Here is a 57,101-nt window from a genome sequence, read left to right as displayed (position 1 = left end):
TTCGGCGACCTGCTCGGCAGTCTCGAGCCGCATCCCCGCTGAGCCGCGGCTGCTCAGCCGCGGCGGCGTAGCCGGGCGACGAGCCCCGGGTCGCTCGCCACGTCGATGGCCGTCCAGGCGAGCGCCGTGGCGCCGTCGAGCACGGCGCGATCGGCCGACGGCGTCGCGCACGCGGCCGTGAACTCCGGCTGGTGATTCACCGCCGGAAACGACTCGACGCCGATCATCGGATGGATCGACGGCAGGGCGAGCGAGACGTTGCCCATGTCGGTCGAGCCGGCGGCGCGCTCCAGGATGGCGCGGACGTCCGGGAAGCTGCGGCCGAGCGCCTCGGCGTTGCGGCGGTAGAGCTCCGCCAGGTGCGGCTCGTGGTGCATCTCGGCGTATGGCGCCCCGACGTCGGCGACGTCCATGCGGCTGCCGGTGGCGAGCGCTCCGGCCTCGAAGCAGCGCAGGACCTTCTCACGGATCTCGCCGAGGTCGGCGAGCGTCTGCGCGCGCACGATGTAGCGCGCGCAGGTGTGGGCGGGGACGACGTTGGGCGCCGAGCCGCCGCGCGTGACGATGCCGTGGACGCGGTCGGTGCGGCGGATGTGCTGGCGCAGGAGGCCGATGGCGGTCTGCGCGATGGTGAGGGCGTCGGCGGCGTTGACGCCGCGCTCGGGGAAGGCGGCGGAGTGCGCCTCCTTGCCGAAGTAGTTGACGTCGAACTCGGAGAAGGCGAGCACCGGCGGCTCGACCACGTCGACCGGCGCGGGATGCACCATCATGGCGCAGTGCACGCCCGAGAAGACGCCGCGCTCGAGCATGAGGATCTTGCCGCCGCCCGCCTCCTCGGCCGGCGTGCCGAGGACGTGCACCGTGAGCCCGACGTCGTCCGCGACGCGCGCCGCGGCGATGCCCGCGCCGATCGCCGCGGCGGCGATGAGGTTGTGGCCGCAGGCGTGGCCGATGTCGGGCAGACAGTCGTACTCGGCGCAGATCGCGACGTGGAGCGGGCCCGAGCCGGCGGTCGCCTCGAACGCCGTCGGCAGGCCCGCGACGCCGCGCTCGACGCGGAAGCCCGCGGCGTCGAGGGCGTCGGCGCACCAGCCGGCGGCGCGCTCCTCCTCGAACGCCAGCTCCGGGTAGGTGTGGATGCGGCGGTGCAGCGCCAGGAGATCGGGTTCGGCGTGCCGGATGCGCTCGCGTGCCGCGTCCTTGGGCGTCATCGGGCGAGCCTCGCAGAGCCTCTTGCGCACCGTCAAGCCGCCTCGTCACGACCCCGTTGACCGCTCGATGAGCCCCTCCCTATATCGACCGCATGTGGGACGGACTGCCGGTCGTCGACGCCGACGCGCACAAGATGGAGAACCCGGTCGTCTTCTTCGACTACCTGGACGCCCCGTACCGCGCGCGCCTGCGCGCCCGGCGCGACCGCTTCGGGCAGCAGCGGCTCGTGATCCGCGACGTCGACCCGCAGACCGGCCGCCCGGAGCTGGAGCGCCTCTTCCCGCAGCCCGAGGGCCCGGGCAAGGGCGCGTTCGCCGCCATCCATCCCGAGACCGCCATCGGCGGCGTCTTCAACCGCATCCGCGTGCAGCACATGGACCGCGAGGGCGTCGACGCGCAGGTGCTCTACGGCTCGATGACGCTCAGCTTCGAGGCGATCATCGACCCCGAGCTCGCGGTCGCCTGCATGCGCGCCTACAACGACTACATCGCCGACGACTGTCGGCCGTGGGCGGGGCGGCTCTTCCCGGTCGGGTTCGTGTCGCTGGTCGACGTCGGCGAAGCGACGAAGGAGCTGCGCCGCTGTGTCGAGGAGCTCGGCATGGTCGGCGTGCACGTGCCCCCGAGCCTGCCGGTGCCGCACCCCGCGGCGCGCGACGCCTTCCCGCACGTGCGCCTGCCGAAGCACCTCTCGCATCCCGACTTCGCGCCGATCCTCGCCGCCGCGGAAGCGCTCGACGTCGCCGTCGGCGTGCACGGGTCGCCCGGCGTCTACATGCCGGCGGGCATCGCCGAGCAGGTCGACACGTTCGTCCTGTCGCACATCTTCGGACACCGGAACCAGATGCAGATGGCGCTCGCGACCTGCGTCTTCGACGGCGTCTTCGACCGCTTCCCGGCGCTGCGCCTGGGCTTCCTCGAGGCCGGCTGCGGTTGGCTCCCCGACCTGATCCACGCCTTCCACGAGCACTGGGAGAAGCGCATCCGCGACTTCCAGCCGCATACGAAGGTCCCCGGTGCGCAGTTCGCACGCGAGCTGCTGCGCGAGAAGGTCGGCCGCGCGCAGAAGCGCCAGCCGCTGCGCAAGGCGAAGCAGGCGTGGGACCTCTGGCGCGCGACCACGCACGAGGAGCGGACCGCCGCCGGCGCCGCCGAGTTCCTGCACGAGCACCGGCACCTCGACCACGATCCCGTCGACTTCTTCCGCCGCGGGCAGATCTACGTGAGCTTCGAGTCCGACGATCCGGCGCCCGCGTACCTGCGCGAGGCCCTCGGTCCGCTGGGCGAGGACGTCGCGTGCTTCAGCGCCGACTACGGACACTGGGACGGCGTTCTCACCGACTGCGTGAAGAACGTGGCCACGACGCGCGAGTACGGCCGCGAGCATCTCGCCAAGCTGCTGGCGGGGAACTGCCTGCGCTTCTACGGCAAGCGCCTCGCCACGGCGGTGGAGCGACTCGCGGCGGCGTCCTGACGGGCGCGACCGCTAGTGCGTGGTCCCGCGGAGCACGGCACCATCGGGGTGACGGCCCCCTTTCTACGGGCCGCCGGCACGCAGGAGCAGCCTCGGGTGTCCAGGATATTCCACGTCCGTCCGCTCTGCTGGACGGATGGCGGGCAGCGCCGCTGGGTGTGTGTGCGTCCGCATTGGGCTCGATATCGAGCGCGGATGGTATCCGCCTTGCAAGATGCCGGCATGGATCTCCCGGCGGCGTTCCTGCAGTCGTTCAATCGGATGCTTTCCCCGGACTTCCTTGCACTGATCGGCCTATTCGCTCCGGTGCACCAGGCGCTCGTCGAGCTCTTCAAGCTCACCGGTGTGAAGGTTCGTCGCTACTGGGAGGCCCTGCTGTACATCGTGTACGGCAGCGTCTACGGGGCAGGCGAAGGTCCGCGCTGGGCGTTGCTGGCGAACAAGCCCATCGGCACGATTCCGGCCGGCCTCTCCCCGGAGCTGCGGCGGGACTGGTGGGACGGGCCACAGCGACGTCTGATCGAGAGCTTCGTGCTCCGCGCTGTGGGTGACGACCCCGTCTCGGACGTCTCGGACGCCGACGTCCAGAACGTGACACGCATCGCCCTCATGGCTGCCGGGCCCGACTGCCGGGAGGTAGTCGAGGGTCTGGACCAGCTGATCCGCAGCGGCGCTCGCGAACGCGGAGAGATCAGCATCGGCCTCGAGGCGTTCACGCCGGAGGACGCTCGGATCCGCGAGACCGTCGCCCGCTGGCTGGAGATGCTCGGTCAGGTCGAGCGCGTGAACCCGGGGCTGCTCCAGACCTGGCGGGACGCGTTCGTGGAAGCGTTCGTTCCGGGCGTCATGCGCGCGGAGCGCGAGCTGGCGAACGCGATCAAGGCGGCCGAGTACCGCTACCACCGCCAGCTGCACTGGGCCTCCATCGCTTTCGCAGCCGTCGAGGCTGGGCTCGTCACCGCCATGCTGCGCAACGCTCCCCTCGACGGGCCCCCGGCTGCAATGCCCGACACGTGGTCGGTGTCCGCGATGCCCGTCGTATTCCTCGCCGCGTTCGGGCTGCTGTTGGTCGCTCCGCGAGTCTCGAAGAGCCTGACCGACTCGCTGGTCGGGCTTGGCGCACGCCTTCGTGGCTGATCGCCGGCGCCTGCTCGTGGGCACCGTGACGGCGCGGAGTGCGCGCTTGCGGCTCGACGGCTGGCCGTCGCCGCCGTGCCCCGTTCGCCTCACGCCGCCGCACGGCACGCTCTGCCGCTTCGACGTGGCGGATCGGCCGGCGCCGGTGACGACCTGGGTCGTGGACTTCGCCAACCTCGTCCCGGATACGCACTATGTCGCCGACCTCGGGCCGTTCGGTGGCAGTACCGTCGGGTTTCGGACCGCGCCCGCAGGGCTCGACGCCCACACCTCCTTCGGGCTCTCGCTCCTCTCCTGCTACTTTCCCTCGGACCAGTTCGTGGGCCGCGCGGGACGGGTGCTCGGTCGCCTCGCGGCGCGCTCGAGCCCGCCGCACCTGAACGTGCTCTGCGGCGATCAGATCTACGCCGACGTGCCGTCGGACTGGACGCGCGACGATCCCACGCTGGTCTACGCCCGGCGCTACGAAGCAGCGTGGGCCCCCGGGCGTCTCGGCCCGCTCCTCGCGGGCGGCGCGAATGTCTTCGCGTGCGACGACCACGAGTACTGGAACAACTACCCGGAGACGACGATCTGGCTGTCGCGCAGCTGGTGGAGCTGGGCGCAGTGGGCCGACGCTGCTCGCGCAGCGAACTGGGGAGAGCAGGGGCAATGGAACTTCGCACCCGGCATCACCGGGGGAGCGGCGGAGAAGCGCGCCTGGTGCGCATGGCGGCAGGCGGACGTCGATCTGTTCGTCGCGGACACGCGGACCGACCGCGCGAGTCCCGATCATTCCCGGTGTCCCACGGTCCCGGACGGCGAATGCCCGCACAGGCTGCGACGGTCCCACCTGATGACCGCTGCGCAACGCCATGCGCTCCACGCATGGATCGCGAGCGTGCCTCGGCTCGGCATCCTCGTGCTCGGGCAGCCCATCCTGGCGGCGGCGACGTCGTGGAGCGACTTCGACACCACGTTGGCAGACTACGACGATTACGACGACCTCATCGCCTCGCTGCGATGGGCAATCGCGACGCGCGGAGTCAGCTTCATCGTACTGTCCGGCGACATCCACTGGAGCCGACTCGTGCGCTGGCGGTGCCGGACGGCGTCGCGACCCGATGCCATGCTCATCGAGTTCGTGACCTCACCGCTCGCGCGGGTCGGGCTGCCGAGCATCGTTTCGACCCGTGCGGACGTCGGTAGACGCGCGGATCCGAAGCTCGACGGCGCCGCGCGCGGTGCGCTGCTGCGCAGACTACCGCATTTCGACGAAGGAACTATCTTCGCCACCAACGAGCACGCCATCGGGTTCTTGACCATCCGGCGCGCCGGCCATGAACTGCTCGCCGAGTTCGAGGTCGAGAGCCTGGACACCCAACGTGTGGCCGACGATCGCTGGAGCGGGGGACGCTGGCCCTGTCGCGCGACGCTCGTGGTGTGAGGCCCTTCGCACCCGATCGTTTCGGCGCGACGTCCAGGGGGCGGGCCGCCGCGCAGCTGGACGCCGGCGGCCTTTCGGCTCTCGGCTCGAACACGCCCGCCACCCGCTCGCGGTGTGGTTGGAAACTGGAGCGAGAGGACACGACGAATGGGCAGGCCCGTTGCGGCTCGAGTCCACGAGGGTGGATCGCGCCGACGCGGCCGTGCGATGCTGGCCGCCATGCAGATCGACGTCCTGCCGCCCGTCGGACCGCGCAAGTTTCTGCGCCGCCGCCGCGAAGCGCTCGCGGCCCTGCGCTTCGAGGGCTTCGGCGTCGAGCAGGTGGGCGCCACGCTCGGCGCCGAGATCGCCGGCCTCGACCTGCGCCGCCCGCTCGACGACGCGACTTCGCGGAGCTCCGGCGCGCGCTGCTCGCGTTCAAGGTCCTCTTCTTCCGCGACCAGGACCTCTCGCCGGCCGAGCACGCCGCCTTCGGCCGCCGCTTCGGCGAGCTCGAGGTGCACCCGTTCCTGCCCGCGCCGGAGGGCTGCCCCGAGGTCGTGCTGCTGGCGAAGAACGAGGCGATCGGCGGCTACGAGAACGGCTGGCACTCCGACGTGACCTGGCGCGTGGCCCCGTCGCTGGGCTCGATCCTGCGCTGCCGCGAATGTCCGCCGGTCGGTGGCGACACGCTCTTCGCCGACATGGCGGCCGCCTACGAAGGATTGCCCGAAGCGGTGAGGGAGCGGATCGACGGCCTGCGGGCGGTGCACGACTTCACGATCACCTTCGGACGCATGCTCTCGCCGGAGAAGCTCGCCGAGAAGCAGCGCGAGTACCCGCCGGTCTCGCACCCGATCGTGCGCACGCATCCGCAGACGGGCGAGAAGGTGATCTACGTGAACCGCGGCTTCACCAGCCACGTCGAGGGCATGGAGCGCGACGAGAGCGCCCGTCTCCTGAGCTACCTCTACCAGCAGGCGAGCTGCCCCGAGTACCAGGTGCGCTTCCACTGGCGGAAGGACTCGATCGCCTTCTGGGACAACCGCTCGACGCAGCACTACGCCAGCTCGGACTACTGGCCCGAGGTGCGCGTGATGGAGCGCGTGACGGTGGCCGGCGACCGGCCCTACTGACGCGGGCCGGGCACCGACCGCCGGATCGGCGTTCCGATCCAGGGCGGCGGACGCGTTGTCTCGGGGGCCGGACGGTCGGGGCGCACGAGCGCCTGCCGGGGCGACGCGATGCGTGTCTCCGGGCTGGCGGAGAGCGAGGCATCGAGATTGCTAGTCAGAGATTCCAGTGCCCCTGGAATCCAAGCGCGAGGCGACGGCGCAGCTGGCGGGCGTCGCGATCGTGGTGGCGGGCCTCGTTGCCGGCACGCTCTGGCGTGACGTCCCGCTCGTATCGTCCCGGCCTCACGAGGCGGCGAGCCTCGACGACGGAGCGCGTGTGTCGGCCGCCCCCGCCCGCCTCTGGCAGGACCCGCTCCAGGCCGTGGACGCCCACGTCGCCGCATGTAAGCGCAGGAGTCCGAACGCGGGCTGCGGTGATGCGGGCCCGACGCTTCCACTCCCTCAGGGAACGCGCGTTCTGCCCGTCGTGCTGCGCTCGGGTGGGACGCCGGACGACGCGGAAAGTCGCCTGCGGGATCGCTACGCCGTCGTGGCGGCGCTCGGGAAGACCGGCTACGTCCCGAGCGACGAGGAGCACGTGCGCTACCGGGTCGTATCGGCCGACGGGACCGGCTCGGCGATCCCGTTCGAGGTGTATACGCGGAACGCGTTACGGCCCGACCCTGATCCCGGGCGGCCGACCCACGTGCTGGTGCTCTGGATCACGGTGAACCTGCTCGGTGCGCGGCCGATCGACGATCTCGCCGAGATCGTCCAGGTCCTGGCGCCAGGGCAGCGGGGGCCGGTGCACGTGATCGGTCCGCGCGGCTCGCGGGGGCTCGTCGCGCTGCTCCGCGGGGTCGAGGGCGTGCCGGTCGGTCTCCCGTTCCGGATGCTCTTCCACTCGCCGTGGGCCACGGTCGACCAGGGGACGCTGGACGCGGAGCTTGGCAGCCGCAAAAAGTACGAGCGCCTCGCGAGGCAGCTGTCGCGACGCGGCGCCACGATCACTCGTCACATCGCCGACGACGGTCGGCTCGCCCGCACGCTCGTCGACGAGCTCGCGCTTCGCGGCCTGGACCTGGGGAAGGGCCGTCGCGACGCGGTGGCGCTGGTCACCGAGTGGGATACGTTCTACGGGCGAGCGTTCCCGAGCACGTTCGAGCGGAAGCTCAGCGCCCACGCCGCCAACAAGCCGCCACTTTGCATCGAGGGGGAGGGGGAGTGCACTCCGCTGTATCGGTTCGCGTATCTTCGTGGACTGGACGGGAGCCTCGCCCGCGAGCGCAAGGCGGCCTCTGACAAGAGCGGGAACGGGGGCGGGCGCCTCGTGCCGACCGTGGAGGAGCTGCGGCGGTGGCGCGAAGCCCTCGAGCGCCCCGAAGGCAACGGTCAGCTCGACTATCTACGGCGGGTAGCCGACCGCATCGAGGCCGTGAATCGCCGCCTACGAGCAGCGGACGAGTGCGGATTGGGCCGACGCCTCCTCGATCACTGTCGTCGCATCGGTGCCATCGGCGTCCTGGGCACGGATGCGTACGATAAGCTGCTCGTCCTCCAGGCACTGCGTCCGCGCTTCCCCGATGTCGTCTTCTTCACGACGGACCTGGACGCGGTCATGCTGCACCCGGCCGAGCTCGCGTGGACGCGAAACCTCGTCGTGGCCTCCGGGTTCGGGTTGCAGGTGCATTGGCAGCAGCAGGGCGGCGTGCCGCCGTTTCGCGACGCGTACCAGACGGCTCTCTATGCGGCGACGCTGGCCGCGTTGAGTCGGGATGCGCCGCCGAACGGGAGCACCCCAGGCCTACATCGCGACGCGTTGCCGCCGCGCCTCTTCGAGGTCGGTCGCTACGGCGCCATCGATCTCAGCATCGACGATGCCACCCCGGCGAACGGCATCCGCCACCCGCAGCCTCCCGATCTGCTCGGATTGCAGACCGATGCGTTCTGGCGATTGGCGCGCGTGGACGGCGTGCTCCTCCTCGGGCTCGTGATCGTCGGGGTGCTTCTGGCGGCGCCGGCGCTGCCGAACCGCGCGAGCGCCGCCGAGACGCGCCTCCGCGGGCTCGCCGTCGTCGCCGTCGCCGCCGCGCCGATCCTGGTCGTACTGCTCCTCGTGTGGGAGACGATGGGACACGGTGAGCCCCTCTCCCTGGCCGACGGGGTCAGCACCTGGCCGACGACCGTGCTGGACGGATGGACCACCCTCATCGCGCTCGGCCTCATCGTGCGTATCCACCATGCGCTCGCGGCGAGCGACTCGCAGATCGCGGCGGACTACGGCTGGCAGACCGGCTTCGCAGGGGGGGCGACGGGGCTGCGGGAGGTACTGTACGACGCGGCGAGGGGACGAATGCATCCGAGCCTTCGGGTGAAGGGTGGGAGCGCCGCGCCCGCGGTCACCGCCCACGATCTCTGGAAGGGCTACATCATGCGAGGGACGCCGAGGGTGCGCTACCTGCGCGCTCTCGCCGGGGCGCTGCTGTTCCTCGCGACGGCCTGGTGCTTGCTCGCGATGCTCGGCTTTCCGCGCGTGCCGGCGCGCGGGGCGGTCGCGCGTGGGAGCAGCGTGATCGTCGGGATCGTCTGCATGGCGGCCGTCGTCTATCTGAACTTCATGGTGGTGGACGTCAGCCGCCTGGCGGTACGCTTCATCGACGAGCTGGGCGCCCTGAGCCAGCCGTGGACGGACGCGGAACTCGCGGAGCGCAGCGCGGCTTGGGGAACGGGAATCCTCGGGGCTCGGGAGCTCGCCCGCATTCGTCTCATCGAGCGGCACAGTGACTGCGTAGCGCCGTTCGTCTTCTATCCGGGGCTGGCGATAGCTTTGATGCTGGCGGCCCGCAGCACGCTTCTGGACGCCTGGGCGTTCCCGCCCAGCCTTCTCGTCATCCTCGGTCTTCTCGCGGCGTCGGTCGTCGCGTGCGCGATCTTCGTTCGTCGTGCCGCCCAGCGAGCCAGAATCGCGGCCCTGGCCCGGATGCGGGAGCAGTCGTGGCGGCTCGCGGCCTCTGCGGATCCCGAGGACGCGGCGCTGCGCAAGGAGGCCGAGGTCGCGATCGAACGCATTCAGGCTCTCGATGGCGGGGCCTTCGCCCCGTTGTCGCAGCATCCGATCGTCGCGGCGGTGCTCGTGCCTTCGGGAAGCCTCGGGATGCTCGCGTTGCTCGAGGGCACGTTCTCGCGCTGACGATCGAGGCGGGGCCCAAGGACGCGGCGCCCGCTTCACATGCCGATCGGGCCGCCGCCCGACGATGCATGGCGCGCCGGCAGCGCAGGAAGCGGCACCCCAAGTCGCTCTCGTCGGGCGCCGGGCAGATTCCCGCTCACCCCTCCGACCGGCGTCCCACCGGGCGGATCAGCCCCTCCTGCGCGACGCTGACGACGAGCCGTCCGTCGCGCGAGAACAGGTGCCCCATGGTGAAGCCGCGCGCCCCGCCGGCGAAGGGCGACTCCTGCGCGTACAGCAGCCACTCGTCGGCGCGGAACGGGCGGTGGAACCACATGGCGTGGTCGAGGCTGGCCATCACGTAGGCCGGGTCGTTCCAGGGGATCGCGTGCGGCAGGGCGGCGGTGTCGAGCAGCGTCAGGTCCGACGCGTAGCAGACGACGCACTGATGGATCAGTGGATCGTCGGGCAGCCGGCCGCTGGCGCGGATCCAGACGAGCTGCTTCGGCGGGCGCTTCGTCGGCTTGAACGGGTTGCCGGCGACGACCGGGCGGATCTCGATCGGCCGGTCGCGCGACAGCCACTCGAGCGCCTCCTTCGGCAGCGTGTCGCGCACCTTCTCGAGCCGCTCCGCCGCGGACGGCAGCGTGTCGGGATCGGGGGCCTCGGGCATCGCCATCTGATGCTCGGGGCCCTCCTCGAGCGGCTGGAACGACGCCGCCAGGTTGAAGATCGCCTTGCCGTGCTGGATCGCGACCACGCGCCGGGTGGCGAACGTCTTGCCGTCACGGATGCGGTCGACGTCGTAGAGGATCGGCACCGTCGGGTCGCCGGGGCGCAGGAAGTAGGCGTGCAGCGAGTGCACCTGGCCGCGCTCGACGGTACGGCCGGCGGCGACCAGCGCCTGGCCCGCGACCTGGCCGCCGAAGACGCGCTGGCGGTTCTCGTCCGGGCTGCGGCCGCGGAACATGTTCACCTCGATCGCTTCGAGGTCGAGGATCCCGAGCAGCTGATCGACGGCGGCCTGCATGCGGGGCTTCTCGCACGCCCCGGTGTCCGATGCGACCGGCTTGCGCGTCGGGACGAGCGGTGGTCTGACTGCCGGTCATGCGCGCCGCCGTCCTCCGCGATCGGCAGATCGTCGTCGACACCGTGCCCGATCCGCAGCCCGGCTCCGGCGAGATGCTGGTTCGGACGCTCGCCTGCGGCATCTGCGGCTCCGACCTGCACGCGATGCACCACGCCGACAAGATGGTCGAGGCGGCGCGCGAGAGCGGGGCGCCGTTCGTGATGGACCCGACGCGCGACATCGTCATGGGCCACGAGTTCTGCGCCGAGGTGCTGGAGTACGGGCCCGACGCGAGCGGCATGGCGAAGCCGGGCGAGCGCGTCGTCTCGATGCCCATCCTCTTCCGCGGCACGGGCATCCAGGGCGTCGGCTACTCGAACGACGTCCCCGGCGGCTACGGCGAGCTGATGGTGCTGTCCGCCGCGATGGCGCTGCCGGTGCCGAACGGCCTGCCGACGCACCAGGCGGCCATGACCGAGCCCATGGCGGTCGGGCTGCACGCGGTCGAGAAGGCGCGGCTCGACGCGCGGGTCGACGCGGCGCTGGTGGTCGGCTGCGGGCCGGTCGGGCTCGCCGTCGTCGCGGCGCTGAAGCTGAAGGGGGTCGAGCCCATCGTCGCCGCCGACTACTCGCCGCTGCGCCGCCAGCTGGCGACGACCATGGGCGCGCACGCGGTCGTCGACCCCGCCGCGACGCCTACCATGCAGGCCTATCGCCAGGCCGCGGACCTTCGTCCCGCCGTGATCTTCGAGTGCGTCGGCGTCCCCGGCGTGCTGCGCGAGCTCATGCGCAGCGCGCCGCAGGGCGCGCGCATCGTCGTCGCCGGCGTCTGCATGGAGGACGACGTCATCAAGCCGATCATGGGCATCAACAAGGAGCTGAGCCTCCAGTTCGTGCTCGGCTACACGCCCGGCGAGTTCATGGACACGCTCGGGCATCTCGCCGAGGGACGCATCGACGTCGCGCCGCTCGTCACCGGCACCGTCGGCGTCGCGGGCGTCGCGGACGCGTTCCGGACCCTCGCCACGCCGGACGCGCACGCGAAGATCGTCGTCGAGCCCTGGCGCGCCTGATCGGCTCAGCGACCGAGGCCGCCCGGTACGGCCGTGGGGCCGGACTCGGGGCGGATGCCGAACATCACCGTGACCCGCTGGCCCGAGGCGACGTCCGCCACGGCCTCGGGCGTGAGCTGGAGCTCGATGCGCCGGCCGCCGGCGTCGAGGGTGAAACGTCCCGCCGCACGCTCGAGCGACGTCACGGTGCCGGTCAGCATCGTCTCGCCCATGGCGGCGCCGGTGGGGACGCCGCCGCCCGGTCGCATCGGCGAGCCGTCGTCCGGCTGCGCCGGTACCAGCCCCGGCGTGCCGGCGGCGAGGACCGTGGCGAGCGCGAGCGTCGGTGTGCGTCTGCCCATGTGCGTAGCTCCCCGCCGCCGGCGCGGCGCACGCTCCGGCGCTGCAAGGCTCCATGCCAGCGTCGCCGCGCGCTCGCGGCGCGATCGCCGGGTGACGTTCTGCAAGAATCGCCCTGCGCGCCGCGGAGGTTTGTTCATCGCGCGCGGCGCGTGCGGCGGAAAGCCCAGCGTTCGTCGGCGCGCGTCGCTGGCACCTGCGTTGCTTTCCGAGGCGCCGATGACCGCCATCGTTGCACCCCCCGCGCGCGGCGACGCATCGCCGCCGGCGGCGTTCGCCGCGCACGGCCGGAGCGGACGTGGCGTGCGCCGTCGACCCGTCGGCGTCGAGCCGGGCGACGGCGGTGCGCTGGTGCGCGTCTGGGCGCCGCGCGCGACGCGGGTCGCGCTCGCCTCGCCGTCGCTCGCGGCGCCGGCGCCGCTCGTCGCCGAGGCCGGCGGCTACTTCGCGGCGCGGGTCGACGGGCTCTACGCGGGCGACCGCTATGCCTTCCTGCTCGACGGGGGCGATCCGTTGCCCGACCCGGCGTCGCGCGCGCAGCCCGACGGCCCGCACGGCTGGTCGCAGGTCGTCGATCCGACGGCGTTCGTCTGGCACGACGCCGAGTGGCCCGGTCTCGGCACGCACGGGCTCGTGCTCTACGAGCTGCACGTCGGCACGTTCACGCCCGAGGGGACCTTCGCGGCGGCGGCGGCGCGGCTCGCGGGGCTGCGCGACGTCGGCGTCACCGCCGTCGAGGTGATGCCGATCGCCGAGTTCCCCGGCCGCTTCGGCTGGGGCTACGACGGCGTCGCGCTATGGGCGCCGAGCCGGCTCTACGGCACGCCCGACGACGTCCGCCGCTTCGTCGACGCCGCCCACGCGCACGGCCTCGGCGTCCTGCTCGACGTCGTCTACAACCACCTCGGCCCGGACGGTTGCCACCTCGAGCGCTTCGCGTCCGCCTACTTCACCGACCGCTACGAGAACGAGTGGGGCAAAGCGCTCGACTTCGATGGTCCCGAGGCCGGGCCGGTACGCGAGTTCTTCGTCGCCAACGCGGCGTACTGGATCGACGAGTTCCACCTCGACGGCCTGCGCCTCGACGCCACCCAGCAGATCTTCGACGCCTCGGCGCGCCACGTGCTGGCGGACATCGCGACCGCGGCGCGCGCCGCGGCGGCGCCGCGCACGATCGTCCTCGTCGCCGAGAACGAGCCGCAGGAGGCGCGCCTGGTGCGCCCGCCGGCCCGCGGCGGCTACGGTCTCGACGCGCTGTGGAACGACGACTTCCACCACGCCGCGGTGGTCGCGGCGACGGGCCGGCGCGAGGCCTACTACACCGACTACGGCGGCACGCCGCAGGAGCTCTACTCGGCGCTGCGCTGGGGCTTCCTCTATCAGGGCCAGCGCTATCTCTGGCAGCGCGCCCGCCGCGGCACGCCGGCGCTCGATCTCGACGCCACCGCGTTCGTCACCTTCCTCGAGAACCATGACCAGGTGGCGAACGGGCCCGGCGGCCGGCGGCTCGCGGCACGGGTCGCCCCCGCGCGGCTGCGCGCCCTGACGGCGCTGCTCCTCCTCGGGCCGGCGACGCCGATGCTGTTCCAGGGTCAGGAGTACTGGGCGAGCGCTCCGTTCCACTACTTCGCGGACCACCGGCCCGACCTGGCGCGCGCCGTGGCCGAGGGCCGGCGCGCGTTCCTGCGTCAGTTCCCCTCGCTCGCGACGGACGCCATGCAGGCCGCGCTGCCGGATCCGCACGACCCCGAGACGTTCGCGCGCTGCCGCCTCGACGACGCCGAGCGCACGCGCCACGCCCACGTGACCCGGCTCCATCGCGATCTGCTGCGCCTGCGGCGCGCCGAGCCGGCGATCGCGCAGCAGCGCGCCGACCGCATGCACGGCGCGGTGCTCGCGCCGGCGGCGCTCGCGCTGCGCTTCGTGCACGAGCGCGGCGACCGACTGCTGCTGCTGAATCTCGGCGCCGACGTGCTGCTGGCGCCGGCGCCCGAGCCGTTGCTGGCGTCGCCGACGCGCCACGGCTGGTGCGTGCTCTGGAGCTCCGAAGGCCCGGCGTACGGCGGCGCCGGCATCCCGGCCGTGGAGGGGGACGACGGCTGGCATCTTCCGGGGCAGGCCGCCGTCCTGCTCCGTCCCGCCGACGAGGAGACATGACTCCGATAGATCCCCGACCGCACGCCATCGTGCGCCGCGTGGCCTGGGCCCGCGGCGACGCCCCGGAGCTGCTCGCGACGCGGGAGTGGCTCGTCACCAACGGCCTCGGCGGCTACGCCAGCGGCACGCTCGGCGGCGTCGCGACGCGGCGCTACCACGGCCTGCTCGTCGCCGCGCTGCCCGCCCCCATCGGCCGCATGCTCGCCGTCGCGGGCCTCGCGGAGACCCTGTGCGTCGGCGAGGACGCGCCGCTACGGCTCGGCGGCGAGGCGCCGTTCGTCGGGCCGATGCATCTTCCCACCGACGCGCTCGAGGAGGTGGCGCTCGAGGACGGCCTGCCGGTGTGGCGCTTCGCGCACGCCGGCACGGTGCTCGAGCGCCGCATCGTGATGCCGCACCTGCGCAACACCGCGCTGTGCGGCTGGACGCTGCTCGCGGCCCCCGGGCCGGTGCGGCTCGATCTGCGGCCCGAGCTCAACCTGCGGCTGCACGACCGTCCCGTCGACGGGCTCGCCGGTCGCTATCCCGGCGCGCGCTTCGAGGCGCCGCACTTCCCGTACGGCGTGGGGGAGCACGGATCCGGGATCGAGGTGCGCGCGGTGGATCTGCCGCCGGTGCGCCTGGGCGCGTACGGGCCGCGTCCGGTGCGCTTCCTGCCCGCCGAGGCGTGCGTCGAGCGGCTCTACGCCGTCGAGCGCGAGCGCGGCTACGAATCCTGCGGCCCGGTGGTCAGCCCGGGGCACTGGGAGGCGGTGCTCGCGCCGGGCGACGTCGTGACCGTCGTCGCCTCGATGCAGCCCTGGGACGAGATGGAGGCGCTCGGCTGGGAGGAGGCCCGCGCCGCCGAGGCGGCGCGGCGGCGGGAGCTGGTCGGGCGCGCCCATCCGGCGCTGCGCACCGGCGTCGGCGCGGAGCTGGCGCTCGCCGCGGATCACTTCGTGGTCACGCCGCACGCGCGCCTCGCCGACGAGGCGCTCCAGCACGCGGAGGGACACGAGGCGCGCTCGGTGGTCGCCGGCTACCATTGGTTCACCGACTGGGGCCGCGACACGATGATCGCGCTCGAAGGTCTCACGCTGCGTGCCGGCAGCCCGGCCGACGCGGCGTCCATCCTGCGCACGTTCGCGCATCACCTGCGCGACGGGCTGATCCCGAACTACTTCCCCGAGGGCGAGAGCGAAGGCGTCTACCACACCGCCGACGCGACGCTCTGGTTCGTGCATGCGCTCGGCCGCCAGGCGGCGCTCACCGGCGATCCGACGCTGCGCCGCGAGCTCATGCCCGCGATCCAGGAGATCGTCGACCGCCACGTCGCCGGCACGCGCTTCGGCATCGGCATCGACCCGGCCGACGGCCTCCTGCGCCAGGGCGCCGAGGGCTACCAGCTCACCTGGATGGACGCGAAGGTCGAGGGCTGGGTGGTGACGCCGCGGCGGGGCAAGGCGGTCGAGATCAACGCCCTCTGGTACAACGCGCTCCGTCTGGTCGCCGACTGGGCCGCGGAGGACGGCCACGCCGCGACCGCGCGCCGCCTGCTCCATCTCGCGGAGGTAGCGCGCGAGTCGTTCAACGCGCGCTTCTGGTGGGGCGCAGGTGGGTACTGCCACGACGTGGTCGACGTCGACGGCGTGGTCGGCGCGGTCGACTCGAGCCTGCGTCCGAACCAGCTGCTCGCGATCGCGCTGCCCTATCCCGTGCTCGCGCCGGAGCGCTGGCGACCCGTCGTCGAGCAGGCGCGCGACCATCTCCTCACGCCGGTGGGGCTGCGCACGCTCGCGCCCGGCCATCCGGACTACCGCCCGACCTACTGCGGCGACCTGCGCAACCGCGACGCCGCGTACCACCAGGGCACCGTGTGGGCCTGGCTCCTCGGGCCGTTCGCCGACGCCTGGCTGCGCGTGCATCCCGGCGACACCGCGACCGTGCGGGACCTCGTCGAGGCCGCGACCACGTCGGCGCTGAGCGAGGCGTGCACGGGCGAGGTGAGCGAGATCTTCGACGCCGAGGCGCCGTACTACCCGCGCGGCTGCATCGCGCAGGCGTGGAGCGTCGCCGAGCTGGTGCGCTGCACGATCGCGGGAGCGGAGGACGGCCGGCCGTGAAGGCGGCGGCCGCGGCCGGCGTCGCGACGCCGGCGCCCGAGGGCGAATCAGGGCTCGACGTCGAAGGCGCGATTGAGCGGCACGATGACGAACGTCCAGGCGATCGCGTAGATGATCGGGATCCAGGCGACCAGGAGCAGCAGCGGCGCGAACCAGTGCCCCCGCCAGAGGTGGATGAGGTTGACGCCGATCGATACGCTCACGCCGAGCACGGCTCCCCAGGCCCACGGCGGCAGGGGGCTCGCGAGGCGGACGCCGAGCCAGTTCCAGAATCCCCACACGATCGGCAGCAGGTAGAAGGGAACGTTGGTCGCGTCCCAGGCGGGAATGACGAGGCTCGCGATCGAGCGGCCGGCGTAGGGGATGACGAGCGCGGTGCCCGCGATGCCCGCGCCGATCAGGTAGGCCTGGAGCTCGCGCTGGCGCATCGGCTCAGAAGAAGCCGGTGGCGGTGAGAAAGCGCACCGGATGCGGGACGAGGAACGGCATGGCCGCGGTGGCCGCCGCCGCCAGGCGCCAGCGCCAGTCGAAGGCCGGCAGCTCGAGCGTGAGGCGCTCGTCGTCGGCGGCGAGCCGCGCGCACAGGCGCGGCCATAGGTCGCGCGGCGGCGGCGTGGCGGCGTGGATCAGACGGCGGACGGCCATGCGGTCACTCCTTTTCCGGATCGAGATCGGCGAGCAGCGTGCGCAGGCGGCGCAGCCCGTAGAAGAGTCGCGACTTGACGGTGCCCACCGAGGCGCCGGTCACCTCCGCGATCTCCTCGATCGTCAGCTCGCCCACGAGGCGCAGCGAGCAGGTCTCGCGCTGCGCCGCCGGCAGAGCCGCGAACGCCGCGGCCACCCGCCCCAGTGCCTCTGCGTCGCCCGGCGGCGGCTGCGAGCGCTCCGGCTCCGCCGTCGCCAGCGGCAGCCAGCCCCACAGGCGCTGCGTCCGGCGGCGGTTGCGCGCCAGGTTGCGCGCGATCGTCCACGCCAGCGGCTTCACGGGGCGGTCCGCCCGCACCCGGTCCCGGTGCCGATGCAGGCGCAGGAAGGTCTCGACCACGAGATCCTCGGCCGTCGCGGCATCGTCCAGCATGCGGGTCAGATGGCGCGCCAGCGGCGCCTGCCAGCGGCGGAACAGGGCCTCGAACGCGGCTTCGTCCCCGGCCCGCCAGGCTGCGAAGAGGGTCTCGTCGCTGGCCTCCGGCATGCGTCGCTCGACTCGCTGGTTGCTGCCCTACCACGGTACCCGCTGTACCCCCGAACCCGACCGGAGGTTCAATTCGCGGGGCGGATGAACCTCCGGCCGGGCTCGCGGGTGCCAGGGGCAGAACCGCAAAGGAGAACGCCATGCTGCTCGCACCGCCGTCGCCGTTCGTGGCCTCCATGACCCTGCCGCTCGTCGCGTGGCCGGTCTTCCTCTACCTCGCCGCCGCTCTGGCCGTGCTGGGCAGCGTCGTCGTGGTGATCGCCGTCCTGCGTGCGCAGCGGCCCGAGGCCGAGCCGCCCGTGATCGTGACCGGCGGCCCCCGCGTGCGCACGGCCGCCGCGGTGCTGCCGGAGGCCGCGTGAACGCCGGCCTGCGCCGGCTGGCCCCGTTCCGCATCGGTCGCATCGCCTCCGTCGCGCTCCCGAACCTCGCCCGCTATCGCCGTCTCGACCGGCGCGGCGGGGGCGCGACGCAGGCGGAGTGGGACGCGCAGCACGACCGCGCGGCGCGCGCGCTGCACGACGCGGGCATCGACCTGAAGGGTATGTTCGTGAAGCTGTGCCAGGTGGTCGGCGCCCGCGCCGACGTCTTCCCGGCGCCGTTCATCCGCCACCTCGGGCGCTTCCACGACGCCGTACCGCCGCATCCGTTCGCCGAGATCCGCCGCCTCGTCGAGCGCGAGCTGGGGCGGCCGCTCGGCGAGGTGTTCGTGCGCTTCGACGAGACGCCGCTCGCCGCCGCGTCGCTGGCGCAGGTGCACCGCGCGACGCTGCGCGACGGCACCGAGGTCGCGGTGAAGGTGCAGTACGCGGAGATCGCGTCGCTCGCGCGCGTCGACCTCGCCAGCCTGCGCGTGCTGGCCCGCGTCGCCGGGCGCGTCGCCCGCGACCTCGACCTCGTCAGCCTGGTCGACGAGCTGGCCGACTTCGTCACCCTGGAGCTCGACTTCCGCCGCGAAGCCGACTCCACCGAGCGCGTGCGCGCCGCGATGGCCGACGACCCCACCGTGCGCATCCCGCGCGTCCACCGCGAGCTCTCGACCGACAAGCTCCTCGTGCTGGAGTTCCTCGAGGGCACGAAGGTGACCGACCTGGACGCGCTGCGCGCGCGCGGCGTCGACTTGGAGGTCGTGGCCGAGCGCATCGGCCGCGCCTACGCCCGCATGATCTTCGAGCAGGGCTTCTTCCAGGGCGACCCGCACCCGGGGAACCTCCTCGTACTCGCCGACGGCACGATCGGCATCCTCGACTTCGGGCTCGCGAAGGAGCTGCCGCCGGGCTTCGGGCGCGCCGTCGCGACCATGGTGGTCCGGGGCATCACCGGCGATGCCGCCGGCGCGCTCGCCGCCGCCCGCAGCGCGGGCTTCGAGGTCGGCGACGACCAGGCCACCGCGCTCCCCGGTCTCGTGCTCGCCCTGCTCGGCGACCGCGAGGACGACGGCGGCATCCCGGCGATGCTGGCCGAGACGCCGATCACGACGATCCCGTCGCACTTCACGCTCATCGGCCGCGTGATGATCCTCCTGAACGGGCTGTCGCACACGCTCGCCCCGGGCCGCCTGCTGGTGCAGCGCGCGCTCATCGAGGCGCTCGCCCGCCATGCCGACGTGCCGCCCGAGCCGGCGATCCCCGGCCTGCCGCCCGGGCCCGCCGAGCCGCCACTGCTCCAGGCCATGCGCTGGATCCAGTGGCCGTTCCCGTTCCTCGACGAGTGCGCGCGCCGCTTCGGCGACGTGTTCACCGTCCGCCTGCCGGGCCGGCCGCCGCTGGTGATGGTGAGCCACCCCGAGGCCATCCGTGATCTCTTCACCGGCAGCGAGGAGGACCTCCGCGCCGGCGAAGCGAACGCGCTGCTCGAGCCGCTGCTCGGCCGGCATTCGCTGCTCCTGCTCGACGGCCGCGAGCACCTCAACGAGCGGCGCATCGTGCAGCCGCCGTTCCAGGGCGAGCGCATGCAGTCGTACGGCGACAGCATGCGCGACATCGCCCGCCGCGACGTCGACGCCTGGCCCGTCGGCCAGCCGTTCGCGCTCCATCCGCACATGCAGCGCATCACGCTCGACGTCATCCTGCGCACCGTCTTCGGCATGGACGAGGGCCCGAAGATGGACAGCCTGCGCGGCGGGCTGCGCGACCTGCTGGGGGTATCGTCGAATCCGCAGATCCTGATCGCGATCGCCAACGGACGCGTCGACGGCCCGGCCGCGCGCCCGCTGCGCGTGCGCGCGCGGGTCGACGAGGAGCTTTTCGCCGAGATCGCGCGCCGCCGGACGATGCCGGCGGAGGGCCGCCACGACGTGCTGTCGGTGCTGCTGGCCGCCCGCGACGAGCAGGGCGAGCCGCTTTCCGACCAGGCGCTGCGCGACGAGCTGGTGACCATGCTCGTCGCCGGCCACGAGACCACCGCCACGTCGCTCGCCTGGGCGGTGCACCACGTCCTCGCGCATCCGGAGGTGCGCGCGCGGCTCGAAGCCGAGCTGGCGCCGGCGCACACGCCGGCGGAGATCGTGCGCCTCGAGTACCTCGACGCGGTCTGCAAGGAGACCCTGCGGCTGACGCCCATCGTGCCGATCGTCGGCCGCCGGCTGACGCGCCCGCTGCGCATCGGCGGCGTCGACCTGCCGGCCGGTGTGGTCGCCGCGCCGTGCATCATCCTCGCGCACCGGCGTCCCGAGCGCTGGCCCGAGCCCGAGCGCTTCCGCCCGGAGCGCTTCCTCGAGGCGAAGCCGACGGCGTTCGAGTTCCTGCCGTTCGGCGGCGGCGTACGGCGCTGCCTGGGCGCGGCCTTCGCGCTCTACGAGATGAAGATCGTGCTGGCCGAGGTGCTGACACGCGTCGCGCTGCGGCCCGCACCGGGCTACCAGGTGCGCGTGGTGCGGCGCTCGGTGACGCTGGCGCCGTCGGAGGGCATGCCGGTCGTGGTCGCACGGCGGCGCGCGGCGGACCTGGCGGCGTAGGCGGTATTGTCAGCCCCGGCATCTGCCCATAGGGGGGATTGGGTCGTCCGTCTCCTCCGATGCCGGCTTCTCCGTCGTCCCGTCCGCCGGTCGCCACCTACCGGCTCCAGCTGCACGGCGCGCGCGATCTGCGCGGGGTGCTCGCCGCGGTCGACTACCTGCGCGCGCTCGGCATCAGCCACGCCTATCTCGCCCCGGTCCTGCGCGCGCGCACCGGCAGCACCCACGGCTACGACGTCGTCGATCACGCCGGCATCGATCCGGTCCTCGGTACCGACGACGACTTCACGCGCCTCGCCGAGGCGCTGCGGCTGCGCGGCATGGGCATCCTGCTCGACGTGGTGCCGAATCACATGTCGGTCGGCGGCGGCGAGAACGCCTGGTGGCAGGACGTGCTCGAGAACGGCCCGAGCGCCGCGTCGGCGCGCTGCTTCGACGTCGACTGGACGCCGCCGAAGGCCGAGCTGGCGGGGCGCGTCCTGCTGCCCGTGCTGGGGGACCAGTACGGGCGCGTGCTCGAGGCGGGCGAGCTGCGCGTGGCCTGGGACGACGGCGGGTTCGTCGCCGTCGCCTACGGCAGCGCGCGCTACCCGCTGGCGCCGAAGAGCTGGCAGGCGATCGTCGCGCCGGTGGCGGCGCGGCTGCGTGCGACGCTCGGCGACGACGACGTCCGCGTCGCCGAGCTCGAGAGCATCGCCACCGCGCTCGAGCACCTGCCCGCGCGCGACGAGACGGACCCGGAGCGCCGGCGGGAGCGCCAGCGCGAGAAGGAGGTCGTGAAGCGACGGCTGCGGGCGCTGGTCGACGAGGCGCCCGTCGTGCGCGAGGCGCTCGACGCCGTGCTCGCCGCGCTGAACGGCCGGGTGGGCGATCCGCACAGCTTCGACGCCCTCGAAGCGCTGCTTGCCGTCCAGGCGTGGCGGCTCAGCCACTGGCAGGTCGCGACCGACGAGATCAACTACCGGCGCTTCTTCGACGTCAACGACCTGGCCGCGATCCGCGTCGAGGATCCCGAGGTGCACGCGGCGGTGCACGCGTGGGTGGGTACGGCCGTCGCGAAGGGATGGCTCGACGGCCTGCGTATCGACCACGTCGACGGGCTCTTCGACCCGCAGGGCTACCTCGAGCGTCTGCCGGCGGGCTCGTGGGTCGTGGTCGAGAAGATCCTCGCCGACGGGGAGCCGCTGCCGCCGTCGTGGCCGGTCGCAGGCACGACGGGCTACGAGTTCCTGAACCTCGTGCTCGGCGTCCTCGTCGATCCCGCCGCGGCGTTCGCGCTGCAGGGGCTGCACGCGCTCGTGGTCGGCGACGTGGCGTCGTTCCGCAGCGTCGCCACGCAGTGCAAGCGGCTCGTCCTGCGCGACCTCATGGCGAGCGAGCTGACGGTGCTCGCGCGCCGGCTCGACGCGATCTCCGAGGCGCACCGCTTCTCGCGCGACTTCACGCTGCAGAGCCTCGGCCGCGGCCTCGGCGAGGTCATGGCGTGCTTCCCGGTCTACCGCACCTATCTCCGCCCCGGCGACGAGCGGCCCTCCCGTGCGGACCGCGCCCACGTCGCGACCGCGGTGCGGCGTGCCAAGCAGCGCAACCCGGCCGTCAGCCCGTCGCTGTTCGACTTCATCGGCAGCGTCCTCGCCTGCGACGATCCGCCCGGGCTCGACGCGGCCGGCCGCGGGGCGCGTCGCGACTTCGTCCTGAGGCTCCAGCAGCTGACCGGCCCGGTGATGGCGAAGGGCGTCGAGGACACCGCCATGTACCGGCATCTGCCGCTCGCGGCGCTGAACGAGGTGGGCGGCGAGCCCGACCGCATCGGCGTCGCGGTGGACCGCTTCCACGCGGAGGCCGCGGCGCGGCGCCGCGACTGGCCGCGCGGCCTCTCGGCGACCATGAGCCACGACTGCAAGCGCGGCGAGGACGTGCGCGCACGGCTCGCCGTCCTCTCCGAGGTGCCGCAGGCGTGGACGGCGGCGGTGTCGCGCTGGCGCGAGCAGAACCACGCGCATCGTCGCCCCGTCGACGGGGCGGACGCGCCGGAGGGGATCGACGAGTACCTGCTGTATCAGACGCTGGTCGGCGCCTGGCCGCTCGCGCCCGCGGACGACGCGGGGTGGGACGCCTTCGTCGCGCGCCTCGTCGCCTATGCACGCAAGGCGGCGCGCGAGGCGAAGCTGCGCACGAGCTGGCTCTGCCCCGAGCGCGACTACGAGGCGGCGCTCGAGGCGTTCGTGCGCGCGGCGCTGCGGCGCGATCCGGCGAACGCCTTCCACGCCGACGTCGCCGGGTTCGTCGCCGGCATCGTGCGCCCGGGGCTGCTGAACGGGCTCGCGCAGCTCGTCCTCAAGGTGGCGGCGCCCGGCGTGCCCGACTTCTACCAGGGCACCGAGCGCTGGGACCTCCGCCTGGTGGATCCGGACAACCGCACGCCGGTCGACCTCGGGGCGCACGCGCGTGCGCTCGGCGAGCTGCAGGCGGCGGCAGGCGACCCGATCGCGCTCGCACGCGCGCTGCTCGCGACCCTGCCGGACGGGCGGCTGAAGCTCTGGCTGACGCAGCGGGCGCTCGCGGCGCGCGGGCGTGACGCGGCGCTGTTCGTCGACGGCGACTACGTGCCGCTCGTCGCCGAGGGCGCACAGGCGCGGCGGGTGATCGCGTTCGCGCGCCGGCACGGCGGCCGCGCGGCGGTCGCGATCGTCGGCCGCTTCTTCGCCGGCCTGCCGGATCCGCCCCTCGGCGCGGCATGGGGCGACACGGTCGTCCGGCTGCCGCCCGGCGGCGGCACGAGCGCACTGCGCGACGCGCTCGCCGGGCACGACGTGCTCGCCCGCGACGGCGAGCTAAAGGTCGCCGGCGTCCTGGCGCACCTGCCGGTGGCGCTGCTGGAGGGGACGGCGTGATCGGAGCGCAGGTGGTGCCGGGCGGCGTGCGCTTCGCGGTATGGGCACCGCGCGCGGGGGCGGTCTCGGTGCGCGTCGTCGCGCCGGCGGCGACCGAGGTGCCGCTCACGCGCGCGCCGGACGGCGTCTTCGCGGGCACCGTCGCGGGGCTCGCGGCGGGCGCCGACTACGTCTACGTGGTCGACGGGCGGGCGCTGCCCGATCCGGCGAGCCGCCACCAGCCCGCGGGCGTGCAGGGCCCGTCGCGCGTCGTCGACCCGGCGCGCTTCGCGTGGACCGACGCGGGATGGCGCGGCCTCCGCATGCCCGACGTCGTGCTCTACGAGCTGCACGTCGGCACCTTCGGCGAGGCGGGGACGTTCGACGGCGTCGTGGCGCACCTCGATGCGCTGCGCGACCTCGGCGTCACCGCGATCGAGCTGATGCCGATCGGCGCCTTTCCGGGCGAGCGCAACTGGGGCTACGACGGCGTCCACTGGTTCGCGCCGCAGGCGAGCTACGGCGGACCGGAGGGGCTGTGCCGCCTGGTCGACGCCGCCCACGCGCGCGGCCTCGGCGTGGTGCTCGACGTCGTCTACAACCACGTCGGCCCCGAAGGGAACGTGCTGCCCGCGTTCGGACCGTACTTCACCGACCGCTACGCCACGCCGTGGGGCGACGCGGTGAACTTCGACGGCGCGGACGGCGCCGGCGTGCGCCGGCACGTCCTCGAGAACGTCCGCTCCTGGATCCGCGATTTCCACCTGGACGGCCTGCGGCTCGACGCCGTGCACGCCATCGTCGACGCGAGCCCGCGGCACATCCTGGAGGAGATCGCCGCGGCGGCCCACGTCGAGGGCGCGGCGCAGGGTCGCGCGGTGGTCGTCATCGCCGAGAGCGACCTCAACGATCCGCGCCTGGTGGCCACGATCGAGGCCGACGGCTACGGGCTCGACGCGCAGTGGAGCGACGACTTCCACCACGCGGTGCACGCGCTCCTCACCGGCGAGCGCAACGGCTACTACGCCGACTTCGGCGCCGCCGCCGACCTCGCCAAGGCGCTGCGCGACCGCTTCGTCTACGACGGGCGCCACTCCGCCTTCCGCCGCCGGGTCCACGGCGCGCCCGCGACGCACGTGCCCGCCGACCGCTTCGTGGTCGCGATCCAGAACCACGATCAGATCGGCAACCGCGCGCGCGGCGAGCGCCTGGCGACGCTGCTGCCGCCGGCCGCGCGCCGCGTGGCGACGGCGCTGCTCCTGCTGTCGCCCTACGTGCCGCTGCTCTTCATGGGCGAGGAATGGGGCGCGCAGGAGCCGTTCCTGTACTTCACGAGCCACGCCGATCCGGCGCTCGCCCGGGCGGTGTGCGAGGGCCGGCGCCGCGAGTTCGCCGACTTCGCCTGGGCGGGTACGGTGCCGGACCCGCAGGATCCCGCGACCTTCGCGGCGAGCCGGCTCGACCGGCGGCGTGCCGCCTCGTCCGAGGGCGCCGCGGCGCTGGCGCTGCACCGAGACCTCCTCGCCCTGCGCCGCGCCGAGCCGGCGCTCCGGCCGGGAGCGGACGTCGCCGTGGAGGTCGCCTGCGCGGACGCATGCGTCGTCCTCACCCTGCGGCCGCGCGCCGGCCGCGCGCTCGTGGTCGCGTGCAACTGCGGCCCCGACCCCGCGCCGGTCGACGCCGGCGCGGCGGCGACGTGGTGGAGCAGCGACGTCGCGCGCTACGGCGGGGCGGGGCGGGCCATCGTAGCGGACGCGGGGCGCGTGGTGGTGCCCGGCCACGTCGCGGTCGTCCTCGCGGGCTGAGCCGAGCGCGCCGTCACCGCGGTGCCCCTTGTGCTCCGCCGGCGCTCCGTGCGACGCCGGCCGCATGGATTGCGACCTCCTCATCCGCGGCGGCACCGTCGTCGACGGCACGGGCGCACCGGGCGTGCGCGGCGACCTCGCGATCGCGGGCGGCCGCATCGTCGGTGTCGGCGACGTCGGCACGGCCCGCGCCGCGCGGACGCTCGACGCCGGCGGCTGCGTCGTGGCGCCCGGCTTCATCGACGTCCACACGCACTACGACGCGCAGATCCTGTGGGACCGCATGCTGTCGATCTCGCCGTGGCACGGCGTCACCACCGTCGTCATGGGCAACTGCGGCTTCGGCGTCGCGCCGACGCGGCCGCAGGATCGCAGCCGCATCCTGCGCACGCTGGAGAAGGTCGAAGGCATGAGCCTCGCCACCCTCGAGGCGGGCTGCGGCGCGGACTGGCCGTTCGAGACCTTTCCCGAGTACCTCGACGCGATCGAGCGCCTCGGCACCGCCATCAACGTGGCCGCGTTGATCGGTCACACGCCCTTGCGGCTCTACGTCATGGGCGACGCGGCGACCGAGCGGGCCGCCACCGCCGAGGAGACTGCGGCCATGCGCGCCATCGTGCGGGCGGCGATCGACGCGGGAGCCCTCGGCTTCGCGACCTCGAAGTCGCCCACCCATCTCGGCGACGGCGGGAAGCCGGTGCCGAGCCGCCTCGCGGAGCTCGACGAGGTGCTCGCCATCGCCGGTGCGCTCGGCGAGGCGGGCCGCGGCGTCATCCAGGCCACGGCCGGCCCGGGCCTCTTCTTCCAGGAGTTCCGCACGCTCGCCCGCGAGACCGGGCGCACCCTCACGTGGACCGCGCTCCTCGCCGGTCTCATGGGACCCGGCTCGCATCGCATGTTCGTGCAGCAGGCCGAAGCGATCGCGGGCGAGGGCATCCCGGTCGTGCCGCAGGTGGCGTGCCGGCCCCTCAACTTCGAGTTCGACCTCGCCGCGCCGTTCGTCTTCGAGAGCATGCCCACCTTCGCGGCGATCGCCGGCGAGGGCCGCGCGGGCAAGGCGCGGGCCTATGCCGATGCGGCGTTCCGCCGGGCGGTGAAGGACGCGCTCGCGGGGGCGATGGCCGGCGTCTTCGCCTTCTCGTGGGAACGCATGGTCGTCTCGTACCATCCCGCCGATCCGTCGCTGGAGGGGCAGGGAATGGTGCCGCTGGCGCGTGCGCGCGGCGTCGACCCGGTCGACCTGATGTTCGACCTCGGGCTGTCCACCGACCTCGCGACCCGCTTCCGCATGTCGGTGCTGAACTTCGACGAGGACGAGGTCGCGGAGCTGCTGGCGAACCCGATCATGGTGCTCGGGCTGTCGGACGCCGGGGCGCACGCGAGCCAGCTCTGCGACGCCGGCTTCTCGACCCATCTCCTTGGCCACTGGGTGCGCGAGCGCGGCACGCTCTCGCTGGAGCAGGCGGTGCGCATGCTCACGGCGCGGCCGGCCGAGGTGATGGGGATCGGCGACCGCGGCCGCCTCGCGCCCGGGCTCGCCGCCGACGTGACCGTCTTCGATCCCGCGACGGTCGCATGCACGGCGTTGCGACGGGTGCACGACCTTCCCGGCGGCACCGATCGGCTGGTCGCCGACGCGCTCGGCGTGCGCGCGGTGGTCGTGAACGGCACCGTCGTGCGCGAGGACGGTCGCGACGCGGTCGCCCCCGGCGCCGCGCTCCCGGGCCGCGTCCTGCGCGGCGGCCGCGCGGCCTGAGGCGCGGGACGGCGGGGGCGGTGGCACGCCCGCCCCGGCGTCACCTACTCGCCGGCCGCCTCGGCGGCGAGACGGGCGATGGCCGACCAGTCGAGGTGCTCGTCGCCGCGCGCGAGCAGCTCGAGGAGGCGGTCGCGCAGGAGGCTCGCGAGCGGCAGGGGCACGCGCAGCGCATCGCCGGCGGCCAGCGCCAGGCGTACGTCCTTCAGGCCGAGCGGCGCGGCGAAGCCCGCCGGCTCCCAACGCTGCTCGGCGATGATGGCGCCGTAGGTGCGATAGACCGGCGCCGCGAACAGCGTCGAGGTGAGGATGTCGACGTACTGCTGCCGGTCGACGCCGGCCTTCGCGACGAGCGCGACGGCCTCGCCCAGGGCCTCGATGGCTGCCGCGATGAGGAAGTTGCCGCTCACCTTGATCAAGCTCGCGGCCGGCGGCGCGTCGCCGACGCGGAACGTCCGCTGCCCGACGGCGTCGAAGAGCGGTGTGCAGGCGTCGAGCGCGTCGGCGGGACCGGCGGCGACGACGACGAGCTTGCGTGCCGCGGCGGCGTCGGGCCGTCCGAAGACCGGTGCGGCGACGAAGCGCTGCCCCGCGGCGGCATGCGCGGCGGCGAGCCGCTCGCACGTGGCGACGCCGATCGTGCTGGCCGAGACGTGGACCGCGCCGGCGGGCAGGTGCGCGACGATGCCCGCGTCGCCGAACGCGACCTCCGCGACCGCCGCGTCGTCCGCGAGCATGGTGACGACCGCCTCGCCGCGGCAGGCGTCGGCCACCGTGGGAGCGACGCGGGCGCCCTGCGCGGCCAGCGGCGCGGCCTTCGCGGGCGAGCGGTTGTAGACGGTGAGGTCGTGGCCGGCGGCGAGCAGGCTCGCGGCCATGCCGCGTCCCATCTGCCCGAGCCCGACGAAGCCGATGTGCATGTCGCTTCCTACCTACGCGTGCAGCGCCACCGCCAGGGCACGGACGACGGCGATCAGGCTGACCCGCTCGGCCTCTCCGAGCTGGCCGTACATACGGGCGAGGTCGGCGAGGCCGTCGTCGAGCGCCGGCAGGGTGACGTCGACCGCCGCCTCCGGCAGGCCGCGGGCGATCATCGGCACGCCGCGGATGCGAGCCTGGTCGCCGAGGGTCCGAAAGGCGCCGGCGAGCGCACCGTGGACGCGCAGCACGGTGACGTAGGGCATCCGGGAGCAGGTGCCCCGCTCGAGCCGGCTGATCGTCGCCTGGCCGACCCGGGCGGCCCGGGCGAGGTCGCCCTGCGACCAGCCCAGGAGCTCTCGGGCGCGCCGCACGTCGCGCGCAAGAGTGCGGAGGTGGCGGGAGGCATCGCCTCGCGTCCCCATCGTGAACGTCTCCTCGTCGGTCGCGCCTGCGCGGCGCGCCGATTTCAAAGACCGCCCCCGGTCTCACCTCCAGCTACCGCGGTGACGATAGAGGTACAAGACTTTGAGGATATCCAAATCGTACTCGCCGCCGCGCGCCCCGATCGGGGAAGGGAGCGCGCCCGACCCGGGCGCGCGGCGGCCGGACGACCGGGGTCTGCGTCGAGGTCACCGCCCGCGCGGGGGCGTGACCGGGACAGTGCCATGGCAGCGTGCAACGGGCTCGCCCCGCTGCGGGGCCGTACGTGGCGAGGCGATCGTCGTGTGCACGCGGCGCCCGTCCTCCGAGCGGTGCCCGCGCCCGCCGGGCGGGTCAGGTCAGGTAGTCCGCGAAGCCGCGGCGGAGCGCGGCGGCGGCGTCGTGCTCGACGACGTCGCCGTGCGAGACGACGATGCGCCGCACGTCGAGCGCCAGCAGCCGCTCGACGAAGGGGCGCACGCGCGCGCGGTCGCGCAGCAGGGTCATGCGGGCGGTGCGGCTCGGCGCGAGGTGCGGCGGCACGCCCATGACGACCCGCCAGCCGAAGCGGTCGAAGAGCGAATCGACCCGGACGACGTTGAACGCGAGGTCGGTGAGCACGAGCGTCCCGGTGGGGCGGTGGAAGACGACGACCTCGCCGAGGTTGCCGACCGGGCCGTAGACGAGGATGTCGACGTCCGGCCACGGCGACGGGTCGCCGTCGCGCAGCGGGGCGGCGCCGGCGAGCGCCGGGACGCGGGCGGGGAGGCCGGGCGCGGCGAAGAGGCGCGCCTGCGGGTACGCCGCATGCCACGCCGGCGCGAAGAGGTGATGGAAGCCGTTCGGCGCCAGGACGTCGGTGATCGGGCCGAGCGAGCGCACCGCCTCGGCCGTCGCCGCGTCGAGCCGGACGGGCGAGTGCACGAGAAGGCCCCCGCCCGGGAGCCGGATCAGCGTGCCGGTGAGCGGCAGCAGCGGGCCGCCCGGCATGGCGAGGCGGCGATCGAACACCCAGAGCCCGTCCGCCAGCGCGCGCGGCGGCGGCGCGAAGCCGTCGACCGGCGTCGGCTGCACGAGCTGCAGGACGCGGTCGAGGAGGCTCGTCATGCGTAGCCGGGCGGCGGCTGCGCGCCCCCCAGCACGTCCTGCGCGAGCCGTGCGAAGGCGAGCGTGGTGCGGTCCTCGAGGTACGGGCCGACGATCTGCACGCCGACCGGGAGCCCGTCGGGCGTCGCGCCGATCGGGATCACCGTCGCGGGCAGCCAGCACATGGTCACCGGACCGACCCAGGCGATGAGGTCGAGATACGAGCGCTCGACGCCGTCGACGCCGAGCGTGCGGGCGGGGAAGGGCTCGGTGTGGTCGTGCGCGATGGGCGGGACGAAGTTCACCGGCGTCACGAGGACGTCGAAGCGGCGGAAGAGGTCGGCATACGCCGCCCGGAATCCCTCGCGACGCTCGTTGGCGGCGAGCCACTCGCGATGGCGGGCCGTGCCGAAGCGTGCCGTGCGCGCGAGCGCCGACTCGTCGTCGCGCGCGAGCGCGTCGGCCATCTGCGCGAACGCCTCGAACTGCTCCGGTGGATAGCCGGCCATGATGAGGGGGTAGAGCAGCTCGAGATACGTGCGGACGGCGTCGCTGAAGTCGAGCCGCGGGCGCGCTCGCGCGTCGACCATGACGCCGGCGGTACGGAGCGCCTCCATCGCGCGCTCGAGGAGGGTCCGCACGCGCGAGTCGACGGGGTAGGCCGGGTCGTCGAGCCAGGCGGCGACGCGGAAGTCGGCGAGCCGCTCGTGGCGCGCCGGCGGCGGTCGCAACGTCCAGGCGATCGCGCGGTCGTCGGTGGGGCCGGCGAGCAGGTCGAGCATCGCCTCGCAGTCCTCGACGGTCCGCGCGAGCGGGCCGACGACGTTGAGGTCGGGCTCGGCGAGCGTGCCCGGCGGTCCCGGGATGTGCCCGCGCTGGGGAACGAGGCCGAAGGTGGGCTTGTGCCCGACGATGCCGCTCCAGTGCGCCGGCACGCGGATCGAGCCGCCGATGTCGCTGCCGAGCTCCAGCGGCGAGAGGCCGGCGGCCACCGCCGCGGCGGCGCCGCCCGACGAGCCGCCGGGCGAGCGCGCCGTGTCCCACGGGTTGCTCGTCGCGCCGAAGATCGGGTTGTAGGTCTGCCAGTCCCCCGCCAGCACCGGCACGTTGGTCTTGCCGAACGGGATCACGCCGCCCCGGCGCAGCCGCAGCACCGCCTCCGCGTCGCGCTCGGGCACGTGCTCGGCGAGCGGCGGGAAGCCGGCGGTCGTGCGGACGCCGGCCACCTCGAAGGTGTCCTTGATCGTCATCGGCACGCCGTGGAACGGGCCCGTGACCTCGCCGCGGGCGAGCGCCACGTCGGCCCGATCCGCCGCCTTGCGGGCGCGGTCGAGGTCGAGCGTGACGACGGCGTTGAGCGCGGGGTTGAAGCGCTCGACGCGGGCGATGAAGTGCTCGAGCAGCTCGCGGCTCGAGAGCGTCCTCGCGCGCAGCGCGCGGGCGAGGGTGAGCGCCGACTGGAAGGTGGGGTTCATCGCGCGGCTCGTGCGACGAGGGCGCTGGCGGTGCCGACCACGGTGACGGTGCCGTCGGCCTTCGCGCTCCAGACGTCGAGGTGCACGCGGTCGGCGTCGCCCTCGCGCACGCGCTCGCGAACCAGGCCGCTGGACGTGATCGCGTCGCCGGGCCACACGACGTTGACCAGGCGGACGTCGAGCGTCCCGCCGCGGTGGAAGCCGTCGCCGAAGCGGCGCGCGACCGTGTCGGCGACGAAGCAGACCGACATCATCCCCTGCACCACGATGTCGGGGAAGCCGAGCGCCCGCGCCATCTCGACGTCGGTGTGATAGTTCTTCGTCGGCCCGGAGAACGCCTCGCACATCGCGTGCGTGATGGTGCGGGTGCGCGGCGTCAGGCGCTCGCCGTCGCCGCCGGGCAGCACGAAACGACGGTCGCCGCGCTTCTCGCGGCCCTTGTCGACGACCATCGCGTCGCCGGGGTCGTCGGCGAGGAAGCTCTGGTGGGTGCGGCTGCGCTGGAGCCAGCGACCCTCGGCGTCGGTCCAGACGACCTCGTTCACGACGAGCTCGCGGTTGCGCCTGCGGTAGCGCTCGACGACGACCGCATGCGACGCCACCGCGTCGCCGAGGCGCCAGGGGCGGAACAGCTGCCACTCCTGGCGCGCGTGCAGGTTGCCGATCAGATTCGGCAGGTACCAGGAGAGGTCGCGGTAGACCTCGGAGTGGTGGAGCAGGGCGGGCGCGGGGTCGTCGGGCAGATCGTCGGCGCCGGTGCCGGCGCGATAGCGTGCGACGTCGTCCTGCGACACGACGATGCGGCGGCCGCCGAGATCGCGTCCGACGTGCACGGACGACCCGGCGAAGAGAGTGGCCTCCGGGCTCACGCGCGCCGGGCTATAGCACGTTTGCGCGGGAACGCACCCCTCCCGCATACTTCGCGTCCGATGTCCCACGACCGCTCGTTGCGGATGCTGCTGGGCCTCGTCGTGGGGACGTCGCTCGGCATCCTCGCGCACGCGACGTCGGCCGGCGCGCCGTGGCTCGAGGCCGTCGTCGTCTACGGTACCGAGCCGCTCGGACAGATCTTCCTGCGGCTGCTCTTCATGCTCGTGCTGCCGCTCGTCGTCTCGGCGCTCGCGCTCGGCGTCGCCGGAATCGGCGACGTCGGCCAGCTCGGCCGCATCGGCCTCAAGACCCTCGCCTACACCGTGCTGGTCTCGAGCGTCGCGGTGCTCCTCGGCGTCGGGCTCGTCGACCTGTTCGAGCCCGGGCGCGGCCTGCCCGAGACGCTGCGCGCGCAGGTCCTGGCGCAGCGCGCCGCGGTGCCCGCGCCGGCGCCGGGCTCCGAGGTCGGCGGCGTCGGGTTCTTCGTGCAGCTGGTGCCGCGCAACGTGGTCGAAGCCATGGCCAACGGCGACATGCTGCCGGTGATGGTCTTCGCACTCTTCCTCGGCGTGGGCCTGCTGACGACGCGCACCGACGCGGCCCGCCGCTTCGAGGAGGCGCTCCAGGGGCTCTACGAGGTCGTGATGCGGCTCCTCGACGTCGTCATCGGCGCCGCGCCTCTCGGCATCGCCTGTCTCCTCTTCACGCTCACGGCACGGCTCGGCGTCGACGTGCTCTGGCAGCTCGCGTCCTACGTCGGCGTGGTGCTGCTGGCGCTGGCGATCCACCAGTTCGTCGTCTACTCGCTCTCGGTCTCGCTCCTCGGCGGCATGTCGCCGGTGCGCTTCTTCCGCGGCATCCGCGAGGCCATGCTGACGGCGTTCTCCACCGCGTCGAGCAACGCGACGCTGCCGACGGCGCTGCGCGTCGCGGAGGACGAGCTGCGGCTGCCGCCGCACGTGAGCCGCTTCGTGCTCACCATCGGCTCGACGGCCAATCAGAACGGGACCGCGCTCTTCGAGGGCGTCACGGTGCTTTTCCTTGCGCAGCTCTATGGCGTCGACCTGTCGTTCTCGCAGCAGCTGACGGTCGTCGTCATCTGCATCCTCGGCGGCATCGGCACCGCCGGCGTGCCGGCGGGCTCGATTCCCGTCGTGGCGATGATCCTCGGCATGGTCGGCGTGCCGGGGGAGGGCATCGGCCTCATCCTCGGCGTCGACCGCTTCCTCGACATGTGCCGGACCACGATCAACGTGACCGGCGATCTCGCCGCCGCCGTGGTGGTCTCACGAGGTGAGACCCGGGGCACGAGCGAGATTCCCCACCCGGACGTTCCATGACAGGAGTGGCGGCAGCGTCTCATGGGACGATTCGTACGACAGGAGCCGCCGCTCCTCTGGGCCGCGATCGTCCTCTCGATGGTGGTGGTGTTCGGCATCGAGCTGGCGACGCCGCTCGGGGTGGCCGAGTGGGTGTTCTACCTCGTACCGGTGGCGCTCGCGCTGTTCCTGTCACGCCCCTGGGTGCCGCTGGTCGTGGCCGGCGTGGCCACGACGCTCATGGTCGTCGGCGCGATCGTCACGGGCCACGTCGAGGGCTTTCCCGTCGCCATCGCGCGGCTCAACCGGACCTTCGGCATCGTCGCGCTGTGGGGCCTCGCGATCATCGCCATGCGCTTCGTGCGCAGCCGCCTCGAGCTGCGGGCGCGCGAATGGCTGCGCGAGACGCAGGCCCGCGTCGACGCGGCGCTGCGGGGCGAGCTCGGACTCGACGAGCTGGCGCAGGCCGTGGCGCAGGTTCTCTGCGCGTCCCTCGAGGCGCCGGTCGGGGCGCTCTACGCCGTCGACGGCGACGGGCGGTATCGTCGCGTCGGCGGGTACGCCCTCGGCGACGGCGTCGCGGGGCCGGACCGCGTCGACGTCGGCGAAGGGCTGGTCGGGCAGGCGGTTCGCGACCGCCGCGTGCTGCGCGTCGACGACGTGCCGCTCGGCCAGCTGGCGGTGGTCTCGGGGCTCGGCCCGGTCGCGCCGCGCCACCTCGTGATCGCGCCCCTCACCGCCGACCGCGACGTCACCGGCGTCGTCGAGCTCGGCTTCTTCCACGACGTCGAGCCGGGAGACCTGGAGCTCCTCGCCGCCGTCGCCGAGCCGATCGGCGTCGCCATCCGTTCGATCCACTACCGCCGCCGTCTCGAGGAGCTCCTCCAGGAGACGCAGCAGCAGGCCGAGCGGCTCCAGGTGCAGCAGGAGGAGCTGCGCGTCGTCAACGAGGAGCTGGAGGAGCAGGGGCGCGCGCTGCGCGATTCGCAGGCCCGACTCGAGGCGCAGCACGCCGAGCTGGAGCAGACGAACGTGCAGCTCGAGGAGCAGGCCCAGGCGATCGAGCGGCAGCGTGACGAGCTGGCGCGGGCACAGGGCCGCCTGCTCGAGAAGGCCGACGAGCTCGGCCGCGCCAGCCAGTACAAGTCCGAGTTCCTGGCCAACATGAGCCACGAGCTGCGGACGCCGCTCAACTCGGCGTTGATCCTCTCGAAGATGCTCGCCGACAACAAGGGCGGGAACCTCACCGCCGAGCAGGTCCAGTACGCCGAGGCCATCTACGCCGCCGGCAACGACCTGCTCATGCTGATCAACGACATCCTCGATCTCGCACGCATCGAGGCCGGGCGCATGGAGCTGGCACCCGAAACCCTCGAGCTCGCGACGCTGACCGAAATGCTGCGCCGGACCTTCACGCCGCTGGCGCGCGAGCGGCGGCTCGTGCTGGAGATCGGCGTCGCGCCCGAGACGCCGGCGACCATCGTCACCGATCCGCTGCGGCTCCAGCAGATCCTGCGCAACCTGCTGGCCAACGCCATCAAGTTCACCGAAGCCGGGACGGTGGCGCTGACGGTCGGGGCGCGGGCTGGCGGCCGCGTCGCCTTCGCGGTGCGCGACACCGGCGTCGGCATCGCGCCGGAGCTGCACGACGGCATCTTCGAGGCCTTCCGGCAGGTGCAGGGCAGCCATCGGCCGGCGGGCGGGACCGGGCTCGGGCTCACGATCTCGCGCGAGCTGGCGCGCCGTCTCGGCGGCGACATCGCTCTCGAGAGCGTCCCCGGCGCGGGCAGCACGTTCACCCTCGTCGTGCCCGAGCGGCTGACGACGCCCCCGCGCGGCCTGCGCCGTCGCCGCGCCGCGCGCGCCGGAGCCGGTCGCCGTCGCGCCGGCGCCGAGCCTCGCGGCCGCGGCCGGCGCACCGTCGGACCCTGCGGACGACGATCGCGACGCGGTTCAGCCGGGCGAGCGCACGCTCCTCGTCATCGAGGACGACCGCCGTTTCGCGCGCATCCTCTTCGACCTCGCCCACGAGCTCGGCTACCGCTGCCTGCTCGCGCCGACGGCGGCCGAGGGGCTCGCGCTCGCGCTGCGCCATCTGCCGAGCGCGATCCTGCTCGACATCCACCTGCCGGACCACTCGGGCCTCGCGGTGCTGGAAGAGGTGAAGCGCACGCCGTCGATCCGCCACATCCCCGTGCACGTGCTCTCGGTCGCCGACTATGCGCAGCAGGCGCTCGAGATGGGGGCCGTCGGCCATGCACGCAAGCCGCTCGCGCGGGCCGACCTCGAGGCCGCGGTGCGGGCGCTCGAGCGGCGGCTCGAGCACGGGCCGCGTCGGGTGCTCGTGGTCGAGGACGTGGCGAGCCAGCGCCGCCACATCGAGGCGCTGCTCGCGAGCGGCGACGTCGAGGTGGTGTCGGTCGGCAGCGGCCGCGAGGCACTGGCGGCGCTCGCCGCCGGCAGCTTCGACTGCGTCGTCCTCGATCTGAAGCTCCCCGACATGTCGGGCTTCGACCTGCTGGAGGCGATGGCGGCGGGCGGGCCCGCGGCGTTCCCGCCCATCATCGTCTACACCGGCCGCTCGCTCGGCCGCGACGAGGAGCAGCGCCTGCGCCGCTTCGCCAGCTCGATCGTCATCAAGGGCGCGCGCTCGCCGGAGCGCCTGCTCGACGAGGTGACGCTCTTCCTCCACCAGGTCGAGGCGCGCCTGCCCCCGGAGCAGCAGCGCATCCTGCGCGAGGTGCGCAGCCGCGAGGCGTTCCTCGAAGGCCGCCGCCTGCTCCTCGTCGAGGACGACGTGCGCAACGTGTTCGCGCTGACGAGCGTGCTGGAGCACAAGGGCGCGCAGCTCGAGATCGCCCGCAACGGCCGTGAGGCGCTCGCCGCGCTCGAGCGCGCCCAGGGCGACCCGGCCACGGCGATCGACCTCGTGCTGATGGACGTCATGATGCCCGAGATGGACGGCATCACCGCGACGCGCGAGATCCGCCGTCGTCCGGCGTGGCAGAAGCTGCCCGTCATCGCGCTCACCGCCAAGGCGATGGCCGACGACCGCGACCGGTGCCTCGAGGCGGGCGCGAACGACTACGTCACGAAGCCGCTCGACGTCGACAAGCTCCTCTCCCTCATCAAGGTGTGGCTTCCGAAGTAGGGCGGTGCGGGCGCCATGACGGACACGGTCGACATCGAGCTGGCGCTCCTCCTCGAAGGCCTCTACCGCCGCTACCACTACGATTTCCGCCGCTACGCCACGGCGTCGCTGAAGCGCCGGCTGGGCGAAGCGATGCGGCGCTTCGAATGCCGCAGCCTGTCCGGGCTCCAGGAGCGCGTGCTGCGCGACGCGGAGCTCTTCCGCACGCTGCTCTCGTACCTCACGGTGCAGGTGAGCGACATGTTCCGCGACCCGCCGTTCTGGGTCGCGCTGCGCCGGCTGGTCGTGCCGTATCTGCGCACCTATCCGTCGGTCCGCATCTGGGTGGCCGGGTGCAGCACGGGCGAGGAGGTCTACTCGCTCGCGATCCTGCTGCGGGAAGAGGGGCTCCTCGACCGCAGCCTCATCTACGCCACCGACATCAACCCCGACGCGCTCCGCGCCGCCGAGGCAGGCGTCTACGGGCTCGATCGCATGGCGCAGTTCAGCGAGGCGTATCTCGCCGCCGGCGGCACCGGCTCGCTGTCCGACTACTACACCGCCGGCTACGGCTCGGCGGTGCTCGACAAGACGCTCCGCGCGTCCGTGGTCTTCGCCGACCACAGCCTCACGACCGACGGCGTGTTCGCCGAGGTGCAGCTCGCCACCTGTCGCAACGTGCTCATCTACTTCGACCACGAGCTCCAGGAGCAGGCGGTGGGCCTCTTGCGCGACGCCTTGGGCCACAAGGGCTTTCTCGGCCTCGGCGCCAAGGAGACGCTGCGCTTCTCGCGGCACGGCGGAGCGTTCGACGAGGTGGCGCGCGTGGAGCGCGTCTACCAGAAGCGATGACGACGCTCACCGACATCGGCGGACCGGGCGGCATCGCCGCCGTCGTCGTCGGCGGCTCGGCCGGCGCGATCGATGCGCTGAGCGCGCTGCTCGCCGGCCTCCCGGTCGACTTCGCGCCGCCGATCGTCGTCGTGGTCCACCTGCCGCGGCAGCGGCCGAGCAGCCTCGCCGAGGCGCTCGCGTACCGCTGCGGGTGGCCCGTCGTCGAGGTCGAGGACAAGCAGCCGATCCGCCCGGGCACGGTGCACGTGGCGCCGCCGGACTACCACCTCCTCGTCGACGCCGGCCCCGCGCTGGCGCTCACCGTCGACGCGGCGGTGAACTTCTCGATCCCGTCGATCGACGTGCTCTTCGAGTCGGCGGTCGACGTCTACGGGGTGCGGGTGGCGGGCGTCGTGCTCTCGGGCGCGAACGACGACGGCGCCCGCGGCCTCGCCGCCATCGGCCGGGCCGGCGCGCCGACGTTCGTCCAGGCACCGGCCGAGGCGGGCGTCCCGACGATGCCCGAGGCCGCGATCGCCGCCTGTCCCGGGGCCCTGGTCGCGCCCGTGCGCGCCATCGCCAGTGCCCTCGCGGTGCTCGCGGCACCGCCGACGGAGACGCCGGCGTGAACGCCCCCGCGAAGATACTCCTGGTCGACGACCGGCCGGAGAACCTGACGGCCCTCGTCGCCGTCCTGCGCCAGGAGGATCGCGAGCTGCTACAGGCCACCTCCGGCCGCGCCGCGCTCGAGCTGCTGCTCACCGAGGACGTCGCGCTCGCGCTGATCGACATCGAGATGCCCGGCATGGACGGCGTCGAGCTCGCCGAGCTCATGCGCGGCACGGAGCGCACGCGGGCGATCCCGATCATCTTCGTCACCGCCGCGCTCCACGACCAGACGCGTCTCTTCAACGGCTACGAGGCCGGCGCGGTCGACTTCCTCTTCAAGCCGATCGACCCGCGCATGCTGCGCAGCAAGGTCGACGTCTTCCTCGAGCTGCACCGGCAGCGCCGGCAGCTCGTGCAGCGGATCACCGAGCTGGAGGCGGTGCTGGCCGCGGTTCCGGCGGCGGTGTTCATCGCGCGCGACGCCGAGGCCCGCCGGATCGAGACCAATCCGGCGGGTGCGGCGCTGCTGCGCCGGCGCACCGACGACACCGCGCCCATCGGCCCCGTGGGCGGCGGCTTCCGCGTGCTCCAGGAGGGGCGCGAGGTGCAGGACGACGAGCGGCCGCTGCGGATCGCCGCCAGTCGCGGCGAAGAGGTGCGCGGCTGGGAGTTCACGCTCGTCTTCGACGACGACACCCGCGTCCACATGTTCGGCAACGCCACGCCCCTGCGCACTCCCGACGGCCGCGTCACGGGGGCGGTCGGGGCCTTCGTCGACGTCACCGAGCGCAAACGCGCCGAGGAGCGCCTGCTCGAGGCGGATCGGCGCAAGGACGAATTCCTCGCGGTGCTGTCGCACGAGCTGCGCAACCCGCTGATGCCGATCCGCACGAGCCTCTACCTCCTCGACCGCCTGCCCGCCGACAGCCCGCAGGGCCGCCAGGCGCTCGCGGTGATCGACCGGCAGACGCATCACCTCGCGCGGCTGATCGACGACCTGCTCGACGTGCAGCGCATCACGAGCGGGAAGATGTCGCTGCGGCGCGAGCCGGTGGAGCTCGAGGTCGTGGTCGGGCGCGCGGCCCAGGACCATCGGGCGGCGTTCGACGCCGCGAACATCGCGCTCCGCATCGAGGTCGGGTCCGAGCCGCTGCCGGTCACCGGCGACGCCACCCGGCTGGCGCAGATCGTCGGCAACCTGCTCGGCAACGCGGCGAAGTTCACGCCCGCGGGCGGCACGGTGACGCTCGCGCTCGCCCGCGACCACGGGGGCGCCGTGCTGCACGTTCGCGACACCGGCGTCGGCATCGCGCGCGACGTGCTCTCCCGGCTCTTCGAGCCGTTCGCCCAGGCCGACCGTACGCTCGATCGCAGCCGCGGCGGCCTCGGGCTCGGTCTGGCGCTCGTGCGCTCGCTCACCGAGATGCACGGCGGCACCGTCGCCGCGTACAGCGCCGGGCCGGGCCACGGCGCCGAGTTCGTCGTGCGCCTGCCGCTGCGGCCGGACGACGCCCCGGCGGCGTCGCCGGCGCCTGCGCGCACCGTCCCGGCGGCGCGTCGGCGCGTGCTCGTCGTCGAGGACAACGCGGACGGCGCCGAAGCGCTGGGGGCCCTCGTCGGCCTCATGGGGCACGCGGTGGAGGTCGCACACGACGGCCTCGACGCCATCGCCCGCGCGCACACGTTCCGCCCGGACACCGTGCTGTGCGACATCGGCCTCCCCGGCATCGACGGCTACGAGGTCGCGCGCCGGCTGTCGTCGGATCCGGCCCTGCGGGGGGTGCAGCTGGTGGCGCTCACCGGCTACGCGCAGCCCGAGGACCGGGCGCGCACGCGCGCGGCGGGCTTCACCGCGCATCTCTCGAAGCCGCCCGATCTGGACGCGCTCGAGCGCCTGCTGGCGGCGCCGCGGGCGGCCGACGCGTGACCCGGGCCTGCGGGCAGGCTACGCATCGGGCGTGGCGCTCCATCTGATCCGGCACGGCGAGACCGACGACAACGCGCGACGCGTGGTGCAGCTCCCGGACGCCCCGCTGAGCGCGCGCGGCCGCGCCCAGGCGCAGCGTCTCGCCGCCCGCCTCCGGGACGCGCGCGTCGCCCGCATCCTGTCGAGCGACTACCGCCGCGCCCGCGAGACCGCCGACGCCGTGGCCGCGGCCACGGGCCTCCCCGTCGAGCTGGAGCCGCTCCTGCGCGAGCGTCACTTCGGCGACGTGCGCGGCCGCGCCTACGCCGAGCTCGGCACCGACATCTTCGCGCCCGACTACGCGCCGCCCGGCGGCGAGACCTGGGACGCCTTCTTCGCGCGGGTGGCGGCGGCGTGGACACGGGTGTGCGCGCTCGCGGCCGCGACGCCGGGGCCGCTGGCGGTGATCACGCACGGCCTCGTGTGCTGGGCGATCGTCGGCCGCCACGCCGAGCTCGCACCGGGCATGCGGCTCGGCATGACCTGGGGCAACACCTCGGTCACCGACCTCGAGGGCGTGCCGCCGCGGCGGGTGACGCTGCTCGACTCGACGAGCCACCTGGACGGGCTCGCCACCGGCGGCGGGCCGGTCTGACGCGGCGTCAGTCGCCGAAGCGGCCGTGCCGGCCGGCGCCGCCGGCGAACCGGGCCGCGCCCGCGCGCGTCTCGCCCGAGCGGATGACCTCGAGTCCCGCCCGCGTCTCGTGGCGCAGCGCCTGGTCGAGCGGCAACGCCCATTGCGCGTACGACGACAGGCGGTCGCTGCGCAGGCAGCCCTGCGGGAAGCGCGCCAGCTCCGCGGCCAGACGCACCGCCTCGGCGCGCGCGCTGCCCGGCGCCACGAGCCGGTTCGCGAGCCCCATGCGCTGCGCCTCCTCGCCCGAGACGCCGCGCCCGGTGAGGATCAGGTCGAGCGCGTGCGCGTGGCCGATCAGCCGGGGCAGGCGGATCGTCCCGCCGTCGATCAGCGGCACGCCCCAGCGCCGGCAGTAGACGCCGAAGACGGCGTCGGTGGCGGCGACGCGCAGGTCGCACCACACGGCCAGCTCGAGGCCGCCCGCGACGGCATGCCCCTCCACCGCGGCGACGACCGGCTTCGAGAGCAGCATCCGCGACGGGCCCATCGGACCGTCGCCGTCCTCGGCGACGCGGTTGCCGCGGCCGTCGGCGACGGCCTTCAGGTCGGCGCCCGCGCAGAACGTGCCGCCCGCGCCGGTCAGCACGGCGACGGCGAGGTCGGCGTCGGCATCGAAGCGGCGGAAGGCGTCGGCGAGCCGGGTCGCGGTCGGACCGTCGACGGCGTTGCGCACCTCGGGCCGGTCGATGGTGACGATCGCGACGGGACCCTCGACGTCGAAGCGCACGGTCTCCATGCGCGCTCTGTACTACTGGAGGACCGGGCGCGTCACCTCGTGCGCGAGGAAGGCGCAGCCGCCGATGTCGGTGCCGCCGATCGCGAAGCGCACGTCGTAGCGGCCGGGACCGGGGAGGCGGATGGCCGGCAGCGTCGCCGAGAAGATGGCCTCGAAGCGGCCGGTCACCTCGCTCGGCTGGCGGGCGTCGACCCGTCCCGTGACCTCGACGCGGAAATCGGTCTCCACGTGCTGGATGCGGAGGACCACCGTGTGGGTGCCCGGCGCGTCGACGGCGAGCCGCGCGAAGACGCGGAACGGCGGCAGCGGCTGGGCGAAGTCGGTGACGTTGAAGGTGTCGAAGAGCCCGACGAGGGTGTGCTTGTTGCCGACCTCGAAGCGGACGTCGTCGCACAGCGTACAGAGGAGCAGCTGCGGCATCACCGCCGGCGCTACGGTACGCGGCCGCGAGGGTCAAGGCCGGGCGGCGTCGCGCGCCGCGCGCACCGCCCGCGTCGCAGGTCGAAGACGGCCACTCAGGCGCCGCGCGCGGGCGCGCTGCGGCCGAGGGCTTCGGCGAGGTAGGGCAGCGCCGCGTCGGTGAGCGAGAGGTCGGGCGCGAGGCGCTTGCCGAGGCCCTCGGCGGTCATGAGCGCCAGGTTCACCATCGTCATGTGGCTGCGCGCCTGGATGCGGTGGCGGCGCAGGATGTCGAAGATGCGCGCGATCTCGAGCGTCACCTGGAGGTTCTCGAGGCCGCGGGCGCGGATGTGGTCGACGAAGGTGACGATCTCGCCCTCGTAGGCGGCGTAGTCGGGCACCGCGGCGTGCGGCGCGTTGTCGTAGAAGAGGCGCGCGACCGTGGCCCCGTCGCCGGTCGAGAGCGCGAACAGCAGCTCGGCGGTGGTGAGGCGGTCGGCGTCGTCGAGCGCGCCGACGAGGCCGAGGTCGAGCAGGACGATGCGACCGGGCGGCAGGAAGCGCACGTTGCCGGGGTGCAGGTCGGCGTGCACGAAGCCGTGCAGGAAGACCATGCGGCACACGCAGCGCATGCCGGCGTCGACGATGCGGCGCACGTCGACGCCGTGCTCGGCGAGGGCGTCCTCGTGCACGCCGTCGACGAACTCCATGGTGAGGACGCCGTCGGAGCAGCCGGCGTCGACCAGGCGCGGGAAGCGGACGTCGGGATCGCCGGCGAAGTTGCGGGTGAAGCGGCGGTTGTGCGCGGCCTCGTTGACGAGGTGGATCTGCTCCTCGACGGCGGCGCAGAAGGTCTCGAGCGCGCCCTCGAGCGACATCAGCCGGAACGACGGCACCAGCCGCTCGAGCGTGCGCCCGACGAAGAGCAGGATCGAGCGGTCGAGCCGGACCTTCTCGAGGATGTCGGGCCGCCGCACCTTGACGGCCACCGTCTCGCCCGTCGCCCGCCAGACGGCGCGGTGCACCTGGGCCACGGAGGCCGCGGCGACGGGGGTCTCCTCGAAGTCGGCGTAGAGCGCCTCCAGCGGCTGGCGGAGGTCGCCTTCGACGATCGCCCGCACGCGCGCGAAGTCGAACGCCGGCACCTGGTCGCGCAGCAGCGCCAGCTCGGCGACCAGGCCGCGCGGCAGGAGGTCGGCGCGGGTCGAGGCGATCTGGCCGACCTTGATGAAGGTCGCGCCGAGCACGGTGCAGACGCGCACCAGCGCGCGGCCGAGGGCGTGCGGCACGGCGTCGACGCCGCGCCCACGCAGGCGCACCAGCTCGCGGGCGAAGACCGCCGAGGCCGCGAGGCTCGCCCGCGCCATCTGCGCCGAGCGGACCGCGATGCGCCAGCGCGCGCGGCGCGGGACGGTCGTCACCCGAGCGGCCGGCTCCGGGCGCACCCGGTCACGGAGGGACGCTGCGCGATCCACACCGCGGCAGGGTAGCAGATCCCGCCCGCGTGTCCGCCGCTCACGGCGCGCGCCCGGCGAAGTAGCGGCCCGGCGACGTTCCCAGCGCGCGGCGGAACGCCGCCACGAAGGCGCTCGGGCTGTCGTAGCCGACGTCGAGCGCCACGCGCGTGACCGGCTCGCCGGCGGCGAGCCGCTCGAGGCCGCGCAGCAGGCGCAGCTGCTGGCGCCAGGCGCGGAAGCCGAGGCCGGTCTCGCGCTGGAAGAGGCGGGCGAGCGTGCGCGTGCTCGCGCCCGTCGTGCGCGCCCACGCCGCCAGCGGCCGCCGGTCGCTCGGATCGGCCTCGAGCGCGCGCACGAGGCGCCGGGCGCGCGGGTCGGCGGGCCGCGGGAGGTGGAGGGGCGAGACCGGCGCCGCCCGGATCTCGTCGAGCAGGACGGCGACCAGACGCGCCGCCGGCCCGTCGGCGGGGCGGGACGCCGGCAGCTCCATCAGGCGCAGGATGCACTCGCGCAGGAGCGGCGACACCTGCACCACGCAGGGCGCGCCCGGCAGCCCGCCCGCGTGCGACGGCGCCACGTATACCATCCGCACGGCGACCGTCCCGATCATACGGATGCCGTGCACGGTCCGCGGCGGCAGCCACACCGCCCGCAGCGGCGGGACGACCCAGGTGCCGGCGGGGGTGCCGACGGTCATGACGCCGCTCGCCGCGAAGACCAGCTGCCCGACGGGGTGGCGATGGCGCGGGATCGTGGCGCCGGCGGCGTAGCGTTCGGCGAGACCGACCACGGGTGCGCGCATGGGCACGGCCAGGAACGTCGGCACCCGGCGGGAACGCGGCATGGCGTCGACCCTAGCCCGCATGTGACCGATTCACGACATCGATCGGCCGGATGACGCGAGACCGACGCCACGCGGGCCGGGCATGGTGGGCGCATGAACCGCGTCCATCGCTGGTACTGCCGCTCGGCGCACTGGCGCCGCACCGTCCACCACCGTCTCGCGCCCTGGGTGCTCGGCGGCGTCGACCTCGGGACGCACGCGCTCGAGGTCGGACCGGGGCCGGGGCTCGTCACCGACGTCCTGCGCGCCCGGGTGGCGCGGCTCACCGCGGTCGAGATCGACCCGGCGCTCGCCGCCGCGCTCGCGGCGCGCCTCGCCGGGGCGAACGTCACCGTGCTCCAGGGCGACGCCACGCGCCTGCCGTTTCCCGACGCGGCCTTCGACGCCGCGGTCGCGTGCACGATGCTGCACCACGTGCCGAGCCCCGCGCTCCAGGACCGGCTCCTCGCCGAGGTGGCGCGCGTGCTGCGGCCGGGGGCGTGGCTCGCCGGGTCGGACAGCGTCACGAGCCTGCTCTTCCGCCTCGTCCATGTGCGCGACACGCTGGTGCCGGTCGCGCCCGAGGCCCTGCCGGCGCGACTCGCGGCGGCGGGGTTCGTCGACGTGCAGGTCGAGCGCCACGGCGGCGCCTTCCGCTTCCGCGCCCAGCGGGCGGCGTGAATTGACGCCCCGGAGCGGCGTGCGATAGGCCGCCGGGATGCACGAGCGACGCGGCAGGACGGCGGTGGTCACGGGCGGCGCCGAGCGGCCCGCCGCGCTCGAGGATCTCGTGCGCAGCCTGCCGCCGGCCGAGGTCGCGGCCGCGGTGGTCGACGCCATCCGCACCGACCGCTTCGACATCCTCACCACCCACTCCGAGCCGACGGCGCACGCACGCGCGCGCATGGAGGACCTCGTCGAGGGGCGCGCGCCGAGCACGGCACCCGTGCTGCGGTGACGCCGTTCCCGCCCTGGGTGTGGAACGTCCCCGAGCGCTTCAACGTCGGGGCGGCCTGCACCGACGCGCACGCCGGCTCCCCCGTCGCCGACCGGCCTGCCGTGATCGTCGACGACGACGTCGCGGGTGTGCTGCAGCTGACGTACGCCGAGCTGGCGGACCGCGTCGCCCGCATGACGGGTCTCGTCGCGCGGCTCGGGCTCGCGCCCGGCGATCGCGTCCTCGTGCGCCTGCCGAACTGCCTCGCGTACCCCGTCGCGTTCCTCGGCGCGCTGCGCGCCGGGCTCGTCGCCGTGCCGACCTCGACGCAGCTCACCGCCGACGAGGTGCGCTGGATCACGCAGGACGCGGGCGCCGCCGCCATCGTCTGCGATCGCGCGACCTGGCGCGCGCTGCACGACGACCTGGAGGCGCAGCCGACGCTGCGCCACGCGCTGCTCGTCGGCGACGGCGAGGCGCCCGCCGGGCGCCGGCTCGCGGTCGCGGACTTCGAGACGGCGCTCGCCGCGGCGTCGCCGGCGCCGCCGCACGATACGCGCGCCGACGACCCCGCCTATCTCGTCTACACCTCGGGCACGACCGGCTTCCCGAAGGGCGTGCTGCACGCGCACCGCGCGCTGCTCGGCCGCCAGCCGTCGTCGACCTACTGGTTCGACTTCCGTCCCGAAGGCGACCGCGTGCTGCACGCGGGCAAGTACAACTGGACCTACACGCTGGGCACCGGGATGATGGATCCGCTCTACCGCGGGCACACCACGATCGTGCACGAGGGCGCGGCCGACGCGACGGCCTGGCCGGCGCGCATCGCCCGCCACGGCGCCACGATCTTCATCGCCGTGCCGACGATCTACCGGCAGATCCTCCAGAAGACGGCCGCCGGCGCCGCCGACGTGCCGACGCTGCGCCACTGCATGAGCGCGGGCGAGCCGCTGCCGTCGGAGGTGCTGACCGCGTGGCGCGCGCGCTTCGGCCGGGACGTCTACGAGGCGCTCGGCATGACCGAGTGCTCCTACTACCTGTGCACGACGCGCTCGCGCCCGATCCGCCCCGGCTCCGCCGGCTTCGCGCAGCCCGGCCACGACGTGCGTCTCCTCGATCCCGAGACGCTCGCCGCGGTGCCGGACGGCGCCGAGGGCATGCTCTGCATCCCGCGCACGGACCCGGCGCTGCTGCTGCGCTACTGGAACCAGCCCGAGGAGACGGCGCGCTGCTTCCGCGGCGAGTGGTTTCTCACCGGCGACTGGGCGCGTCGCGACGCCGACGGCTACCTCTGGTTCCTCGGCCGGCGCGACGACCTCATCAACACCTTCGGCTACCGCGTCTCGCCGCACGAGGTCGACCGCGTGCTCTCGGCCCATCCCGCCGTCGCCGAAGCGGCGGCGGTCGGCGAGGACGTCGGCGGCGACAAGACGCTGGTCACCGCCTACGTCGTGCCGCGCCCCGGCTCGGGCCTCACGCCCGACGCCGTGCTCGCCTGGGCGCGCGAGCATCTCGCCGCCTACAAGGCGCCGCGCATCGTGTATCTCGTCGACGTGCTGCCACGGACGCGCAACGGCAAGGTGCAGCGCCGCGCGCTGTCGCCGTCGATGGCGTCGGCCCGGGCGTCGGCCTGATGCGGCTCGCCGTGCTCGGCGCGGCGGCGCTCCTCGTCGTCGTGCTGCTGCTCGCCCGCGCGCGCCCGCCCGAGGAGACCGCGGTCGGGTCCGCGGCCACGACGACGACCACGTCGACGACGCTCGCCGCGCCGCCGTCCACCGCCGTCACCACGACCGCACCGCCGCGCCCGACGACGACGTCCACGCTCGCGGAGGCGCCGCTCACCTCGCCCGACGACGCGCGACGGCTCCTCGAGGAGCACGGCATCGATCCCGAGCAGGTGGCGCGGGAGATCGCCGAGCAGCTCCGCCGGCGCAGCGTGCCGCCGCCCTGACGGCGCCGCGTCGCCTACGGCACGTCGAGCGTCGCGCGACTCACCTCACGGCCTTCGTGCCACAGCGTGACCTCGTACCGGCCCGCGACCAGCCACGCCGACGGCACGCTCATCGCGGCGATGCGCGAGGCGTTGCCGACGACGATGCGCTGGCGCAGCTCGCGCTCGCCGCCGACCGCCGCGATGCGCAGCTCGAAGTCGCCGCCGCCGCGCGCGTCCTGCGGCAGCGTCATGTAGAGCGCGCTGGTCGGCGTGCCGGGTTGGACGGCGACGGTCGGCGCTCCTGCGCCGGCGGCTCCGAGTGCCTGCGGCATGCGCCCGCGCGCGCCGCCGCCGGCCCCCGCCCCCCCCGCCCCCCCCCGCGCTCTCGGCGTCCTGGCGATCGCTGGGCCGGCTCGGCGGGCGCTGCGGCCTTCTCTCCGGCGCGGCGCGGCAGGCGGCGGCGCCACCGCCCGCGCGCGTCGCGGGCGGGGCGGTGGCGATGCGGCCGTCGTCCTGGCGCCGGCGCGGCGCCGCGGCCCCTCGAATCCGACCGTCGCCGGCGGGCGTCCCGTCGGCACTCCGACCCGCGCGTGGCGCTCGACGAGCGAGCTCAACGCCACCACGAGCACCGCCGCCCAGGCGAAGGCCGGATGCCAGAGCACCCGCCCGGACGGTTCGCAGCGGCGACCCGCCGCCTCGGCGCGGGCGCCGCTGCCGAGGCCGCGGCGGCCGGCCGTCCGGCTCCGCGACCGGCGCGGCGCCGGCCACCGCCCGCACCTCGTGACGGTGGTCGGCGGCGCCGGGCCCGGCCGCGTCGAAGCGTGCCAGCGCGCGCAGCTCCTCGCTGCACCCGGGACAGCCGTCCAGGTGGCGGGCGAGACGGCGGCGCGTGCCCGGGTCGAGCTCGTCGCGCGCCTCCGCCCAGCGCAGCAACAGGGCGGGCTCCGGGTGGGCGTCCGCGCCGAGCCGGTCCCCGAGCTCGGTCCACGCGGCGACCTCCGCGGCGCAGGCGGGGCAGGTCGGATAGTGGGCGCGGAACGCGTCCCACGCGGCGTCCCGCGGCGCCGCGAGGAAGGCGGCGAGGTCGATGTCGAAGGCGCGGCGGCAGCTCATGGACGCGTGGTCCTCGTCCCTATGGTCGGTGGGCGGCGGCGCATCGGATCATCCCGGCGCGAGCCGGCGCCGCAGCGTCGTCAGGGCGTCGCGCAGGCGCCGCTTCATGGTCCCGAGCGGGATGCCGGTCTGGTCGCTGACCTCCTGATACGTCTTGCCCTCCCGGTAGACGCCGTCCAGCACCCGGCGCTCGTCGGGCGCGAGATCGCGGACGGCCGCGTCGAGCGCGGCGCGCTCGCCGTCGTCGGGCGGCGTGGCGAGGGCATGGGCGGCGGCGTCGTCCCAGGGCAGCGTCTCCGTCTCCTTCCAGCGCAGGCGGTGCTTCAGCCGGTCGACGAACTTGTTGCGCGTGACGATGCGCACGTAGCCGACGCAGGCCTCGGGGTCACGCAGCCGGCCCGCCTTCGCGCTCGCGACCACCGCGAGGAGCACCTCCTGGCGGAGGTCGTCCCACTCGTCGTGGAAGTCCCAGGCGCGCAGCTGCCGTAGCGTCGCCGTGACCAGCCGGTTCAGCTCGAGGAACGCCAGCCGCTCGCCCGCGAGCAGGCGCTCTACGACCCGGGTCCGGTCCGGCATGGCGGCGGGCATCGTACGGGAGGGTGACGCGGACCACCAACACGGCGCCCAGGCTGGGGTTTCGCGCGCGTGATCCGATTCCCCGCCGGCGCAGACCTTCTCTCGTGAAGGAGGTTCCCGATGCGAAGGTCCCTGGCTCTCGTCCCCCTCGTCTGCGCCGCTCTCGGCGGCGCTCCTGCCGCCGCCGCGCCGGCCGTCACCGCCGGGCTCGACGCGCTCGCGCCCGACGGCACGTCGCGCGGCGGCTGCCCGCTCGAGCACACCGACGTGCAGGTGTCGGTCGCAGGCTTCGTCGCGCGCGTGTCGATCACGCAGCGCTTCCGCAACCCGTTCCCCGATCCGATCGAGGCCGTCTACACCTTCCCGCTCTCGGAGAAGGGCGCCGTCGACACCATGCGGCTCACGACCGGCGCGCGCACGATCGAGGGCGAGATCGAGCGCCGCGCCGAGGCACAGGCCATCTACGACGCCGCCAAGCAGGCGGGGCAGGTGGCGGCGCTCCTCGACGAGGAGCGGCCGAACGTCTTCACCCAGCGCGTCGCCAACCTGATGCCCGGCGCCGGCGTGGAGGTACACCTCGAGTACACGGAGCCGCTGCGTTACGCCGACGGCACGTTCGAGCTGACCTTCCCGACCGTCGTCGGGCCGCGCTTCTCGCCGCCCGGGACGCCGGACGCCGATCGCGTGACGCCGCCGGTGACGCCCGAGGGCAGGCGCGCCGGGCACGACATCGCGATCGCCGTCGCCGTCGACGCCGGCGTGCCGATCCAGGCGGTGACCTCGGCGCTGCATGCGATCGACGTGGAGCGGCCGACGCCGACCACGGCCCGCGTCCGCCTGCGTCAGGCGCGCGAGATCCCGAACCGCGACTTCGTGCTGCGCTGGGCGGTGGCGAGCGACGACGTGCAGAGCGCCTATCTGACGCACCGCACGGCGAGCGGCGACGGCTATGTGAGCGTCGTGCTGGTGCCGCCGCGCCGCGTGCCGGCGGCGGAGGCGGCGCCGAAGGAGCTGGTCTTCGTCATCGACCGCTCCGGCTCGCAGATGGGCGCGCCGCTCGACAAGGCGAAGGAGACGATGCGCTGGATCCTGGATCGCATGCACCCGCAGGACACCTTCCAGGTGATCGACTTCGGGAGCACGGCGAGCCGGGTGGCGGGACCGCGCCGCGGCCCGAGTTCCTGGCCGAGCGCGCGCCGGCGTAGGAACGTGTCGTGCGTAGTCGTTCGGCGCCTCGGACGCCGGGGGCGGCGCGCGCGACGCGTGCGATGGAGTTCAGGCAGCGGCGGTGGCGGGGCTGGCCAGCGCGCTCACCGTGCGGTTTGCAGCGCGGAAGAGCTTGAGCAGGTTGTGGGTGAGACAGACGAGGGCCCACTCGCAGCGGACTTTGCGCAGACCGCGCAGCAGGAACGTGCGGAAGCCGCGAGCGCTGACGATCTGAAGACGGGCTCGACGGTGCACTTGCGTCGTGCATAGACGGCCTTGCCTTCGGAGGTCGCGAGCACGGCGCGCATGCGTCCACGTGCAGGCGCCACCATCATCCGCGGTGCGTACGGACGCTCGCCGCGCGGGTCCTTGCGCTGCAACGTCTCGTCGATCGCGTCGAGGTCGAGCTGCGCGACCAGCTCGAGGATGAAGAACGCCAGATGACTCTCGGGCAGCCACTCGAGCGGCGACGGCGGCAGCAGGAACGACTGGGCGGGATTCCACGTGCGGTAGCGCTTCGCCATCGCGCTACTCGATCACGGCGAGGCCGCCGCTGTCGATCCTGAACAAACGGCTCCCGCGCGCTCCCCGGGGGAGGCGAGGCCATCACCGCCGGTGGTGGGTCAGACGCCACAGCATCGCGCGGACGCGATCGAGCAGCGCCTCGAGCTCGGCGACCTCGGCGGCGGGGACGTAGCGCTTGGCGACCGCGATGCGCAGCGCGACGGTGACCTCGGCGGCGCTGCCCGCGGCCATCTCGTAGTGCCGGCGCTTGTCGCCGTCGCAGCGCAGCCGACCTTCGCCGAGGTTGAGCGCGACGCTTTCGGACGCGCGGGCGAGCTGCTTGGCGAGCGAGGCGCTGCGCTGGCGGATACGGGTCTCGACGGGGACCAGGCGCTCCAGGAACTGCAGGGACATCTCGAGGGCATCGAACACGGGTTTCTCCTCGGTGGTGCCGTCCGCGCCGTGCGGTCGGCTCTCACCCGCTCGCGCCGCAGACGCGCACGGCGCGTGACGAGCGCGCGCGCGGACGTGCACGTCACGTCGGAGGCGCAGCTGTGCGGCGGTCGATCGCGCAGGCACGGCCGGTCATGCGCTCGGCAAGCGCCGGTGCGCGGCGCGGCGCAAGGGTGAGGCGACCGCACGAGCGTGGACGGCACCACCGAGGAGACTGCGCGTCGATGCATTCGATGTCGGTGCAGCTCCGAGCGCGGTCAGCGCGAGCGCGCAGCCGGCAAGCGGCCGGCGGCAAGCGGTGAGCGGCGAGCGGCGAGCGGCGAGCGGCGGGCGGCGGGCCGTGGTCCGCCGCCCCGCCCGGCGCCGGTGTCGCGACCCTCGGACGGTGGCGGATCGCGGATGGAGGCCCGGCCCCGGCGGCTTCGCGCCGGCGGGGTAGGCTGGCCGGGAGGGTTGCGCTAGACCTCCCGGCCCATGAGCGATCTCTTCTCCGTCAAGGGCAAGGTCGTCCTCGTCACCGGCGGCTCGCGCGGCATCGGCCTCATGATCGCGCGCGGCTTCGTCGAGGGCGGGGCGAAGGTCTACGTCTCGTCGCGCAAGCAGTCCGCCTGCGACGAGGCCGCCGCCGAGCTGGCGAAGCTCGGCACGTGCATCCCGCTCGCCGCCGACTGCGGCACGCAGGCCGGCTGCGACGGGCTCGCGAAGGCCATCGCCGACCGCGAGCCGAAGCTCCACGTGCTCGTGAACAACGCCGGCGCCAACTGGGGCGCGCCGCTCGAGAGCTACCCCGACGACGCCTGGGACAAGGTGCTGGCGCTCAACCTGAAGGGCGTCTTCCACCTGACCCGCGCCTGCGTCCCGCTGCTCGAGGCGGCGGCAGGCCCGGGCGATCCGGGACGGGTCATCAACATCGGCTCGATCGACGGCCTGCGCGTGCCGATGCTGGAGACGTTCGCGTACTCGTCCAGCAAGGCCGCGGTGCACCACCTCTCGCGCGTGCTCGCGGCGCGTCTCGCGCCGAAGATCACCGTGAACGCCGTCGCCCCGGGCCCATTCGAGAGCAAGATGATGGCGGTGACGCTCGATCGCTTCCGCGACGCGATCGTCGCCAGCTGCCCGCTCGGCCGCATCGGCGAGCCGGACGACATGGCGGGCGTGGCGATCTACCTCGCGTCGAAGGCAGGGGCGTACGTGACGGGCACGGTGATCCCGGTGGACGGCGGGATCACGATCCGGCCGTAGCGTCGTCGACGAGTCACGCGCGCGTGCCGGGGGCGCGCGGCTTGCCAGCCGCGGCGCCCCCGCCTAGATCCCGATCGTGCAGCTGCGCCTCGACCACGGCACGTCCGGCCTCGACGTCACGCTTCCCGACGGCACGCCCGTCCTCGAGCGGCCCGGCGCCCCGGCGCTCGCCGACCCTGCGGCCGCGATCCGGGCCGCGCTGCGCGCGCCGCTCGGGACGCCGCCGCTCGCCGAGCTGGCGCGCGGCAAGCGGCGCGTGTGCATCGTCGTCTCCGATCGCACGCGGCCGATTCCCTACGGCGTGCTGCTGCCGCCGCTGCTGGCCGAGCTCGACGCCGCGGGCGTGCCGCGCGACGCCATCGAGATCCTCGTCGCCACCGGGCTGCATCGCCCCGCCACCGACGCGGAGCTCACCGCGATGACGAGCCCCGGGATCGTCGCGGGGTGGCGCTTCCGCAACCACGTCGCGCGCGACGGGGCGGCGCATCGCCACGTCGGCACGAGCGCGCAGGGCACGGCGATGGTGATCGACGCCGGCTACCTCGACGCCGATCTCAAGATCGTCACCGGCCTCGTCGAGCCGCACCTGATGGCGGGGTTCTCGGGCGGTCCGAAGTCGATCGCGACCGGCATCGCCGCGACGGAGACGATCCGGCGTACGCACGGCGCCGACATGCTGGAGGCGCACTGCGGGCCCGGCATCGTCGCGGGCAATCCGTTCTACGCCGACCTGCTCGAGGTCGCGCGCCGCGCGGGCGTCGACTTCCTCGTCAACGTGACGATCGATCGCGAGCGCCGGCTGACGGGCGTGTTCGCCGGCGACCTCGAAGCCGCGCACGCGCCGGCGCGCGCGCGGGCGCTGGCGCAGGCGCGGGTCGATTGCGACGGGGCGTTCGACGTGGTGGTCACGTCGGCGGGCGGCTACCCGCTCGACGCGACCTTCTATCAGGCCATCAAGGGCCCGGTGGCGGCGCTCGGCATCGTGAAGCCGGGCGGCACGATCGTTCTCGCGGCCGAGATGCGCGAGGGGCTCGGCAGCGCCGACTTCCAGCAGATGCTCGATCGCCTGCGCGGCGGCGAGCGCGCGATGGACCTTTTGACCTCGCCCGGCTTCTTCGTGATCGACCAGTGGATGGTGCAGCACCTCGACCAGGTGCTGCGGCGCGCGTCGCTCACCGTCGTGGCGCCGGCGCTGGCGGCGGACGCGCTGGCGGGACTGCCCGTCCAGCGCGCGGGGTCGGTCGAGGACGCCGTGGCGGCGGCGCGCCGGCGGCACGGCGACGGCGCGCGCGTGGTCGCGATTCCGGAGGGGCCCTACGTGCTCGCCACCATCGGCGGTCGCACGGTGCCGCTGCACGGAACGCCGGCGGCGGCCTGAGACGTCCCGCGCGCGCCTGCCGGCCCCAGCGCCGCTACTCGACGCCCTTCAGCGCCGGCGACTCGAGCGCCGTCGGCAGGCCGTCGTTGGTGAAGAGCGCGTCGGGCAGGTCGACGTCGAACTTCACCGACTTCGTCACCATCGTGCTCCAGCTCTTCGACTCACGATCCTCCATGCGGACCGTGAACGCGACCGGCGTGCCGTCGACGACCGTGACGTCGCTGAACGTCTCCACCTTCCAGAGGTGGCCGCTCGGGTCGTAGTAGTTGCGCTCGATCGGGAGCAGCGTGGTCTGGTCGAGGAAGGCGACGACCTTCGAGTAGTACCAGTGCTGCGGCGGCACGACCTGCAGCTCCCAGACCTTCGTGCCGTTCTTCTCCGTCGCCGTGCCCACGGTGTAGGTGCCCTTCATGTCGACGAGGCCGAGGTCGGCATAGGTGAAGTCGGAGCCGAGGAAGGCCTCGTTCTGGCCGAGCGGGGTCAGCGTGCGGACGCGGCGGATCATCGGCAGCCAGACCGCGACGACGTCGACGTGGGTCTTGTCGCCGTCCTCGACCAGGCTGGCGATGCCGCGCTCGCCGGGGGGCGTGACGATGGCCGTGAGCATGCGCGCGCGCCCGTCGACGCTCTTGCGCGCCTGGACCGCCGTGTAGACGGTCTCGACCCCGCCGGGGCCGCCGATGCCGCTGATGGTGAGCGTCATGCTGCGGACGCTGGCCCGCTGGGGCTCGAGCGCGGCCTTCATCTTCGCCGCGAGCGTGGCGGCGTCGGGCGGCGCGGCGAGGGTGCTCGTGGCGGCGAGGAGGGTGGCGGCAGCGAGGGCGGCACGAGAGATTCGCATGGGTTTCGCCCTACCCGGCGAGGCCGCGAACCTCAAGCAGAGCGCCGCGTTGGGGCTCGTGGACCGGTTCGGCCGGCGATCCGCCCGATCGGGGCTGGCGCGGTTGTTGCGGCCGATCACGCGTGGTACCCGACCCGGGTTCACCAGAAAACGCTCCTTGGAGGATACTTTCCCATGCGGAAGATGCGTGAAGCCGTGATCGTCGCGACCGCCCGGACCGGGCTCGCCAAGTCGTTCCGCGGCTCGTTCAACCAGACCCGTCCCGACGACCTCGCGGCCCACGCCGTCAAGTCCGCCCTCGCCAAGGTGCCGTCGCTCGATCCGAAGGAGATCGACGACTGCGTCATGGGCACCGGCTTCCCCGAGGGCCCGCAGGGCTTCAACGTCGGTCGCAACGTCGCGATCCTCGCCGGCCTGCCGCACGAGGTCGCGGGCTCGACCGTCAGCCGCTTCTGCTCGTCGGGTCTCAACGCGGTCGCCGTCGCCGCCCACATGGTCGAGAACGAGGGCGCCGACGCGGTGGTCGCGGGCGGTCTCGAGTCGATCACCATGATGCAGAACGACTTCAACAAGAACGGTCTGTTCAACCCCTGGCTGATGGACCACTACCGCGACGTCTACATGCCGATGGGGCTGACGGCCGAGATCGTCGCCGAGCGCTACAAGATCTCGCGCGAGTCCCAGGACGAGTACGCGCTCGCGTCGCAGCAGCGCACCGCCGCCTTCCAGAAGAACGGCTTCCACAAGGAAGAGATCACGCCCCTCACGGTGAAGATGCAGGTCACCGACAAGGCGACGGGCACGACCTCGGAGAAGGAGGTCACGGTCGAGCGCGACGAGTGCAACCGTCCCGAGACCACGCTCGAGAGCCTGCAGAAGCTGCCGCCGGCCTTCAAGGAGACGGGCAGCGTCACGGCCGGCAACGCCTCGCAGTTCTCCGACGGCGCCGCGGCCGTCATCATCATGTCGGCCGACCGCGCCAAGGCGCTCGGCATCGAGCCGCTCGGCTTCTTCCGCGGCACCGTGTTCGCCGGCTGCGAGGCCGACGAGATGGGCATCGGGCCGATCTTCGCCGTGCCGAAGCTGCTCTCGCGCGCGGGGCTCGAGATCGAGGACATCGACATCGTCGAGCTGAACGAGGCGTTCGCGTCGCAGGTCGTCTACTGTCGCGACAAGCTCGGCATCACGATGGAGCAGCTGAACCCGAACGGCGGCTCGATCTCGATCGGCCACCCGTACGGCATGACCGGCGCGCGCCAGGTCGGCTCGCTCCTGCTCACGCTGAAGCGGCTCGGCAAGCGCTACGGCATCGTCACCATGTGCATCGGCGGCGGCATGGGCGCCGCGGGGCTGTTCGAGGCCGCCTGAAGTCCGATGGCGCGCCGCTACTGGTTGGTGAAGCAGGAGCCCACGAAGTACTCCTTCGACCAGCTGGTGAAGGACGGCCGGACCATGTGGGACGGCGTCCGCAACTTCCAGGCGCGCAACAACCTCCAGGCCATGCGGGCCGGCGACCGGGTGCTGTTCTACCACTCGGTCGTCGGCACCGCCGTGGTCGGGATCGCCGAGGTGTCCCGCGAGGCCTACCCCGATCCCACGGCGAAGGAGCCGGGCTGGGTCGTCGTCGACCTGGTGCCGGTGAAGGCGCTGGCGACGCCCGTCACGTTGGCCGACGTGAAGGCCGACCCGGTGCTGCAGGACATTCCGCTCGTGCGGCAGTCGCGGCTCAGCGTGATGCCGCTCGAGAAGGCGGCCTTCGACCGCATCGTCGCGAAGGGCGGTTGATCCCCGCTACTTCGTCGCCGCGCACCTCTTGAGCGGCGTCATGTTGAGCCCCGGGAAGCGCTTCGCGAGCTTCTCGTGCTTCGCCTGGATCGCCGCGACCTGCGCGTTCGTGTTGCCCTGCATGGGGACGTAGATCTCGACCTTGGTCACGCCCTTCTTCTCGTCGGCGTTGAAGTAGACGGTGAACGGCGGGTCGCCGCTGTCGAAGTCCGGCATCACCACCGTCGAGATGCCGTCGTACTCGGGGCCGAAGAAGGTGAGGGCGGTCTCGAGGTCGCCCCACGACTGCTGGTCGCTGCCGTTCACCAGCGTCATGCGCTGCGACTCGACCCGCAAGCGCGTCGTCGCGTCGCAGCTGCCGCCGGCCGGGACCCAGTCGCCGACAACGTCCTCGGGCATCGGGGCGGAGACGGCGGCCGCGACCGCGGCGATGCCAAGGACCAGCAGGACGGCGCAGCGACGCATCGACATGTGCCGCCTATCCCAGGCCAGTCGGTCCGGGGTCAAACCCGCCCGCGGCCCGGCTCGTCTCGACGCAGCGGCGGCCGCATCCGGCCTCCGCGGAAGCGTGCGCTCTTCGCACTCGCGCCCCCCGGGTACGAAGAGTACGGCGACGGCGGTCTCGTCCCCGCCGCCTCCCGCGCGCAGGCACGCCCCCGCGCAGTATCCAGCGACCTTGACAAGGCACCGGCGCTTCCGTAGACGCCTGACCGATCGGTTTAGATCGAGCGGTCAGGACGACGCCCGATCCCGAAGGCCGGGAAAAGCCAGACCAGATCGGCGGAAGAGCGGCGGAGGCGGATGCAGGAAAGCAAAGGCGACCCGGGCGCTGACCAACAGGTCAGGACGCATCGCGGCGTGGAGGAACGCATGCAGACCGAGGAGCAGGGCTCGCGCATCGTCGGGTTCGGCCGGCTGGAGCACGACGGGCGCCTGGAGGCCCTGGCCGCACGCACCGGGCTCGGCGCCGCCGAGCTGGAGGCGCTGCGCACCGAGGTGATGGCCTTCGAGGCCGCCGACCACATGATCGAGAACGCCGTCGGCGTGCTCGGGCTGCCGCTCGGTATCGGCCTCAACTTCCGCATCAACGGTCGCGATCGTCTGGTGCCGATGGCGGTCGAGGAGCCGTCCGTGGTCGCGGCGGCCAGCTCGGCCGCGCGGCTCGCGCGCGAGGCCGGCGGCTTCGAGGCCGACGCCGACCCGGGCGTCATGATCGGCCAGATCCTGCTGATCCGCGTGCCCGACGTCGCCGCCGCGCGCCTGCGCATCGAGCAGGCGGCGCCGCGCCTGATGGCGGCCGCCGACGCCGTCCACCCGAACATGGTGCGCCGCGGCGGCGGGGCGCGCGGCATCGAGGTGCGCGTGCTGCCCGACGCCGGCCTCGGCGGCATGCTCGCCGTCGACGTCCTGCTCGACTGCGGCGACGCCATGGGCGCCAACGCCGTCAACACCGTCGTCGAGGCGCTCGCGCCCGCCGTCGAGGAGCTCACCGGCGGCGAGGCGCGGCTGCGCATCCTCTCGAACCTCGCGGATCGCCGGCTCGCGCGTGCCCGCGTCCGCTTCCCCTTCGAGGTGCTGACGACGCGCACGTTGCCCGGCGACACCGTCGCCGCACGC

The 57,101-nt window shown here is 73.8% G+C and carries 48 protein-coding genes and 2 pseudogenes (2 of these 50 running past the window's edge); 30 read left to right on the top strand and 20 right to left on the bottom strand.

Going from position 1 to position 57,101, the window contains the following annotated elements:
* Positions 1-42, top strand: the final stretch of a protein-coding gene (locus KIT14_21430; protein MCW5893085.1) for a hypothetical protein. It extends 507 nt beyond the left edge of the window; 42 of the gene's 549 nt are visible here — the last part of the coding sequence; its start codon lies beyond the left edge, outside the window; it ends in the stop codon at positions 40-42.
* Between the two features lie 11 nt (positions 43-53).
* Here the strand turns inward: KIT14_21430 and KIT14_21425 are convergent, their stop codons facing one another.
* Positions 54-1,211: a M20 family metallopeptidase gene (locus tag KIT14_21425; protein MCW5893084.1), complete on the bottom strand. Its 1,158-nt coding sequence runs from the start codon at positions 1,209-1,211 to the stop codon at positions 54-56.
* A gap of 92 nt (positions 1,212-1,303) precedes the next feature.
* Here KIT14_21425 and KIT14_21420 point away from each other — a divergent pair, with 92 nt between their 5' ends.
* The 5 genes and pseudogenes from KIT14_21420 to KIT14_21400 all read left to right on the top strand — a co-directional run bounded on the left by KIT14_21420 (position 1,304) and on the right by KIT14_21400 (position 9,533).
* Complete coding sequence (locus KIT14_21420) at positions 1,304-2,686, top strand: amidohydrolase family protein (protein ID MCW5893083.1); 1,383 nt, start codon at positions 1,304-1,306, stop codon at positions 2,684-2,686.
* A gap of 222 nt (positions 2,687-2,908) precedes the next feature.
* On the top strand, positions 2,909-3,823 hold the full coding sequence (locus KIT14_21415; protein ID MCW5893082.1) for a hypothetical protein: 915 nt from the start codon (positions 2,909-2,911) through the stop codon (positions 3,821-3,823).
* On the top strand, positions 3,816-5,249 hold the full coding sequence (locus KIT14_21410) for an alkaline phosphatase D family protein (protein MCW5893081.1): 1,434 nt from the start codon (positions 3,816-3,818) through the stop codon (positions 5,247-5,249). The genes KIT14_21415 and KIT14_21410 overlap by 8 nt, the downstream gene beginning before the upstream one ends.
* Positions 5,250-5,468: 219 nt before the next feature.
* Positions 5,469-6,364 (top strand): annotated as a pseudogene (locus KIT14_21405) (TauD/TfdA family dioxygenase).
* A 361-nt stretch (positions 6,365-6,725) separates the two neighbouring features.
* Positions 6,726-9,533, top strand: a complete 2,808-nt coding sequence (locus KIT14_21400; GenBank protein MCW5893080.1) for a hypothetical protein — start codon at positions 6,726-6,728, stop codon at positions 9,531-9,533.
* A 136-nt stretch (positions 9,534-9,669) separates the two neighbouring features.
* On the opposite strand, the gene tesB is transcribed toward KIT14_21400, so the two are convergent.
* Complete coding sequence (gene tesB / locus KIT14_21395) at positions 9,670-10,542, bottom strand: acyl-CoA thioesterase II (GenBank protein ID MCW5893079.1); 873 nt, start codon at positions 10,540-10,542, stop codon at positions 9,670-9,672.
* Between the two features lie 77 nt (positions 10,543-10,619).
* Here tesB and KIT14_21390 point away from each other — a divergent pair, with 77 nt between their 5' ends.
* The gene (locus KIT14_21390; GenBank protein ID MCW5893078.1) at positions 10,620-11,654 is read left to right on the top strand and encodes a zinc-binding dehydrogenase; all 1,035 of its coding nucleotides are present in this window, start codon (positions 10,620-10,622) and stop codon (positions 11,652-11,654) included.
* Between the two features lie 5 nt (positions 11,655-11,659).
* Here the strand turns inward: KIT14_21390 and KIT14_21385 are convergent, their stop codons facing one another.
* Positions 11,660-11,995 carry a hypothetical protein gene (locus tag KIT14_21385; protein MCW5893077.1) on the bottom strand — a complete coding sequence of 112 codons (336 nt, stop codon included), beginning with the start codon at positions 11,993-11,995 and terminating at the stop codon, positions 11,660-11,662.
* A gap of 217 nt (positions 11,996-12,212) precedes the next feature.
* Here KIT14_21385 and treZ (KIT14_21380) point away from each other — a divergent pair, with 217 nt between their 5' ends.
* Both treZ (KIT14_21380) and KIT14_21375 read left to right on the top strand, forming a co-directional pair.
* Positions 12,213-14,150 carry a malto-oligosyltrehalose trehalohydrolase gene (treZ, locus tag KIT14_21380; protein ID MCW5893076.1) on the top strand — a complete coding sequence of 646 codons (1,938 nt, stop codon included), beginning with the start codon at positions 12,213-12,215 and terminating at the stop codon, positions 14,148-14,150.
* Positions 14,147-16,252: a glycogen debranching enzyme family protein gene (locus KIT14_21375; protein MCW5893075.1), complete on the top strand. Its 2,106-nt coding sequence runs from the start codon at positions 14,147-14,149 to the stop codon at positions 16,250-16,252. The genes treZ (KIT14_21380) and KIT14_21375 overlap by 4 nt, the downstream gene beginning before the upstream one ends.
* Before the next feature lie 47 nt (positions 16,253-16,299).
* Here the strand turns inward: KIT14_21375 and KIT14_21370 are convergent, their stop codons facing one another.
* The 3 genes from KIT14_21370 to KIT14_21360 are packed head-to-tail and all read right to left on the bottom strand — an operon-like array spanning position 16,300 to position 17,444.
* The gene (locus KIT14_21370) at positions 16,300-16,680 is read right to left on the bottom strand and encodes a hypothetical protein (protein ID MCW5893074.1); all 381 of its coding nucleotides are present in this window, start codon (positions 16,678-16,680) and stop codon (positions 16,300-16,302) included.
* A 4-nt stretch (positions 16,681-16,684) separates the two neighbouring features.
* The gene (locus tag KIT14_21365; GenBank protein MCW5893073.1) at positions 16,685-16,897 is read right to left on the bottom strand and encodes a hypothetical protein; all 213 of its coding nucleotides are present in this window, start codon (positions 16,895-16,897) and stop codon (positions 16,685-16,687) included.
* A 4-nt stretch (positions 16,898-16,901) separates the two neighbouring features.
* Positions 16,902-17,444 carry a sigma-70 family RNA polymerase sigma factor gene (locus KIT14_21360; protein ID MCW5893072.1) on the bottom strand — a complete coding sequence of 181 codons (543 nt, stop codon included), beginning with the start codon at positions 17,442-17,444 and terminating at the stop codon, positions 16,902-16,904.
* Between the two features lie 140 nt (positions 17,445-17,584).
* Here KIT14_21360 and KIT14_21355 point away from each other — a divergent pair, with 140 nt between their 5' ends.
* The 5 genes from KIT14_21355 to KIT14_21335 all read left to right on the top strand — a co-directional run bounded on the left by KIT14_21355 (position 17,585) and on the right by KIT14_21335 (position 26,834).
* A complete protein-coding gene (locus KIT14_21355) occupies positions 17,585-17,806 on the top strand; it encodes a hypothetical protein (protein ID MCW5893071.1) in 222 nt (73 codons plus the stop codon).
* The gene (locus KIT14_21350) at positions 17,803-20,400 is read left to right on the top strand and encodes a cytochrome P450 (protein ID MCW5893070.1); all 2,598 of its coding nucleotides are present in this window, start codon (positions 17,803-17,805) and stop codon (positions 20,398-20,400) included. The genes KIT14_21355 and KIT14_21350 overlap by 4 nt, the downstream gene beginning before the upstream one ends.
* Before the next feature lie 59 nt (positions 20,401-20,459).
* Positions 20,460-23,294, top strand: a complete 2,835-nt coding sequence (gene treY / locus KIT14_21345; protein ID MCW5893069.1) for a malto-oligosyltrehalose synthase — start codon at positions 20,460-20,462, stop codon at positions 23,292-23,294.
* Positions 23,291-25,078 (top strand): malto-oligosyltrehalose trehalohydrolase, encoded by a 1,788-nt coding sequence (gene treZ / locus KIT14_21340; protein ID MCW5893068.1) that lies wholly within the window; start codon positions 23,291-23,293, stop codon positions 25,076-25,078. The genes treY and treZ (KIT14_21340) overlap by 4 nt, the downstream gene beginning before the upstream one ends.
* Positions 25,079-25,142: 64 nt before the next feature.
* Positions 25,143-26,834 (top strand): amidohydrolase family protein, encoded by a 1,692-nt coding sequence (locus KIT14_21335; protein MCW5893067.1) that lies wholly within the window; start codon positions 25,143-25,145, stop codon positions 26,832-26,834.
* Between the two features lie 44 nt (positions 26,835-26,878).
* Here the strand turns inward: KIT14_21335 and KIT14_21330 are convergent, their stop codons facing one another.
* The 5 genes from KIT14_21330 to KIT14_21310 all read right to left on the bottom strand — a co-directional run bounded on the left by KIT14_21330 (position 26,879) and on the right by KIT14_21310 (position 31,569).
* Positions 26,879-27,754 carry an NAD(P)-dependent oxidoreductase gene (locus KIT14_21330; protein MCW5893066.1) on the bottom strand — a complete coding sequence of 292 codons (876 nt, stop codon included), beginning with the start codon at positions 27,752-27,754 and terminating at the stop codon, positions 26,879-26,881.
* A 12-nt stretch (positions 27,755-27,766) separates the two neighbouring features.
* The gene (locus tag KIT14_21325; protein ID MCW5893065.1) at positions 27,767-28,177 is read right to left on the bottom strand and encodes a helix-turn-helix domain-containing protein; all 411 of its coding nucleotides are present in this window, start codon (positions 28,175-28,177) and stop codon (positions 27,767-27,769) included.
* Between the two features lie 352 nt (positions 28,178-28,529).
* Positions 28,530-29,282, bottom strand: a complete 753-nt coding sequence (locus KIT14_21320; GenBank protein MCW5893064.1) for a DUF4336 domain-containing protein — start codon at positions 29,280-29,282, stop codon at positions 28,530-28,532.
* Positions 29,279-30,736: an amidase gene (locus KIT14_21315; GenBank protein MCW5893063.1), complete on the bottom strand. Its 1,458-nt coding sequence runs from the start codon at positions 30,734-30,736 to the stop codon at positions 29,279-29,281. The genes KIT14_21320 and KIT14_21315 overlap by 4 nt, the downstream gene beginning before the upstream one ends.
* Positions 30,733-31,569: a MaoC family dehydratase gene (locus KIT14_21310; protein ID MCW5893062.1), complete on the bottom strand. Its 837-nt coding sequence runs from the start codon at positions 31,567-31,569 to the stop codon at positions 30,733-30,735. Before KIT14_21310 ends, KIT14_21315 begins: the two co-directional genes overlap by 4 nt.
* Before the next feature lie 96 nt (positions 31,570-31,665).
* On the opposite strand from KIT14_21310, the gene KIT14_21305 reads away from it, so the two are divergent.
* From KIT14_21305 to KIT14_21280, 6 genes and pseudogenes are all read left to right on the top strand, one after another.
* Positions 31,666-32,946 (top strand): dicarboxylate/amino acid:cation symporter, encoded by a 1,281-nt coding sequence (locus KIT14_21305; protein MCW5893061.1) that lies wholly within the window; start codon positions 31,666-31,668, stop codon positions 32,944-32,946.
* Between the two features lie 78 nt (positions 32,947-33,024).
* A pseudogene (locus tag KIT14_21300) lies at positions 33,025-36,076 on the top strand (response regulator).
* A 15-nt stretch (positions 36,077-36,091) separates the two neighbouring features.
* Positions 36,092-36,907: a protein-glutamate O-methyltransferase CheR gene (locus tag KIT14_21295; protein ID MCW5893060.1), complete on the top strand. Its 816-nt coding sequence runs from the start codon at positions 36,092-36,094 to the stop codon at positions 36,905-36,907.
* Positions 36,904-37,518 (top strand): chemotaxis protein CheB, encoded by a 615-nt coding sequence (locus tag KIT14_21290; GenBank protein MCW5893059.1) that lies wholly within the window; start codon positions 36,904-36,906, stop codon positions 37,516-37,518. The genes KIT14_21295 and KIT14_21290 overlap by 4 nt, the downstream gene beginning before the upstream one ends.
* Positions 37,515-39,425, top strand: coding sequence for a response regulator (locus KIT14_21285; GenBank protein ID MCW5893058.1), 1,911 nt, complete (start codon positions 37,515-37,517; stop codon positions 39,423-39,425). The genes KIT14_21290 and KIT14_21285 overlap by 4 nt, the downstream gene beginning before the upstream one ends.
* Before the next feature lie 31 nt (positions 39,426-39,456).
* The gene (locus tag KIT14_21280; protein ID MCW5893057.1) at positions 39,457-40,059 is read left to right on the top strand and encodes a histidine phosphatase family protein; all 603 of its coding nucleotides are present in this window, start codon (positions 39,457-39,459) and stop codon (positions 40,057-40,059) included.
* Between the two features lie 7 nt (positions 40,060-40,066).
* Here the strand turns inward: KIT14_21280 and KIT14_21275 are convergent, their stop codons facing one another.
* The 4 genes from KIT14_21275 to KIT14_21260 form a co-directional block, all read right to left on the bottom strand.
* Positions 40,067-40,837, bottom strand: a complete 771-nt coding sequence (locus KIT14_21275; protein ID MCW5893056.1) for a crotonase/enoyl-CoA hydratase family protein — start codon at positions 40,835-40,837, stop codon at positions 40,067-40,069.
* A gap of 12 nt (positions 40,838-40,849) precedes the next feature.
* Entirely contained in the window at positions 40,850-41,257 is a 408-nt protein-coding gene (locus KIT14_21270; GenBank protein MCW5893055.1) for a hypothetical protein, read from the bottom strand.
* 95 nt (positions 41,258-41,352) lie between these two features.
* Positions 41,353-42,657, bottom strand: a complete 1,305-nt coding sequence (locus tag KIT14_21265) for an AarF/ABC1/UbiB kinase family protein (GenBank protein ID MCW5893054.1) — start codon at positions 42,655-42,657, stop codon at positions 41,353-41,355.
* A gap of 94 nt (positions 42,658-42,751) precedes the next feature.
* On the bottom strand, positions 42,752-43,495 hold the full coding sequence (locus KIT14_21260) for a helix-turn-helix transcriptional regulator (GenBank protein MCW5893053.1): 744 nt from the start codon (positions 43,493-43,495) through the stop codon (positions 42,752-42,754).
* 135 nt (positions 43,496-43,630) lie between these two features.
* Here KIT14_21260 and KIT14_21255 point away from each other — a divergent pair, with 135 nt between their 5' ends.
* The 4 genes from KIT14_21255 to KIT14_21240 are packed head-to-tail and all read left to right on the top strand — an operon-like array spanning position 43,631 to position 46,404.
* On the top strand, positions 43,631-44,197 hold the full coding sequence (locus tag KIT14_21255; GenBank protein MCW5893052.1) for a class I SAM-dependent methyltransferase: 567 nt from the start codon (positions 43,631-43,633) through the stop codon (positions 44,195-44,197).
* A 37-nt stretch (positions 44,198-44,234) separates the two neighbouring features.
* Positions 44,235-44,474 carry a hypothetical protein gene (locus KIT14_21250; protein ID MCW5893051.1) on the top strand — a complete coding sequence of 80 codons (240 nt, stop codon included), beginning with the start codon at positions 44,235-44,237 and terminating at the stop codon, positions 44,472-44,474.
* Positions 44,471-46,087 carry an acyl-CoA synthetase gene (locus KIT14_21245; protein ID MCW5893050.1) on the top strand — a complete coding sequence of 539 codons (1,617 nt, stop codon included), beginning with the start codon at positions 44,471-44,473 and terminating at the stop codon, positions 46,085-46,087. Before KIT14_21250 ends, KIT14_21245 begins: the two co-directional genes overlap by 4 nt.
* Positions 46,087-46,404: a hypothetical protein gene (locus KIT14_21240; protein MCW5893049.1), complete on the top strand. Its 318-nt coding sequence runs from the start codon at positions 46,087-46,089 to the stop codon at positions 46,402-46,404. The genes KIT14_21245 and KIT14_21240 overlap by 1 nt, the downstream gene beginning before the upstream one ends.
* Positions 46,405-46,449: 45 nt before the next feature.
* On the opposite strand, the gene KIT14_21235 is transcribed toward KIT14_21240, so the two are convergent.
* Both KIT14_21235 and KIT14_21230 read right to left on the bottom strand, forming a co-directional pair.
* Positions 46,450-47,319: a zf-HC2 domain-containing protein gene (locus tag KIT14_21235; protein ID MCW5893048.1), complete on the bottom strand. Its 870-nt coding sequence runs from the start codon at positions 47,317-47,319 to the stop codon at positions 46,450-46,452.
* A gap of 228 nt (positions 47,320-47,547) precedes the next feature.
* Positions 47,548-48,075 carry a sigma-70 family RNA polymerase sigma factor gene (locus tag KIT14_21230; protein ID MCW5893047.1) on the bottom strand — a complete coding sequence of 176 codons (528 nt, stop codon included), beginning with the start codon at positions 48,073-48,075 and terminating at the stop codon, positions 47,548-47,550.
* 120 nt (positions 48,076-48,195) lie between these two features.
* Here KIT14_21230 and KIT14_21225 point away from each other — a divergent pair, with 120 nt between their 5' ends.
* Entirely contained in the window at positions 48,196-49,551 is a 1,356-nt protein-coding gene (locus KIT14_21225; protein MCW5893046.1) for a hypothetical protein, read from the top strand.
* 336 nt (positions 49,552-49,887) lie between these two features.
* Here the strand turns inward: KIT14_21225 and KIT14_21220 are convergent, their stop codons facing one another.
* Positions 49,888-50,217, bottom strand: a complete 330-nt coding sequence (locus KIT14_21220; protein MCW5893045.1) for a four helix bundle protein — start codon at positions 50,215-50,217, stop codon at positions 49,888-49,890.
* A 495-nt stretch (positions 50,218-50,712) separates the two neighbouring features.
* Between KIT14_21220 and KIT14_21215 the strand changes: the two genes are divergently transcribed.
* Complete coding sequence (locus tag KIT14_21215; GenBank protein ID MCW5893044.1) at positions 50,713-51,480, top strand: SDR family oxidoreductase; 768 nt, start codon at positions 50,713-50,715, stop codon at positions 51,478-51,480.
* Positions 51,481-51,556: 76 nt separating this feature from the next.
* Positions 51,557-52,858, top strand: a complete 1,302-nt coding sequence (larA, locus tag KIT14_21210) for a nickel-dependent lactate racemase (protein ID MCW5893043.1) — start codon at positions 51,557-51,559, stop codon at positions 52,856-52,858.
* Between the two features lie 34 nt (positions 52,859-52,892).
* Here larA and KIT14_21205 read toward each other — a convergent pair whose 3' ends face one another.
* Complete coding sequence (locus KIT14_21205) at positions 52,893-53,699, bottom strand: outer membrane lipoprotein-sorting protein (GenBank protein MCW5893042.1); 807 nt, start codon at positions 53,697-53,699, stop codon at positions 52,893-52,895.
* Positions 53,700-53,882: 183 nt separating this feature from the next.
* On the opposite strand from KIT14_21205, the gene KIT14_21200 reads away from it, so the two are divergent.
* Complete coding sequence (locus KIT14_21200; GenBank protein MCW5893041.1) at positions 53,883-55,067, top strand: acetyl-CoA C-acyltransferase; 1,185 nt, start codon at positions 53,883-53,885, stop codon at positions 55,065-55,067.
* A gap of 6 nt (positions 55,068-55,073) precedes the next feature.
* Entirely contained in the window at positions 55,074-55,484 is a 411-nt protein-coding gene (locus KIT14_21195) for an EVE domain-containing protein (protein MCW5893040.1), read from the top strand.
* Between the two features lie 6 nt (positions 55,485-55,490).
* Here KIT14_21195 and KIT14_21190 read toward each other — a convergent pair whose 3' ends face one another.
* Entirely contained in the window at positions 55,491-55,955 is a 465-nt protein-coding gene (locus KIT14_21190) for a hypothetical protein (GenBank protein MCW5893039.1), read from the bottom strand.
* A 399-nt stretch (positions 55,956-56,354) separates the two neighbouring features.
* Between KIT14_21190 and KIT14_21185 the strand changes: the two genes are divergently transcribed.
* Positions 56,355-57,101, top strand: the 5' portion of a protein-coding gene (locus KIT14_21185) for a hydroxymethylglutaryl-CoA reductase, degradative (protein ID MCW5893038.1). It continues 558 nt past the right edge of the window; 747 of the gene's 1,305 nt are visible here — the first part of the coding sequence; the start codon lies at positions 56,355-56,357; its stop codon lies beyond the right edge, outside the window.

The sequence above is a fragment of the bacterium genome (assembly GCA_026129405.1).
Taxonomy (GTDB): Bacteria; Desulfobacterota; Binatia; order DP-6; family DP-6; genus JAHCID01.
Note: the sequence above shows the minus strand (reverse complement) of the source record. Positions and strands in the feature narration are given on the sequence as shown.

Coding starts and splice junctions, on each gene's coding strand:
- KIT14_21190 (MCW5893039.1), bottom strand. CDS start 55,955: ATGTCGATGCGTCGCTGCGCCGTCCTGCTGGTCCTTGGCATCGCCGCG.
- KIT14_21315 (MCW5893063.1), bottom strand. CDS start 30,736: ATGAACCCCACCTTCCAGTCGGCGCTCACCCTCGCCCGCGCGCTGCGC.
- KIT14_21335 (MCW5893067.1), top strand. CDS start 25,143: ATGGATTGCGACCTCCTCATCCGCGGCGGCACCGTCGTCGACGGCACG.
- KIT14_21250 (MCW5893051.1), top strand. CDS start 44,235: ATGCACGAGCGACGCGGCAGGACGGCGGTGGTCACGGGCGGCGCCGAG.
- KIT14_21365 (MCW5893073.1), bottom strand. CDS start 16,897: ATGGCCGTCCGCCGTCTGATCCACGCCGCCACGCCGCCGCCGCGCGAC.
- KIT14_21255 (MCW5893052.1), top strand. CDS start 43,631: ATGAACCGCGTCCATCGCTGGTACTGCCGCTCGGCGCACTGGCGCCGC.
- KIT14_21320 (MCW5893064.1), bottom strand. CDS start 29,282: ATGACGAGCCTCCTCGACCGCGTCCTGCAGCTCGTGCAGCCGACGCCG.
- KIT14_21385 (MCW5893077.1), bottom strand. CDS start 11,995: ATGGGCAGACGCACACCGACGCTCGCGCTCGCCACGGTCCTCGCCGCC.
- KIT14_21205 (MCW5893042.1), bottom strand. CDS start 53,699: ATGCGAATCTCTCGTGCCGCCCTCGCTGCCGCCACCCTCCTCGCCGCC.
- KIT14_21195 (MCW5893040.1), top strand. CDS start 55,074: ATGGCGCGCCGCTACTGGTTGGTGAAGCAGGAGCCCACGAAGTACTCC.
- KIT14_21360 (MCW5893072.1), bottom strand. CDS start 17,444: ATGCCGGAGGCCAGCGACGAGACCCTCTTCGCAGCCTGGCGGGCCGGG.
- KIT14_21200 (MCW5893041.1), top strand. CDS start 53,883: ATGCGTGAAGCCGTGATCGTCGCGACCGCCCGGACCGGGCTCGCCAAG.
- KIT14_21240 (MCW5893049.1), top strand. CDS start 46,087: ATGCGGCTCGCCGTGCTCGGCGCGGCGGCGCTCCTCGTCGTCGTGCTG.
- KIT14_21215 (MCW5893044.1), top strand. CDS start 50,713: ATGAGCGATCTCTTCTCCGTCAAGGGCAAGGTCGTCCTCGTCACCGGC.
- KIT14_21425 (MCW5893084.1), bottom strand. CDS start 1,211: ATGACGCCCAAGGACGCGGCACGCGAGCGCATCCGGCACGCCGAACCC.
- KIT14_21355 (MCW5893071.1), top strand. CDS start 17,585: ATGCTGCTCGCACCGCCGTCGCCGTTCGTGGCCTCCATGACCCTGCCG.
- KIT14_21305 (MCW5893061.1), top strand. CDS start 31,666: ATGTCCCACGACCGCTCGTTGCGGATGCTGCTGGGCCTCGTCGTGGGG.
- treZ (MCW5893076.1), top strand. CDS start 12,213: ATGACCGCCATCGTTGCACCCCCCGCGCGCGGCGACGCATCGCCGCCG.
- KIT14_21325 (MCW5893065.1), bottom strand. CDS start 28,177: ATGGGGACGCGAGGCGATGCCTCCCGCCACCTCCGCACTCTTGCGCGC.
- KIT14_21225 (MCW5893046.1), top strand. CDS start 48,196: ATGCGAAGGTCCCTGGCTCTCGTCCCCCTCGTCTGCGCCGCTCTCGGC.
- KIT14_21230 (MCW5893047.1), bottom strand. CDS start 48,075: ATGCCGGACCGGACCCGGGTCGTAGAGCGCCTGCTCGCGGGCGAGCGG.
- treY (MCW5893069.1), top strand. CDS start 20,460: ATGCCGGCTTCTCCGTCGTCCCGTCCGCCGGTCGCCACCTACCGGCTC.
- KIT14_21370 (MCW5893074.1), bottom strand. CDS start 16,680: ATGCGCCAGCGCGAGCTCCAGGCCTACCTGATCGGCGCGGGCATCGCG.
- KIT14_21415 (MCW5893082.1), top strand. CDS start 2,909: ATGGATCTCCCGGCGGCGTTCCTGCAGTCGTTCAATCGGATGCTTTCC.
- KIT14_21270 (MCW5893055.1), bottom strand. CDS start 41,257: ATGCCGCAGCTGCTCCTCTGTACGCTGTGCGACGACGTCCGCTTCGAG.
- KIT14_21330 (MCW5893066.1), bottom strand. CDS start 27,754: ATGCACATCGGCTTCGTCGGGCTCGGGCAGATGGGACGCGGCATGGCC.
- KIT14_21390 (MCW5893078.1), top strand. CDS start 10,620: ATGCGCGCCGCCGTCCTCCGCGATCGGCAGATCGTCGTCGACACCGTG.
- KIT14_21260 (MCW5893053.1), bottom strand. CDS start 43,495: ATGCGCGCACCCGTGGTCGGTCTCGCCGAACGCTACGCCGCCGGCGCC.
- KIT14_21290 (MCW5893059.1), top strand. CDS start 36,904: ATGACGACGCTCACCGACATCGGCGGACCGGGCGGCATCGCCGCCGTC.
- KIT14_21420 (MCW5893083.1), top strand. CDS start 1,304: ATGTGGGACGGACTGCCGGTCGTCGACGCCGACGCGCACAAGATGGAG.
- KIT14_21295 (MCW5893060.1), top strand. CDS start 36,092: ATGACGGACACGGTCGACATCGAGCTGGCGCTCCTCCTCGAAGGCCTC.
- KIT14_21375 (MCW5893075.1), top strand. CDS start 14,147: ATGACTCCGATAGATCCCCGACCGCACGCCATCGTGCGCCGCGTGGCC.
- tesB (MCW5893079.1), bottom strand. CDS start 10,542: ATGCAGGCCGCCGTCGATCAGCTGCTCGGGATCCTCGACCTCGAAGCG.
- KIT14_21275 (MCW5893056.1), bottom strand. CDS start 40,837: ATGGAGACCGTGCGCTTCGACGTCGAGGGTCCCGTCGCGATCGTCACC.